The organism is Marinobacter azerbaijanicus, from assembly GCF_030250645.1.
GTDB classification, from domain to species: domain Bacteria; phylum Pseudomonadota; class Gammaproteobacteria; order Pseudomonadales; family Oleiphilaceae; genus Marinobacter; species Marinobacter azerbaijanicus.
The window spans coordinates 55,500-113,170 of the sequence record NZ_JASSVS010000010.1 but is presented as its reverse complement, the minus strand read 5'-3'; the positions used below and the strand labels follow the sequence as shown (position 1 = coordinate 113,170).

Sequence of the window (57,671 nt, the reverse complement as noted above, 5' to 3'; positions counted from 1 at the left end):
TGCCTTCAACCACGCCGATATCCTCACCAAACACGACTCGCCAGGATTCCAGAGTGGAGGTTCGGCAGGCGCCGTAAGCGTCCTCGGCCGCTTCGTCACCCACGTAATAAACGCGCAAATGTTCGGTGGTTTTCCCCGCAGAGACCGGCTCCAACATCATGGCGAAGGCGTGGTCAGCTTGGATCCCGAGCAGAACATTGGGGAAAAAGGAGATGTATTCCGCATGCTCCAGCTTGTCCTGGGGCCATGAAGGGAACTTTGGCAGGCGCGTGCCGGCCACATTGGACAGGCGGTACGCCAGACTACCCTGACCAGAGCAATGTTCGCCGGCCTGGATATTGTAATGGTCTTCCAGGCGCGAATAGCTGTTCAGACTGGGATGAACCCACGGCAGGTGATAGCTCTCGCAATAGTTTTCCACTGCAAGCTTCCAGTTACAGTCGACGCTGATTTCCAGACTGCCGCCCATGTTTACCCGCCGTAAAAGATCAAAGCCATCGGCACCGATAAAGTCACGCCAGCGGTTTTCCAGCGGCGCCACGTGATCGGAAAACGGCTCGGCCTGACCGTCTGCATTGACGAAAATCATGTCCATCCAAACCGCACTGCGAAGTGGCTTGAGTCCGTGCTTTTCGCATTGGAAGCCTTCAACTTTGTGCTGACCGACACCGCCAATGTGCGGTGTACCTTTCAGCTTGCCGTCAAGGTCGTACGTCCATGAATGATAGGGGCAGCGAATAACCCCCTGGACTTCGCCTTCCTCCGCTACCAGTTGCATCCCCCGGTGACTGCACACATTGTGAAAAACCTGGGTTTCGCCGATTTTGTTTCGCATAAGTAGCAATGGCAGCCCCATGAAATCTACCGGCTTAACGTAGCCATCCTTGACCAGATCACTGGCAAACCCAACACACACCCAGGTACCTGCCATGAGCGTGTCACGCTCGAGATTGAAAAATTCGTCGCTAACGTACGCTGAGTTGGGCATGCCACTGGCATCGGCGATAGGCGCAAGCACACGATCGATTTGTTGGGTAGGGATCAGGTTCGGATTTGTCATGATGGCCTCTCTGTGAAACTGGCTGATTGATGCTTTTTTGTTTTCCTCGGCCTTGAACGAAAAACGGCCTGGATTGGAAGGATTCTGTGTGCAGAGGCAGCTTTCAGACAATCGATGTTTCGGCATCAACATATGATATTTAGTCATGCATGAGAATTTGATAACGCCCTATATCAAATGTGATGAGGATGCTAAGCATAAATATAGATTACTAAACCTCATGTATTTATGAAAAAAAAGACGTTGCTTGAGTTTCGTCAAGGCGTCATTCTTGCCACGCAAAAATAGGTAGTTTGCCCAAATTGAAACAAGCACAAAAACAACAGTCTCAGGAACAAACCTATGCGCTCAGACAACGGCCTGCTTAAGGGCCTCGACCCAACCGTGACCATTGCCTCGAAGATTCTGGTGATTGGATTCGTCATTTTCTGCGCAGTGATGGCAGAACAGGCCGGAGTAGTCTTTCAGGAGATTTCCACCAGTGTCCTGAATAATTTCAAGTGGTTTTATCTGGCACTGGTGACAGGCGTGCTCGGATTTCTTCTCTACCTCATGGTGAGCCGGTTTGGTCACATCCGGCTTGGCAAAGACGATGAAAAACCCGAATTCAGCTACATTGCCTGGGTAAGTATGCTGTTTTCAGGGGGCATGGGTATTGGACTGATCTTCTGGTCAGTCGCCGAACCAATGTACCATTACGCGGCCAATCCCTTCTCGGCCGATCTGACCGCTGAATCCGCGACAACGGCCATGCGGCTGACGTTCTTCCATTGGGGCCTTCATCCCTGGGCAACCTTTATTATTGTTGCATTGTCATTGGCGTACTTCGCCTATCGTAAAGGCCTCCCGCTCACCCTGCGATCCATACTCTATCCCTTCATCGGCAATCGGATTTATGGCCCTATCGGCCACACCGTGGATATTCTCACAGTGGGGATTACGGCATTTGGAGTGTCCCAATCATTGGGACTGGGCGTCATTCAAATGAACAGCGGTCTTAACCATGTATTCGGACTTCCCATCGACATCACCATACAACTCGGGATGATCGCCTTGATCATGCTGTTGGCGGTAGCGTCGGCCTTGTCAGGCGTGGGTCGCGGCATACGTCTGCTCTCTGAGTGGAATATGGTGTTGTCGGTGGTTATTGTGGTGGTTATTCTGGCCATCGGACCAACCCGCTACATACTCAACACCTTGCTGCAAAGCACTGGCGATTACGCCAACAATCTCATCAGCATGAGCCTGTGGAGCGATACCACCGCGGACAGCGGGTGGCAGAACTACTGGACTGCATTTTACTGGCCGTGGTGGATGACCTGGGCACCTTTCGTCGGAATGTTCATCGCACGCATATCACGTGGCCGTACGATTCGGGAAATGATTGGTGGGGCACTGATTGTTCCAACTCTGGTGACGTGCGTCTGGATGTCTGTGTTCGGTGGTAGCGCCCTGTACCAGGAAATGCAGGCTCGAACCGCGTATGACAATGCCGTCGCGGCAGATACCAGCGTTGCTGACACACCCTTTACCGGTGGCCCCATACTCCAGGCCACTCAGGCGGATACCACCTCAGCTTTGTTCGCTATGTTTGAAGGCATGGACCCGGGCGGGCTGGGAAGCGTGCTTTCGATTCTTGCCATCCTCTTGCTGGCAACCTATTTCATAACCTCGGCAGACTCCGGCACGCTTGTACTCTGCATACTGGACAGCGGAGGAAACACGGAGCCACCCCAAGGTATACGAGTACTCTGGGGCGTCGTAATAGCCTGTATCGCAGGCGCCCTGCTCTATGCAGGTGGACTTAAGACCATTCAGACGGCCTCCATTATTGCAGGCCTGCCCATTGCCTTCTTTATCCTGCTGATGACGATCAGTCTTTACCGAACCTTGCGACGGGAGCCCATTGCGGCAGCCATGCTCCCAGTGCACGCACGACCAAGTGATGTGCATCTGGACTTCGACAGCGCGGTTTCAGAATCTGCCTAGCATTTAACATCTGACATTAGATGCTGAATTGCTCAAGCAACTGCCCACCTCAGTAAAGCGTTGAATGCGGCGAGTTTCAGAGAACTCGCCGCATTTGAATACCAGAGCACCCCATACCATGGGGTCACGTCAGTCCGAGATCTCCTACCTCCCGGGGTACTGTTTCAAGAAGCCACTCCCGGAAAGCGCGAACACTGGCATGTCGCGAGGGAGCTTCGCCCTTGTCCAGCAGACAAAACCGGGCTTCGGTTCGAAGTACTGTGGAGGTTGGACGAACAAGTTGTCCGCTCGCCAGGTAGTCATCAACCAACTGCCCCCAACCAAGCGCCATGCCCTGTCCCATAATTGCAGCCTGAACCAGCATTGAGTAGCTGTTAATGTTCAGTCGCCGTCTCGGCGGCCCTACTTCCCAGCCCACCAGCCGAAACCAGTTCTTCCAACTAACCCAATCCGCGTCCGCGTCCTCCAGCGACAGAAGAGTGCAGCCAGCGAAGTCTTCCGGGTTTTCAAAGGGACCATATCGATCCAGATAGTCCGGGCTACAAACGGGGAATACCTCTTCATGAAACAGGGTTGTGGCATGCATGGCGGCGGGCGGCGTGCGGCAATAGAAAAGTGCGATGTCTGCTTCCACGCGACCAAGATCGCGAATTTGTTCAAGAGCCACAATGCGCAAATCAACATTTTCGTGTTCCTGCTGAAATCTGGCGATCTTCGGCAGTAACCATAACGATGCCATGGCACTCGACGTTGCCACCGTCACCTGCTGCATGCTTCGCCACGAACGTATATCGCTCGTCACCGATGCGATATCTGCCAGAGAACTACGGATTGCCTGAGCGTACTGTAATCCCGCCATGGTCAAATTAACCTTACGGGTGGCCCGGGTAAACAAAGGCTTGCCCAAGTAATCCTCCAGGCCACGGACCTGGCGGCTAATGGCTCCCTGGGTCACGTTCAATTCCTCAGCTGCCAACGTAAAACTCAAATGGCGCGCAGCTGCCTCAAAAGCGACCAGACTGTTAAGCGGAGGTAAAGGAGTGATTTTCAACGGCTGGTCCACCTGCTTTAGGTTGCATGTCGCTTATGTCATCAAGGCGACTTTACCTCCATTCTCTCCCAGATCAAAACTGTCGCCTAGACTTGATGTTTTGCAACCGTGGAGCCCGGCAACCCAATGACGCCGTCCATGCTTGTCTGGTTTTATTTCCAGCCACTGCCATCAAGTTTTCACATTGATCATGTAGAAAGATGCTCTCATTCCAACGGAGCAGCAGTAATGTCCGACCAATCATCCCTACTGGTAGAAAAGCTCTGGCGTCTGAAACGCCGTATCGATAAAGGCCAATGTCCTGGCGTGGATTTCGTCCACCTCAACGTCCTTCTCAGGGAGCCGGGTTACCGCAAGGATGTGCTCCGGCGCGTTGAAGCCAATGGCTCGCCAGAGCTCCAGGCTTTGGCCCGCGAGATCATGGCCAACGATGACGGTTTGCCTTTAATGGCAAAGGCGTCGGTCCAGACCCTTCCTGTGGATGCTGAAAAGCCAGCCAAAAGCCGTGGGTGGTTCTGGCGCAATGCACTGGTGCTGATTCCCGTGATCGGCGTTACCGTTGCAACCGTTGCCGGCTTTACTGCTTTCGAGAACCGCAATGTGCGTATCAGCACCGATATTACCTCGGATACAGTCTGGGAGGCGGGGCGTCGTTATGTGCTCGAAGACACGATTTTTGTCGAAAATGCGCAGTTGACCATCGAGCCCGGCGTAACCGTTGAAGGCGAATCCGGGTCTGCACTGATCGTAACGCCCAGCGCCAAACTGTTTGCCCGCGGCAGCAGAAACCAGCCCGTGGTGTTCACAAGCAGCAAGGAACCCGGGCAGCGAGCCCGTGGCGACTGGGGCGGGGTGGTCCTTCTGGGAAATGCCCCGGTTAACCAGCCAGACGCCGCCATTGAAGGTGTCCCCGAAAGCGACCCCCGCGGACAATTCGGTGGCAATGACGAACACCACAGTTGTGGTGTGATGCAATACACCCGCATTGAGTTTGCCGGGTTTGAGGTCTATCAGAACAACGAACTGAATGGGCTTACTCTGGGCGGTTGCGGATCCAACACCATTATTCAGCACGTCCAGGTACATCGGGCGCTGGATGACGGCATTGAGATGTTCGGCGGTACTGTTGACCTGAAGAACATACTGGTGACCGGTGCCGCAGATGACAGTATCGACTGGGACTGGGGCTGGCGGGGCCGGGTTCAGTTCGCCATAATCCAACAGCACCGCGATGTGGGCGACAACGCCTTTGAAGGCGACAACAATGGGTCCAGCCATACCGCGGTGCCCAGGTCCGAACCCACGTTCTATAACGTTACTCTCTACGGCAATGGCCGCTCCGCGAAAGAGCACCGGGCAATACGCTTGCGCGAAGGCTCCGGCGGACATTTCCACAACATGATCATAGACAGCTTTGCCATTGAAGCACTGGATACCCGGGATGAAGTCACCGCGCTGGTGAGCATGAACGCACTGACCTTCAGTCACAACCTGCTTGCCAACAATGGCCGCCTTGGCAACCTGACGATCGTTAACGAAACAGACGATGATGATTTCGGGTTCAATGAAGAACTGTGGATACGAAGCCCGGAACACCAGAACACCATTCAGGTCGAAACCAGCTTGCAGCCATCGGTCAACAGTGAATCCTCGCCCCACTTTCGTCCCAGGGGCTCGGCGCAATCCATGACGGCGAAGCGACCACCGAAAAGTGAATTTTTCGATGAATCAGCCATGTATTCCGGCGCGGTCAATCCCCGGGCCACGTCAACATGGCTTGAAGGCTGGGTTGCCTTCCCGGAAGCCTGACGGCTATATCAGCACCCCCGGGTTCAACAAACCATCAGGGTCCAGAGTCTGTTTGGCGGAACGCAGCACCTCGGCAAACAGCTCCGGCCGCTGGCGATCATAACCCGGCCGGTGATCACGGCCCACGGCATGGTGATGGGTAATGGTGCCGCCCAGGTCGATCAGGGTTTCCATCACTGCCAGTTTGATCTCGTCCCACTGTTTTACCTGGTCGCCACGCCGACCCGGGGCAATCAAGGTGTAGTAGGGCGCCGGGCCGTCGGGGTATACATGGGTGAAACGGCAGGTAACGAATGCCTTGCCACAGATCTCCCGGGTGACCCTGTTCACAGTTTCCAGGACACCCCGGTGGAACTCCTCGAACCTGTCCCAGGTAATGGCGGTTTCGAAAGTCTCAGCCACCAGTCCCAGGCGAATCAGCGCATCCCTCATGTAGGGGGCGCGGATAAACTGCTGGCGCCAGTCGCCGGCCTGGCCTTCATCGGGCTTCTGCTCCCGGTGGGCCTGAACCGATCCGCCAGCATCGGCGACGATGTCCACTGCCCTTTCCATCCACGCATCCACCGGATGATCCGCGGATTCAAAACCGATAATAAGTAAGTGCTTACTACCTCTTCCGATCCCGTTGATCATGGCTTCCCGAGCATCAATCAGTCGGCAATTGGTGGGGTAGAGCCCGGACTGGGACAATCTGCGGACCGCTTCCGCACCTTCCAGAAAATCTTTGAAATGAACCGTTCGGGTAGCCCGGAACTCTGGCCTGGCCTGAAGCCGCATCCAGGCGGAGGTAACAAAACCCAGTGTGCCTTCAGAACCCAGGAACAGCCGGTCCGGCGATGGCCCCGCCCCCGAGCCCGGCAACCGTCGGGTTTCCAGGGATCCTCGGGGCGTTACCACTCGGGTGGACTCCACCAGGTCATCGATGTGGGTATAGAGCGTGGCAAAGTGGCCGCCGGAGCGGGTGGCGATCCAGCCCCCCAGGGTTGAGAACTCGAAAGACTGGGGGAAATGCCGCAGGGTATAACCATGAGGCCGCAGGCCATCTTCGAGGGCCGGCCCATAGATGCCACCCTCGATATGGGCCGCCCGGGACTGGTGGTCCACCTCGATAATGCGATTAAAGCGCTCCATATCGACGGTAATGGTGCCTGCCCAGTCGCCTTCGTAGCGGGGTTCGGTTCCACCCACCACGCTGGAGCCGCCGCCGTAGGGAATCACCGCCGCCCCGCTGCGGCTGGCGTAATCCAGTACGTCGACAAGTTCCTGCTCGCTCGAAGGGCGGGCAATCAGGTCCGGAGCGCAGCGATAATCCCCACCCAGGCCCCGCACGATGTCCCGGAAGGATTTGCCGTAGGTATGGCTGGCCCGGTCCCGGCGATCCGTGGACATAATGGACAACAGCGATTCCGGCGGCTGCAAACGTGGTTGCGGCAACTCCAGATCCGCCAGCGTCGGCGGTGCCTGGCAGGTCAGCTCCGTATTTCCGAATTGCATACCCACCAGCTGGCGTAACTGACCAATCTGCTGGTCGTCGAATGCGCTCTCTTCGTTACCCCAGCCCCAGAAACTGCGTGTTGTCATGGATAGTCCTCAGCTATTGTTTTGCAAACAGTCTAGTCCAAGGCAACCGATGAGGCACCTGCCCCACATTACTCACAATGTTGCAGCCAGGATGCTTATTCTGTGTTAGCGTTGTCTACTGAATTGGAAGTCAGGCTTTAGCCTGTAACCGATTAATCGCACAAATTATGTGCTTTTTTAGTAGCCCTGCCAGGGAGGTAGGCTATGACCGAGACAGCAACTTCTCCCGACCAGAATCGTTTACTGGCGGCCATGCCAGACAGCGCCAAAAAACGGATTTTCCCCCAGCTCAAACTGGTTGAGCTCAAGCTGGGCGACGTGATTCACGAATCCGGCCAATCCATTGAATTCGTGTATTTCCCGACCAACTGCATCATCTCGCTGCTTTACGTCATGATTAACGGCTCATCCGCCGAAATCTCGGTGGTGGGAAACGAGGGTATGGCCGGCATCTCCGTTGTCATGGGTGGAGACAGCAGCCCCAGCCGAACGGTTGTACAAAGCAGGGGGTTCGCTTACCGGATGTCCTCTGCGGATCTCAAGGCAGAGTTTAACAACACGCCTGAAATTCGGGTGCTCACACTGCGATACACCCAGGCGCTGATCACCCAGATGTCCCAGACTGCGGTGTGTAATCGCCACCATTCAATTGATCAGCAACTTTGCCGGTGGTTGCTGCTGTCCCTCGACCGCCTCCCGGGCAATGAGCTGACAATGACCCAGGAACTTATCGCCAACATGCTGGGCGTCCGCCGTGAGGGCGTCACCGAAGCGGCCGGCAAGCTACAGAAACTGGGAGTCATTGAATACCATCGCGGCCACATCACGGTTGCTGACCGATCAAAGCTGGAAGCTCTGAGTTGTGAATGCTATGGCGTGGTCAAACGGGAAACCGACCGCCTGGCATCCCATAACATCAGTTACTGAGTCGGTCACTGTCGATTCCCAAAGAATAACGCCGGGCGTACCGCGACGGGCCGCTGATTCAGATTTTTGACACGGTACATGGCCGTATCCGCTACTTTCAGAAGCTTATCAACGGTCTCTCCGTCGTCGGGATACACGCTCACCCCGATACTGAGCTGAAGTGCCACGTCACGTCCATCGATAACCATAACAGCGGCAGCGGCTTCGCGTATTTTATCGGCAACGGCAAAAGCATGATCGGGCTGGGCGATTTCACCCAACAACACCACGAATTCATCGCCACCATAACGGCAGACCGTATCCGACGTCCTCACGCACGCCTTCAGCCTATGGGCCAGATCCACCAGCATCCTGTCACCGCTGTCATGGCCGAGTACATCATTGATACCCTTGAAACTGTCAAGATCGATGAACAGCAGGCCCATCTGTTTTTCGTGGCGCCTTGCCAGCGCCAGAGACTGCTCAAATCGCTCGTAGAAGGCATTTCGGCTATACAGCCCGGTCAAGGTATCATGCTGCGCCAGGTACGCCATGCGGGCCGTGGATTCCAGGGAAAGTCGGGCGTCATGGAACACAATCACCGCACCGGTAACCACGCCATGGCGGTTGTGAATCGGTGCAGCCGAGTCTTCAATCGCCAGCTCAACTCCGTCTCTGGCCACCAGCAGAGTGTTTGCTCCCAGCGCCACAATCCTGTCCGACTGAATGGCACGCCGGGCCGGGTCGGCCACCGGTTCATGGGTGTCGGCATCCACCACTCTGAAAATCTCTCCCAGTGGCCGGCCAATGGCTTCCTGGCGGCTGAAGCCTGTCAGGGTTTCCGCCACCACATTCATGTATGACACACGCCCGTCAATATCGGTGCTCAATACCGCGTCACCAATGGAGTCCAGAGTAACCTGTGCCCGTTCCTTCTCGTCGAACAGCTGTTCCTCGGCTTTTCTGCGGGCCCTCTCATGGGATTTGTAGGTGCTTATGTCCTCGAGCGTATGCACGTATCCCCGGGCGGGCAGGTTGTCTGTCAGCAGGGCCGCATTGCGGCGGGCCCAGATGACCTTGCCGTCCGAACACTGCAAACGCGCTTCGCACATGAAGGAATCTTTCCCGAGCACCGCGGCCTTCCAGTGCCGGACCGTCTTGTCGTGATCCTGCGGATGAATGACTGAACTCCAATGGGAGCCGACCAGTTCATCGCCGGTCCAGCCACAGAGTTTCTGATAGGCTTTGTTGCTGTAAAGACACTTTCCATCCCCATCCGTCACCAGAATACCCAGCGGTAATGCATCACCCAGCGGGACATCATGACTCTGGATCGCGTCGGCTTCCATATCACCTGCCAACGGAAAGAAGTCGCGATATCGCAGCATGTTCTACTCCCTGTTTTCGATAATGACTTCAACACGGCGGTTCTGCTGACGACCCATCGCGCTGTCGTTGCTGGCAATCGGTCGATCAAAGCCGAATCCGGACACCGTCAATCTGTCGCTGTTGATGCGTCGGTCGGTCAGGAACCGACGAACAGACTCCGCCCGTTGCCGGGACAGGGTTTCATTGAACATGGCGCTGCCGACGTTGTCGGTATGGCCTTCAATCAGTACCTGGCGGTCAGGGTACTGGTCCAGGAAGGTCACCAGTTTCTCCAGATTCTGGTTAGTACCGCCCTGAATCTGGGCACTGCCGGTAGCGAAAAGCACATCACCCAGGGTCAATACCAGTCCCCGTTCGGTCGCTTCAGCCTCGAGATCGTCTATCCGCCGCTGCATTTCCTCGGCTTCACGGGCCGACAGGGCGGCGGCATCCGCCTGTGATCCACGTGCACGCTCAGCCTCGGCGTGAGCCCGGTCCGCTTCCCGGGTCCGTGCCGCCAGCCGGGCCGCATCGCGCTGTTCACCCAAGCGTTCCCGTTCTGATTCCAGCAGCCGTGTCTGGCCTTTGGCACGGGCAATTTCAACCATGCGGTCGGCCATATAAACCCGGTAGTCCGCCAGCGCTGCCTCGTTGTCAGCCAGCGGCTGTTCAGCGAGTTGCACCGCCGCTTCCGCATCACGCAATTCGGTGCGGGCATGGGTCTTCATTTCCGGATTCTGTTGCAGCGTCGTCAATCTGGTGCGCACATCTTCCGAGCCGTCAGGACTGGTTGGCGACATGGCGCAGGCCGTCAGAAGCACGGACGAAAGCACAACTGCGGCGGTGGCTTTTCTGTTCATTGTTGATCTCCCAGACGCTGCATCTCTTCATCGAGAGCCTCAGCATCACGCTCCAGTTCACGATTGATTGCCGCGGCCTTCGCCGCTTCCGTTCTTGCCATCGCCAGTTCCGCAGCAACACGGGCCTGTTTGGCCAGCCGGTCGGCATCGGTCATCCGTTCATCAGCCACCGCCTTGTCCGCTTCCGCCAGCTGACGGTTTGCCTCTTCCAGTTCGGCGCCGGCATAGCGTCGGGCCTCAGCCTGCTCGGCACTGGCAATGGTATCTCTGGCACCGTTCAGGGACTCCGTTGGCGGCAGCGGCGCGGAGGCGCATGCAACCAAGGTCAGGGTAGCGAGCATCAAGGTTGTGAAAAGACCGGTGCGTCTACAGGCACGCCGGATTGTGTCGGTATTCATAGGCTGGCTCCTTATGCCACAGCGTTGCACGAACCTCAGCGGCCCGGGCAACATTTTGTTACAAACACATTAGACCTCGAACACCAGACCTTCTGTTCGTTAACACACACAGCAGGTTCCACTTTTCAAAAATACACATCACTCGCTATTAGGTTTTAATAAGGAGGAGTAGACTGGATAAAAGTAACTCAAGCGATGGTTTTGAGGCGCAACTTTTTGACTGCATCTGTAGGGAGGCAAGATGGCTGACACGCACGGATACTCCAATACCGAAAGGCACGAAAGGCTACGCCGCAGCGCCAGGGACCTGATCGACCACGGCGTGCCGCCACGCAACCATGGTGGCACCCTCAGCGTGGATGCACTGAAACTGCTGTACGAGCGCGCCAGTTCGCCCGAATCCGCTGCCGATGCCCTCAAGTTGCTCCATGAACTCCAGACCTATCAGGTGGAACTTGATCTTCTTTATGAACAACTTCAGGCCAATGAGCAGGAGATCAGCGAGGAGCTGGCTCATTACCGGTCTCTCTATGAGCAGGCCCCGGCCGCCTATCTGATCGTTGCCAACGATGGTAGGATTATTGAAGGTAACGAGGCTGCGGGCGTGCTTTTCGGAAAACCCGACACGGATCTCGCTGGCAAACCCTTGTGGGCACTTCTGGCACCCGGCCAGGAAAAGGCAATGGACACACTGCTCGGTAATCCCGAGGAACAGGGCGTAGTAAATGTACCAGTTGAACTCCCCGATCGCAGACAGGTGGCCGTCAGCTCAAGGCCTGCTACTGCCGGTGACAGCATTCTGATGATCCTGACTGAAGCCCTGACAGACCCTGCCAGCTCCTGATGCGAATCGTAGGTATTGGGGCCTCCGCCGGTGGCCTGGCGTCATTGGAGGGCTTTTTCCGCAATACGCCTTGCGATACCGGTATGGCTTTTCTGGTGGTGCAACATCTGGACCCGACCCAGAAGGCACTGCTGCCGGAACTCCTCCAACGCTATACCGAAATGCCGGTTTATGAAGCTCAGCAGAACATGCCCATTCGCGCTGATTCCATCTACGTGATCCCGCCCAACCAGGAGCTGCGGGTGGTCGACGAGACCCTGAAGCTGGAGCAGCCCGCGCAACCAAGGGGGCAGCGGCTGCCCATCAACGTGCTGTTCTCATCCCTGGCCAGCGTCCAGAACGAACGGGCCATTGCCGTTGTGCTTTCCGGCATGGGCTCTGATGGCACCCTGGGTCTGCAGGCCGTCAAGGCCGTCGGCGGGCTATCAGTGGTGGAGAGTCCCGAGTCGGCCCAGTTTGATGCCATGCCCAAAAGTGCCATAGACGCAGGCTGTTGCGACATTGTGGCCCCGGCTGACGAATTACCGGACCGCATTCTGGCCTATGATCGCCGTGTTCCGGAACCGGGACATGGCCAGGAAAACAGCCACCTCGCCCACGCATCGTTGACAAGGCTGGATCCACTTCTCCGGCTACTGCAACGGCACACCCGGCATGACTTTTCCCTCTACAAACCCACCACCCTGAACCGCCGGATTGAGCGACGCATGGCCATCCACGGGATTTCCGATCTGGCCGACTACACCCATTTCCTGGAGGACAACGAGCAGGAAATACAACTGTTATTCAGGGAACTATTGATCGGGGTTACCGGGTTTTTCCGTGATCCTGAAACCTGGGACTATCTGGTTGAGACCGGCCTGCCAGACCTTCTTGATAGCCAACCGCAAGACCATACCCTGCGCGCCTGGGTGGTGGGCTGCTCAACCGGGGAAGAGGCCTATTCGTTGGCCATTGCGTTTACCGAGGCGCTTGAGAACGCCGGCCCCGAGCGGAAACGGGAGCTGAACCTGCAAATTTTTGCCTCCGACATCAGCCCTGAGGCCATTTCCATCGCAAGGAGAGGGCAATACCCTCTGAGTATTGAAGACACGGTATCCGAGGACCGGCTGGCACGCTTTTTCATCCGGCATGACACCCATTACCAGATACTGCCATCGATACGGGACAAGGTTATGTTTGCCACGCACGATGTCATCCTGGACCCGCCTTTCACCAATCTGGACCTGATTGCCTGCCGCAACCTGCTGATTTATTTTGACGTGACGCTACAGCGACGGATACTACCCCTGTTCCACTACAGTCTTCGCCCCAACGGTTTGTTGATGCTGGGCAGTTCGGAAACCATCGGCCGGCTGAATCATCTGTTCGCACCCCTGAAGCCGAAAATGCGGCTGTACCGAAGCAAACCCTTCGAGTCCGTCCGCCACTCTGACTTCCTGCTAAGATCATTCCCACCGATGTCCACCCTGCACAAGGAGCACCCAGTGCACTCCAATGAAACTCTCTCACAGGAGGATACCAATAACACCCTCCAATCCGCCGCCGATCATGTGCTGCTGCAGGGCTATGCACCGGCCTCGGTAGTGCTCAACGCGGATGCGGATATTGTTTATATCAGTGGGCGTACGGGCAAGTATCTGGAGCCTGCAGCGGGCAAGGCCAATTGGAACATCCATGCCATGGCCCGTGAAGGTCTGCGCGAGCCACTGTATACCGCCCTGAAAAAGGCACCCGACCAGTCGGAACCGATCGAGCTTACTGGATTGCCGGTACAGACCGGCGCCGGCACCCAGGCGGTTGACGTGACCATTCAGGCCCTTCGCGAACCCGAAGCCCTGAAGGGCATGACCATGGTGGTATTCCGCGATGCACCCACACCAGTAATGTCCCGCCGGCGCAAACCCGCTTCCGCTACTGAGGCTGACTACGTTGCGGAAATCCAGCGGTATCAGAAGGAAATTGACAGCCTGCGGCAGCAGGCGAAACTGACGCGGGAGGAACTGCAGGCGTCCAACGAAAAGCTTCAGACCACCAATGAAGAGCTGCAGTCAGCCAATGAGGAACTGACCACCTCCAAAGAAGAAATGCAGTCGATGAACGAGGAACTGCAAACCATTAATACAGAACTGCAAACCAAACTGGATGACCTCGCCCTCGCCCAGAGCGATATGCAGAACGTGCTCAACAGCATTGAAATAGCGGTTCTGTTCCTGGATAAGGAGCTTAATGTAAGGCGCTACACCGAGCGGGCCACATCCATTATCAACCTGCGCGAAAGCGACATCGGCCGCCCGCTGAGCGACCTGACCACCAGCCTCCGCTATCCGGAACTGCAGGAGGACGGCCAGAAAACCCTGGATTCACTGGCCGTCACCGAAAAGCAGATTACCACCAACGATGACCGCTGGTTTTCAGTCAGAATCATCCCTTACCGGCGGCTGGACAATATGGTTGATGGCGTGGTCATCACTCTGGTGGATATCACCGACACCAAGACGCTGGAATCCTCGCTGCGCAAAAACCCGCAGTCCTGAGTAGTCGGGGTTCAGGCTTCACCGTTATCATCGTCGCCGCTTCGATGCTGCTGCGCCCACAGATGGGCGTAGTGACCCTCCCGTGCCAGCAGGGCGGAGTGGTTGCCACTCTCGACAATACGGCCGCCATCCATCACCAGAATGGTGTCCGCATCCCGCGTGGTTGAGAGACGGTGGGCAATCACCAGCGACGTGCGCTGACGACTGACTTCCTTCAGCGCCCCAAGGATTGCCTGTTCAGACAGGGAATCCAGGGAAGATGTGGCCTCGTCCAGTATCAGCACCGGTGGATCCTTGAGAATCACACGGGCAATCGCCACACGTTGCTTCTCGCCTCCGGACAGCTTCAGACCCCGTTCACCAACCTGGGTTTCGTAGCCATCCGGCAGGCTCTGGATAAAAGCGTCCAGGTGCGCCATGCGGGCGGCCCGGTAGACTTCCTCTTCGCTGGCCCCGGGCCTGCCATAGGCCAGGTTGCGATAGAGGGTGTCGTTGAACAGCACCGTGTCCTGGGGCACCACGCCAATGGCAGCCCGCAGACTGTCCTGGGTCACGTTGCGAATATCCTGGCCATCAATGGTAATGCTGCCCTGGTCCACGTCGTAGAAGCGGAACAGTAGGCGGGCGAGGGTGGACTTTCCAGCACCGCTGGCACCCACCACTGCCACGGTGTGGCCGGCCGGAATGGAAAAATTCACATCCCGGAGAATCTGTCGGTCCTGTCGATAGGCAAAATGAACATGCTCGAAACGGACTTCGCCCCTGTCCACAATCAGTGCTTTGGCATCGGGTGCATCCTCAATTGCCGGCTCGTCCCCCAGCAGCCCGAACAACCGTTCCACGTTCACCAGCGCCTGACGGATTTCCCGGTAGACGAATCCCAACGCGTTCAGGGGGATAAACAGTTGGAGCAGATATGCGTTGATCATGGTGAAATCACCCAGGGTAATCTCACCCATCGCCACTTCCCGCACCGCCATGGCCATGATCACAATCATCGCCAAACCAATGATGAACGCCTGGCCGGAGTTCAGGGCCACCAGGGACAGGCGGTTTTTCAGGCGTGCCTGTTCCCACTCGTCCAGATCCCTGTCGTAGAGCTCTGCCTCGAAACGCTCGTTATTGAAGTACTTCACGGTCTCGTAGTTGAGCAGGCTGTCCACCGCACGGGAGTTGGACTGGTTATCCCGGGCATTGGCCTCGCGCACAAATCGGGTACGCCACTCGGTAACCTTGATGGAAAACACCACATACACCACCACCGCCACCAGGATCGCCAGAACGTAACCAACGTTGAACACCACAAACAGGATGCCCGCTACCAGCAGGATTTCCAGCAACGTGGGCACGATATTGAACAGAGTGAAACGGAGCAGGAAGCTGATGCCGTTGGTGCCCCGCTCAATATCCCGGGCCAGACCACCGGTCTTACGGTCCAGATGGAACGCCAGTTCCCGGTTGTGAAGATGTTCGAAAACCCGCAGCGATACACGCCGCATGGCCCGTTCCGCCACCCGGGCAAACACCGCATCCCGCAGTTCGCTGAACAGGGTGCTGCCGAATCGGAGCAGGCCATAGGCGACGACCAGGAGCACTGGAATCCACAGAAGTACCTCGCCACCCCGGTTTTGATCCAGGTAATCGACGATGTACTTGAGGGCTACCGGTGTAGCAACAGTCGCTAACTTGGAAATTATGAGAAACGCCAACGCCAGAACAACGCGGCCCCGGAATTCCGCCAGATAGGGCCAGAGACCCGATATGACTTTCCAGTCCGGTTTGTGGTCTGCGGGGTAGTCGTTATCGGCGTAGGCGCGCAATTGGTTTTCCTGTCAGAATTGGGAGTTGTCGAGCGCCCGAGGTGGCGATGGCCTGCCAGGACACGCTGTAAATACGTCCCTGTACGCTCGACAAAAGCCATCCATGGCTTTTGACGGTCCTGGCAGGCCATCCCCACCCCGTGCACTCTTGCCAGCAGTTGTGATAAGTCTTTTACCGAGTTCAAACCGTACTGTTGCCAGAGTTTACAGTACCGCCAAGCAGGAGGCACATCATCAACACCCGTCACCGCAAAGCATTAAAGCTGGTTATCGATTTTATAAGCCCTTACAAGAGGGCCGTTGCTGGCGCTCTTGTGGCCCTGGTATTTACGGCGGGTATCACGCTTGGACTTGGTCAGGGGCTAAGAATTCTGGTGGATCAGGGCCTCGCCACTCAGTCCCCAGCCATGCTGTCTCGATCTGTGGGACTGTTTTTTATATTGGTGATTGGACTGGCGATCGGTTCCTTCGCCCGTTTCTACCTGGTGTCATGGATTGGCGAAAGGGTAGTGGCGGATATTCGCAAGCAGGTATTCAACCACCTGATTGACCTTCACCCCGGCTTTTACGAGAAGAACCGGAGCCTGGAGATTCAGTCGCGGTTTACGGCCGATACCACCGTGCTGCAGTCTGTTATTGGCTCCACGGTATCCATTGCCTTACGCAATGCGCTGATGCTGGTGGGTGGGCTGATACTGTTGTTCGTGACCAATGCCAAGCTGGCCAGCATTATCATCCTGGGCTTTCCACTGGTGATCATTCCCATTCTGGTTTACGGGCGCCGGGTCAGAAAGCTTTCCAGGCTGAGCCAGGACCGGGTCGCAGAGGTGGGTAGTTATGTCGGGGAGAACCTCACCCAGATCAAGACGGTGCAGGCGTTCAATCACCAGCCCCACGACCGCCGGTTCTTCGCCCGTGTGGCGGAAAATGCCTTTGATATTGCACGGGTGCGGATTCGCCAGCGGGCCTGGCTGACCACTATTGCCATTACCCTGGTGATGGGCGCCATAGGGGTGGTGATCTGGATTGGCGGGCTTGATGTGATTTCAGGGCGCATCAGTCCCGGGGAGCTGGCGGCATTTGTATTCTATAGCCTTTTGGTAGGGCTGGCAGCCGGAGCCGTCAGCGAGGTGATTGGTGAGTTGCAACGGGCGGCCGGGGCAGCGGCACGAATCTTTGAGTTGTTACAGACGCCCAGTGACATTCCCATGGAGACAGACACTGACGAGGTGTTACCGGAAAACATTGCCGGTGAAATAGAAATCAACAACCTGAGCTTCTGCTACCCGTCACGGCCCGATACCCAGGTTTTGAAAGACCTGTCCCTGAGCATTCATGCCGGTGAGACAGTGGCGCTGGTCGGTCCCTCCGGTGCAGGCAAGTCCACCCTGTTTGACCTGCTGCTGAGATTCTATGATCCGGACGCCGGGGAGATCCTCATCGACAACACCAACAGCCGCCGGGTGAGCCTTGAAGACCTGCGCCGATGCTTTGCACTGGTGCCCCAGAACCCCGCCCTGTTTCACGGCACCATTGCCGATAACATCCGCTATGCCCGCCCGGATGCCAGCGACGATGCCATGGTAGAAGCAGCTCGTATTGCCCATGCCGACGAATTTATCCGTAAGCTTCCTCAGGGCTATGAGACGCCTCTTGGAGACACCGGGCTGGGACTTTCCGGAGGACAGAAGCAGCGGCTCGCAATCGCCCGGGCATTGCTCGCGGATGCGCCTATACTATTATTGGATGAGGCCACCAGCGCCCTGGATGCTGAAAGCGAACATCTGATCCAGCAGGCGATGCCGGGACTGATGTCCGATCGCACAACCCTGGTGATTGCCCATCGGCTTGCGACTGTGAGACACGCCGATCGTATTATTGTTCTGGACGCCGGCGTTATTCAGGATATTGGCAACCACGAGGATCTGGTTGCACGCAATCCGCTTTACCGGCGGCTGGCAGAACTTCAGTTCCGGGAAGACAGCGAGGAAGAAAGTACGTAGAAACATCAGGTCCGGGTTTTCAAACCGGGCCGTCATTTCGTGTATGCTGGTGGAACTAAACCGAATTCGAGGAGAGGCAAAGTGACGAACAAAGAATTGCAGGCACTCAAAGAACGTTATGTTGCGGCCGGTGCTGCCAGCCCTAACGAGCAGTTTGCCGACCATGCGACCAATGCCGAACTCTGGGATGCCGATGGCAAACGGATGATCGACTTCGCCGGCGGCATCGGTGTACTGAATATTGGCCATCGTCACCCGAAAGTGGTGGAAGCGGTGAAAGGCCAGTTGGACAAGCTGATGCACACCTGCCAGACGGTCATGCCCTACGAGGGTTACGTGAGGCTGGCTGAGAAGCTCAGTGGCATTGCGCCGGTCCGTGGCCATGCCAAAGTCATGCTTGCCAACAGCGGGGCCGAGGCACTGGAAAACGCGGTCAAGATCGCCCGTGCCGCCACTGGCCGCGCCAACGTCATCTGCTTCGATGGCGGTTATCACGGTCGCACCATGTACACCATGGCCATGAACGGCAAGGCGGCGCCCTACCAGACGGATTTCGGGCCCATGCCGGGTACCGTTTTCCGCGCCCCTTATCCGGTGCCATACCACGGTGTGAGTGAAGACGAAGCCCTTCGCGGCCTCAAGATGGCCATGAAAGCGGATTCCCCTGGCAAGGACACCGCCGCCATCATCATCGAACCGGTACTGGGCGAGGGTGGTTTTTACGCTGCACCGCCGAGCTTCCTCAAGGCCATCCGCGACATCTGTGACGAGCATGGCATTCTGATGATTGTCGATGAAGTCCAGAGCGGTTTCGGCCGTACCGGCAAAATGTTCGCCATTGAACACAGCGGTGTTGAGCCGGACATGATGACCATGGCCAAGAGCATGGCTGACGGTATGCCCATCTCCGCCATTGTCGGCACAGACAAGCACATGGACGCCTCTGGCCCCAATTCCCTTGGCGGCACCTATACCGGCAGCCCCACTGCCTGCGCAGCGGCCCTGGCGGTACTCGAGGTCTTCAAGGAGGAAGATATCCTGGGTAAGAGCCAGCGTCTGGGTGACAAGCTGCGTAAGCGCTTTGACCAGTGGCAGGAGCAGTTCCCCCATGTGGACAACGTGCGCAACCTGGGCCCCATGGCGGCTATCGAGCTGGTAACCGACAAGACCAGCAAGGAGCCAAGAGCGGACTTCGCTGCAGCGGTGACCAAGAAAGCCAAGGAAAATGGCCTGATCCTGCTGAGCTGCGGTATGTATGGCAATACCATCCGCTTCCTGATGCCAGTGACCATCGAGGACGAGATCCTCGAGGAAGGTCTGGGTATTGTCGAGCAGGCATTGAAAGAGCTCGGCTAAGAGCGGCGCAGGAGCAGGACCTTTGTTGTCCTGCCCGCGAATACAGAAACGCTGGTCGGTTATTCACTGACCAGCGTTTTTTTTGACTCAAACGAGCTAAAGCAGTTTCCGGATTTCCTTCCACAACCGGCGATAGGCATCGGCCGCGGCAGAGGAATGGTCTATCAGCTCGACCGGCTGGCCACTTTCCCCCATTTTCTCCACGACGCTGGCGTTGGGAATCAGCGCATTCAGCCCACCCTCAAGATGCTGCTTGCGATTGATCACCATCTGGCTGTGCAGGTTCTTGCGTCGGTCTACCATTGAGAAAAAGGGATGCAAACGGCCGGGCTTGAGTTTCTTGTCCCTGGCGAAGGCCTGGAGCTGGTGCCAGCTGTTGAGGGCAAGCCAGGTGGGTACTACCGGCACAAATACGCCATCGGCCGTTTTCAATACCTGCTCGGACAGCCGGGACATGGACGGTGGGCAGTCGAGCACCACCAGACTGGTTTCCTCCGACAGCGGCGCCAGCCAATTCTTCAGCGTATTGTTGCTGTCGTCCTTGTCGAGCCGGACATCAAGGTTACGGAAGCTGTTATGGGCGGGGATAAAGTCCAGGTTGGGGTAGGCACTGGCACGAATAAACTTGCCAATCGGCGTCTTGCCATCCATCAGTGCTGCCAGTTTCCGGCCCTTTATCTCGTCGGTACCCGCCAGGTACCAACTTGCCGCGCCCTGGGGGTCCAGGTCCCACAGCAGGGTGGGGATGCCTGCCCGGGCGGCGAGATACGCGATGTTCACGGCCGCTGCGGTTTTACCCACACCGCCTTTGAGGCTGTAAAAGGCAATGATCTTCATGCTCCCTCCTGAAGGCCCGACAATACAACGGCTGCCAGCTTAACCGATCCCGGCGAGCAGGAGTGTTGCAGTTACATGACACATCGTTATTCACGACATAAATCTGCAGACTCCTCCCTCTCGCTACTCCCCATAATCACCTGACAAGGATGTTTTGCCTAATGATTGAAAAGATCATGTTGACACTGGACATCTGCAGACGTCGTCGACTGACGACCTTGGCAGTCGGATATCTCCACAACAAATACAACACAGGAGCAACCAATGGTCTCTATCAAACGCCTGGTGACCAGCGTCGGTCTTGGCCTGACACTGTCGTTACCATTCCATACTGCCCAGGCGGGTACGTTCGTTCACCTGTTTGAATGGAAATGGAGCGATGTTGCGAACGAATGCGAACAGTTCCTGGGCCCCAACGGCTTCAGCGCGGTTCAGGTATCGCCGCCCCAAGAGCACATTCAGGGCGACGCCTGGTGGACGCGCTATCAACCTGTCAGCTACCAGCTTCAGAGCCGAAGCGGTGATGCCAGCCAGTTTGCAGACATGGTGTCTCGGTGTAACGCCTCCGGTGTGGATGTGTACGTGGATGCAGTCATCAACCATACCGCCAACGGCACCGGCACCGGCACAGCGGGCTCCGGCTATAGTAGCGATTCGCTGGCATACCCGGTGTACAGCAGCAATGATTTTCATCAGGAGTGCAGTATCAATGGCTCCGACTACAGTTCGGATGCCTGGCGCGTTCGTAACTGCCGACTGGTGGGCCTGCCGGATCTTGATACCGGGAGCAACTATGTGCGCAATACCCTCGCCGGATATCTCAACCAGCTGACCTCACTCGGTGTTAAAGGAATCCGGGTGGATGCCGCCAAACATATGTCCCCCGACGATATCGTCGCTATCATCAATCAGGTAGAGGATCCCCTGTATGTATTCCAGGAAGTGATCGACCTGGGTGGTGAGGCGGTAAGTGCCACCGAATATACCGGCACTTCTGACGTGACTGAATTCCGCTACAGTGCTGCCATCGGTGATGTATTCAAGAACCAGCGTCTGACCAACCTGAGTGCGTTTGGTGAAAGCTGGGGCTTTCTTTCAGGCGGTGACGCGGTTGTTTTTACCGACAATCACGACAATCAGCGCGGCCATGGTGCCGGTGGCAGTAATGTAGTGACCTATAGGGACGGCGAGCTCTACAACCTGGCCAACGTGTTCATGCTGGCCTGGCCTTACGGTTATCCCAAAGTCATGTCCAGCTATGCCTTCTCGGACAGCGAGCAGGGCCCACCTACCGGAACGGTGTACCAGGATGGTTCGGCACAGTGCGGTTCGGCATGGGTCTGCGAACATCGCTGGGAATCCATTGCGAACATGGTGGGCTTCCGGGCAGATACCGACGGTGAGGGCGTGAATAACTGGTGGGACAATGGCAACAACCAGATTGCCTTCAGTCGGGGTAACAGGGGCTTCGTTGCCATTAATCGCGAAGGCGGTTCGCTCTCCCGAACCTTCAACACCGGGTTGGCTGACGGTCACTATCGAAACGTTGCCGGCGAGGGTGCCTGCGTCACTGTGGAGAGCGGTCAGGTTTCACTAACCGTACCGTCGATGCAGGCTGCAGCACTGCATGTCGGCGAGCCGTGCGATCCCCCAACCAATCCGCCGTCAGGGTCGACAGCCTCCGTGGCCTTCCAGTGCCAGAACGGCAATACTGAATGGGGACAAAGCGTTTACATTACCGGCAACAGTGACGCCCTTGGTAGCTGGTCCCCGGCCGATGCCCTCAAACTGGAGCCGACTGCTTATCCAACCTGGAGCGGCACCTTCGAGATGCCTGCCAATACCAGCCTTGAATGGAAGTGCATTAAACGCAGCGAAACCGATCCCTCGGCCGGACTGGAATGGCAATCAGGCTCCAATAACCTGGTGGAGACCGGAGGAGGGGATTCCAGCAATTCCACGTCCGGGTCGTTCTGACGCCCGCCTCCTGCTGATCAGCGACCAGTCTGCCCTCAACGGCAGACTGGTTCGGCTATCCTTCGGTTAGTCACGGATTCATCGTATACTGCCTGATCACTTTTTCGGTATGCTGGGTTGTTACCAGCATTACTTCCCCGAACCTCAGGCAGATATATGAACTCCCCGGAATCCCCGTCAAGACCAACGCACAAACCCAGGCCCTGGGTCGATCTGTTAGTCAGCATCATTATTCCATCCGTCATTCTCATGAAGCTGAGCGGTGACGACTACCTGGGCAGCGTCATGGCCCTGGTGATCGGCCTCGCTTTTCCCATGGGCTGGGGGCTGTTCGAACTGGTGCGTTACCGCAAGTACAACTTTATCGCGGTTCTGGGCATCATCAGTGTAGGCCTTACCGGCGGTATCGGGCTGATGGAGCTGGATGCCGGCTGGCTGGCGATCAAGGAAGCCGCCGTTCCCGCCGTCATTGGCATCGCAGTCCTGATATCAACCCGGACCAGATACCCGCTGGTGAGAACGCTACTCTATAACCCCACAGTGCTGGATGTGGAAAAGATCCAGGCTGCCCTGAAAGAGAATAACAGTGAGGCCGAATTCGAAGCACGGCTGCTGAAGGCCAGCTATTTCTTCAGCCTGACGTTCCTGTTTTCGTCCATCATGAACTTTGTGCTGGCCAAGTGGATTGTTACCAGTCCCTCCGGCACCCAGGCGTTCAATGAAGAGCTGGGGCGAATGACACTGGTAAGTTATCCGATGATTGCCATTCCCTCGATGATCATGATGATCGCGATTTTTTACTACCTGTGGCGTTCGATTCGACGGCTCACCGGATATACGCTCGAAGAAGTCATGGCGCCCCATCTGGCCGCTCAGCACAGGGACAAGTCTTCGGACTCAACATCCGGACGTCATGACCCGTGACCCTGGCAAATTATCTGTTAACATTTTGAATTTAAAAGAAAAAGGCGACCAGATGGTCGCCTTTTTTATACCCCGGAAGACAAAACAGGCCACTCCGGAGACGGGATACATCTGACCCGGGGTCAGATATCCAGGTTGGTTACTTCCAGTGCGTTCGTCTGGATAAACAGACGGCGCGGTTCTACGTCATCACCCATCAGCGTCGTGAAAATCTGATCGGCTGCTATGGCATCCTCGATGGTGACTTTCATCATGCGGCGCGTTTCCGGGTCCATAGTGGTTTCCCAAAGCTGCTCCGGGTTCATCTCACCCAGTCCCTTATAGCGTTGAATGTTCAGACCACGCTGGGCTTCCTTCATCAACCAGTCGAGCGCACCTTCAAAGGACAGTACTGCTTGCTTGCGCTCGCCCCGCTGAATATAGGCGCCGTCTTCGATCAGTCCATCCAGTGTTTCGCCCATCCGGGCGATAGAGGCGTATGAAGACGACTCGAAGAACTCGTGACTGAAGACATGATTGTGGGGAATGCCATGGACATAGATCACGACCTTCGGCAGATACAGATTCCGTTCGGTATCCTTTTCCACCGAGAAGGCGTACTTGGTGCCGGTGCGGGTATCCAGCTGTAAGCCATCACCCAGACGGGCAACCCAACGGGTAACCGCTTCCTCTTCTTTCAGATCCTCAGGCTTGAGGGTCACGTTCTGCAGCATCTGCTGAAGCACCTTGGCCGGATACGCACGGGACAGACGATCGATCATCGCCATCACCGCCTGGTAATCCTTGACCATGGTTTCCAGGGCGGAATCCTTGATCGCCGGTGCTTCCGGATTTACGTATAGCTGCGCGCCTTCCAGAGCGGTCTGTGTCAGGTAGGCTTCCTTGGCTTTTTCGTCCTTCAGATACTGCTCCTGCTTGCCGCGCTTGACCTTGTACAGAGGCGGCATGGCAATGAAAACATGACCACGCTCAATGATTTCCCGCATCTGTCGGAACAGGAAGGTGAGCAGCAGGGTGCGGATGTGGGAGCCGTCCACATCCGCGTCGGTCATAATGATCAGGGAATGGTATCGGAGTTTGTCGGGATTGAATTCTTCCCGGCCGATACCGCAACCCAGGGCGGTGATCAGGGTGCCCACTTCCACGGAAGACAGCATCTTGTCAAAGCGCGCCTTCTCAACGTTAAGGATCTTGCCTTTCAGCGGCAGAATCGCCTGGGTTTTACGATCACGCCCCTGCTTGGCGCTGCCGCCGGCAGAATCGCCCTCCACAATGAACAGTTCGGAAAGGGCGGGATCTTTTTCCTGGCAGTCTGCCAGCTTGCCGGGCAGGCCGGCGATGTCCAGCGCACCCTTGCGACGGGTCATGTCCCGCGCCTTACGGGCGGCTTCACGGGCTCGCGCAGCTTCGATCATCTTGTTGACGATCAGCCTAGCCTCGTTTGGCTGTTCCTGCAGGAAGTCAGCGAACGACTGGTAGAGTTCCTGCTCAACGGCGGTTTTCACCTCGGAAGAAACCAGCTTGTCCTTGGTCTGGGAGGAGAACTTGGGGTCTGGCACCTTCACGCTGATGATTGCAGTCAGGCCTTCACGGGCATCATCGCCCGATGTGCTGACTTTCGCCTTCTTGCCCAGGCCCTCATGCTCGATATAGTTATTGAGTGAGCGGGTCAGGGCGGCACGGAAACCTGCCAGGTGAGTACCACCATCACGCTGTGGAATATTATTGGTGAAGGTGTAGATGTTCTCCTGGAAGGCATCGTTCCACTGCATGGCCACTTCAACCACAATCCCGTCTTCACGCTCCTTGATAAAGTGGAATACCCGGTTAATCGGGGTTTTGTTGGAGTTCAGGTGCTCGACAAAGGCTCGCAGGCCACCCTCGTACTCGAAAACCTCTTCCTTGCCCGAACGTTCATCCTGCAGGCGGATACGCACACCACTGTTCAGAAACGCCAATTCCCGGAGGCGCTTGGCCAGAATGTCCCAGTGGAACTCGATACTGGTGAAGGTTTCAGGTGACGGAATAAAGTGGACTTTGGTGCCGCTGGCATCGGTATCGCCTACAACAGCCAGAGGCGCCTTCGGGACACCGCCATTGTAGACCTGCTCATAGACCTTGCCATCACGACGGATAGTCAGGGTAAGAGAAGAGGAAAGGGCGTTAACAACGGAGACGCCAACACCGTGCAGACCGCCGGAGACCTTATAGCTGTTGTCATCAAACTTACCGCCGGCGTGGAGAACGGTCATGATGACTTCTGCAGCCGACACACCCTCTTCCTCATGGAGGTCAACCGGTATACCACGGCCGTTGTCCTTGACCGTCACTGACTCGTCCGGATGGATGATCACTCCGATTTCAGAACAGTGCCCGGCCAGCGCTTCGTCAATAGAGTTGTCCACCAACTCAAAAACCATATGGTGCAGGCCGGTACCGTCATCGGTATCACCAATGTACATACCGGGCCGTTTCCGCACCGCGTCCAGTCCTTTCAATACCTTGATACTGGAGGAATTGTAAATCGATTCGCTCATTAGGGCACTCCTGAAGGGTGATTTCCCGGCCTGAATCCATTGCCTCTGCTTCTGAGGAATGAAGATGGATCATCCGGGCCTTATTCTATTCTTCCGTCAATTTTCCATGTTCCACGTGGAACAATCTGTATTCCGGCATGGTGTTCTGCCATAGCTCCTCAGGCCGAGGCGGCTCTATCGACGTCAGAAATACCTGACATCGTAATTCGTAGAGCTTCTGAGCGAGCATGGCCCGATGCCCCACGTCCAGTTCTGCATTGATATCGTCCAGCAGAAAGGTGACCTGTTTACCCAGATCGCTCAGTACCATGCCCTGAGCAATCTTCATCAATATGACCAGCGTCTTCTGTTGGCCCCGGGAAAAGGTTTCTGACACCGGGCGCCCCTGAAATCGCAGCCTTATGTCGGCACGATTAGGGCCATACAATGTATGCCCCATTTTCTGTTCCTGTTCCCGATGGGCTTTCAACACATCCATCAGGGATTGTGACGAATCCCAACCCGCATAAAAATCGAGTTTGAGCCCTTCGACCCAGGGCGCTTCGATCTCACCGAGCAGGCTATTAAAAGCATTGGTAAACAGTCGAAAGGTTTCTGTCCGTGCTTTTGTTAAACGCTCTGCCAACTCCGTGTACTGTGAATCCCAGACCTTCATCAGAGCATCGTCTATTCTACCAGTTCTCAGGATTTGATTCCGCTGTGATGTGACTCTTTGGCACTGTTGCCAGACCGATGCGAAGGAAGGTTCCACGTGGAACACTGCCCAGTCCAGAAACTGCCTCCGTTTTCCGGGGCCTCCGGCAATAATATCGAACACGCCAGGATCAATAACCGACACCGGCAGATGCTGGGCCAGTGACGACAGATTTCGAACCGCCTCGCCATCAACGCGCAGCGTCGTCTCCTTGGACGAGACATCGCGGGAAATTCCAACACGGTGGCTAAGCTGGCCGGACTGGACACTCGTGTCTTCCGCCATCCCCGAATCGAGACCACCAAATACCGTCAGTTTCTGTTGCCCATGACTGACGACTGCCTGGTGCCGGCTTACCCTGAACGACCGACCGAGGCCCAGATAGCCAATGGCCTCCAGTACGCTGGTTTTACCACTACCATTTTCACCGAATAAAAGATTAATCGAGGGGGAGAAGGTGACCGACGCGGGCGAGAGGTTGCGGAAGTGTTCCGTTTGCAATTTAACGAGCGCCATAAGTCACGATACGTATCAGCCTGGAGAGACGGGACAAAAAAGGCAGCGTGCCCTTCGACGACGCTGCCCCAGTGCACAAAACCTTTCGGATGAACGCGATTAATGCAGCATGGTCAGGCGCTCGTCCATAAAGACATCCATCTCCGGCGCCAGTATATGAACGTAGCGATCGAAATACAGGAACTGTTTCAGCAACAGCGCGAACTCCCTTGGAAAATGAAGGCCATGGCCCTCGCCAATCCGGACCATATCCATCAGGATATTATTCACGTCATCCTCAGCCTGGTCTGGCTGATACGGAGCCTCGTCCGGCACCATCTTGTCCATCTGCTGGTACAGACGACGAAGGTCATGGGACAGCTCACTGACTTCAACCTTCTGATGGGTAATGCCAATACGGATCATGGCGTCTGCCATGCCGTCAAAATTTCCAACCATCACCGAGGAGATAAAGTCACTGACTGCCTGCCAGGTATCCGGACGTATACGGCCGACAATACCAAAATCAATAAATCCGACCCGCCCATCCTTGAGCACCATGAGGTTACCCGCGTGGACGTCGGCATGGAAAAACTCACATTGGGTCAGGCTTGAGAACCAGGTGTTCATGGCCGTGATCAGTGTCCTTTCCGGATCCCGCGCGTAACCCCGAATACTCTCCAGGTCGGTCAGTGGTACTCCATGAAATCGCTCCATGGTAAGAATCCGACGAGTGCTGCAGCTTTCATAAACCAAAGGTACCGTAGCATCCTCATTGTGAGTATTAAGGAGGAATTCCCGGAATACCTTCAGATTGTTGGCTTCCTTGATGAAATCACACTCTTCCATCATGGTTCGCTGGATTTCCTCCACAATCCCGGACAACGAGGTCCACGAAAGTTTCGGTGCCAGGGTCTCCAGAATCCGGGCCGACAGATACAGAAAGTTCAGATCCGTGAGCAGTATGTTCTCCACTCCGGGCTTCTGAACCTTGATCACCACATCTTCCCCGGTAACCAGCTTCGCGGCATGAACCTGCGCTATTGACGCAGACGCCAGGGCCACAGGGTCGATATCGGAATACACTTCCTCTATCGGGCGCCCAAGCTCATCCCTGATGATCTTTTTGATCACACTGAAGGGAAGGTTAGGGGTACGGTCCAGACAGTACTGGAACTCTTCCACGTATTCCTTGGGAAAGAAGGTCGGAGAGCTGGCAATAAACTGACCAAGCTTTATGTAGGTCGCACCCAGAGATTCGAACGTCTGTCTGAGCAGTCGAGGAGCAGGTGGCCTGTCACCCCGAACCCAGTTGGCTCCGGCGCGTCCGAGTACAGACAGAGTCTGACCGATTCGAAAAGCACCCTTGAGGCTGTTCGTCACCGTTCCCATGATTCACTTCCTTCCTTATCCTGTAAACACTGCCTTCTGTCAGAGCCGCATGGGCATCACAACGTAAAGGCAACGGTTGTCATTCGGAGCTTCAATCAGCGCGCTGCTGTTGGGATTGGCCAGAGTAATCTTTACCTGATCCTCCTCCAGCGCATTCATTACATCCACCAGATAGCCTACATTAAATCCGATCTGCAGAGATTCGCCCTGATACTCAACAGGCAACGCGTCTTCGGCCTGTTCCTGATCCGGGTTATTGGCGAACACCTGCAGTTCATCGGGTGCAAGGTTCAGGCGTACGCCCCGGATGTTTTCATGGGAAAGGATACCGGCACGCTGCAGCGTATTCTTGAGCGTTGCCCTGTCCGCCAGTACGATCTTGTCTCCGCCGCGGGGAATAACCCGGTTATAATCCGGGAACTTGCCCTCTATCAGCTTGGAGGTAAAGGTGTAGGACCCCACCGTCGCGCGCAGATGGTTATCCCCAATGACCAGGGTGACCGGAGTTTCCACATCGTCCAGCAACCGTGAAAGTTCCAGCACACCTTTTCTCGGCACAATGACCTGACGCGGCTCCGGACAACCTGTGGGCAGATCGAAATGCGCCATGGCAAGCCGATGGCCATCGGTTGCAACCGTTCGAACATGGTCCTTGTCCACTTCCAGCAACAGCCCGTTGAGATAATAACGGACATCCTGTTGCGCCATGGCAAACGCCGTCGCATCAAACATACGGCTGAGTTCCTTCTGGGGGAGCTCGAGCCGGAAACTTTCAGCTTCGTCCTCTACGTTGGGGAAGTGCTCCGCTGGCAGTGTCGACAGGGTAAAGTGACTGGCACCACAACGCAGGTGGAGACGATCACCTTCCAGCGCCAGTTCGATCGGCGCCTCATCGCCCAGGGCACGACAGATATCGGACAATTTCCGCGCGGGAACGGTAATACGCCCCGGCTGATCCACATGCACCGGCGACACCCGGCCCACCAGTTCCACTTCCATGTTGGTGCCGGTAAGGGTCAGGGAATTGTCTTCCGCCACCAGCAGCACATTCGACAGTACCGGCATTGTCTGTTTTCGTTCTACCACACCGGCAATGGACTGTAGCGGCGTAAGCAGGGATTCTCGGCTGATCGTCAGTTTCATGGCACTCAGCATTCTTTTATTGGAAGGTGAATGTTTGTTGTTTACCCACAGAACCGGTCAGGTTGTGAGCAACCGCATAAAGTTCTGATAATCCTCCCGGATACCCGGATCAGTACCCTGGAGTTCTACAATCTTCTTACAGGCATGTAACACGGTGGTGTGATCTCGGCCACCAAAGGCATCGCCGATTTCGGGCAAGCTATGGTTGGTCAGTTCCTTGGCAAGGGACATGGCCACCTGCCTTGGCCGGGTCACCGTCCGGGTGCGTCGTTTCGACAACAGATCAGACACCTTGATCTTGTAGTATTCCGCCACTGTGCGCTGGATGTTATCGATACTAACCTGTTTTTCGTGCAACGCCAGTAAATCCTTGAGGCTTTCGCGGATAAACGGCGGCGTGATTTCCGATCCAGTGAAGTGAGCATTCGCTATCACCAGACGAAGCGCCCCTTCTAGCTCCCGCACATTCGATCGAATCTTCTGGGCAATAAAAAAGGCAGCTTCACTGCTCAATTTTACATTTACCTGTTCCGCCTTTTTCATAAGGATGGCTACCCGGGTTTCCAGTTCCGGCGGCTCGACCATGACGGTAAGACCCCACCCGAACCGTGACTTTAGCCGTTCCTCCATATCCACAATTTCTTTCGGAAAGCGATCACAGGTCACAATGACCTGTTGCCCCCCTTCCAGCAACGCATTGAAGGTGTGGAAAAACTCTTCCTGGGAGCGCTCCTTGCGAGCGAAAAACTGAATATCATCAATCAGCAGAGCATCCACAGACCGATAATACCGCTTGAATTCATTGATCGCGTTGAGCTGAAGGGCCTTTACCATATCCGCAACAAAACGCTCCGAGCGCAGATAGGCCACCTTTGCTCTGGGATTGCGACGAACAATATCGTTGCCGATGGCATGCATCAGGTGGGTTTTGCCAAGGCCAACCCCACCGTAAAGAAACAACGGGTTATAGACGCCACCCGGGTTCTCTGCAACCTGCATTGATGCGGCCCTGGCCAGCTGGTTGGACTTGCCCTCCACAAAGGTGTCAAACGTAAAGCCCTCATTAAGAAAGCTCTGGTGCTTGATATCACCTTCCACCTGCACGGAACGCCGACTATCCCCGCTATTTGGTTTCGCGGAACGCGGGTTCGCCGTGGCTGCAATGCCTTTTTCCTCTTCCGTCACCGTATTGGCAGCTTCCTGTTCTGACGCTGCGCCGTGAGCCGCAGTTTCTGAACGAACCACCAGTTCGGCCGTCTTGGGGGCAGACCCTACTTTCATGTTCACCAGGGGGGCCTGCCCGCCGTGGAGGTCTTTCAATACTTCCTCAATTCGCCTGAGGTATTTTTCGTTGACCCAATCCATTACAAAACGGTTGGGCGCAAACAGCATCAACTGGCCCTCGCGGTGATCGGACTGCAAGGGCCTGAGCCAGGTGTTGAATTGCTGAGCCGGAAACTCGTCCCGGAGTACTTCCAGACACTGATGCCAGATATTGTTCGGCACGACAGCCTTGCCTCCGATGCCCCAGAAATTACTCGTACCGGATCTCCATGACCCGCCGAAAGAGATGACCAAGGATTCTAACCTGAGCACCCCTCAAGTGAAAGGGCCAAAAGCATTTAATAAACAGCCTGTGGAAATTTAAAATCTTATTTTTCAATTTCTTATAGACTTACCTACAGGGTTGTGTACAGAAAACAATGCCACACAGACTTACACACAGCCCCCTGTTCGCAACCGGCCCCCAACCCTGTGCACAACCATCAGATGTTTGGTGGATAACTGGGTCCATTTCAGCAAGGTCATCTTACCCACATTCCGTGCCATGGTTATTCACAGGGCTCATGACCACTTTTCAACCGCTTTGTGATTGCTCCAATTGACTGCCAGATCTCTGGTTTTTTGGCTTATCCACAGAAAACAGCCTGTGTAATAACAGTAATAATAATCCTTAAAGAAATTAAAAAAGACCTAATGAACTTATTACACAACCGGCCCATCCGGCCCTGCCGCAGATATTCTCAACCAGCACCGGATAAGCATTGAATTCCTCAAGCATATTGCATAGAATGCCGCTCCTGTTTTGGCTGATCATTTTCCAGCCAATCATTGAATTTCCAATACCCGTAATGTGAGATCGACACCATGAAAAGAACGTTTCAACCAAGCGTACTGAAGCGTAAGCGCGTTCACGGATTCCGTGCTCGCATGGCGACTGCCAACGGCCGCAAGGTTATTTCCCGTCGTCGTGCGAAAGGTCGTGCCCGTCTGTCTGCATAAGACGTTGACCGCCTGATGAAGGCTTTGACCTTTCCAAAATCGTCCCGGCTGCTCAAGCCCAGTGATTACGGCAAAGTCTTCGACGATGTACAGCTCAGGGTTCCGCACCGGAATTTTCTGATCCTGGCAACGCCTAATTCCCTTGGGCATGCCAGGATTGGTCTGGTGTTCTCGAAAAAGAACCTCAAACTGGCCGTACAGCGCAACCGCGTCAAACGCCGGGTTCGGGAAACCTTCAGGCACCAGGCGGACTATCCGGCACTGGATATCGTCGTACTTGGAAGGCGGGGGCTTGCCGAGCTTGATAATCAAACGCTCAATGCTGCCTTGACGGAACTCTGGACACGGCTCAGGAAAAAAGGACGCCAACTCCAGAAACCAACCACATCGGAACTTTCCGGTACCGGCAAAGGAACGGGTTAATGCGCAAACTGTTGCTCCTGCCCATCCGATTTTACCAGTACGCAATCAGCCCGATGATGGCCAGCCACTGCCGTCACTACCCCACCTGTTCCCAATACGCCGTCGAAGCCATTACCACCCATGGCGCTTTCAAAGGTCTTTTTCTTGCGGTGAAACGACTTCTCAGGTGTCATCCATGGGCAAAAGGCGGTTATGATCCCGTTCCGGGCACTGACGTCTGCAGCAAGGTAATGCCTTCCACCTGCTGTGGGCCGGCCAGCCAAACCCATAACACTAACCAGACCAAACAGTAAGTTTATGGATATTCAACGCATCGTATTATTTGCCGGCCTGGCCATTGTCAGTTACATGATGGTACTTGCCTGGAACGAAGACTATAACCAGCCGCAGACACAACAGGTTGCCGAACAGACCAGTTCCAGCGCTCGCTCCGGTGATAGTGACAACATGACGCTACCCGAGGAAGCCGCAGGTAGTTCGGGATCCGCCGATGAGGAATTCGCCACTCCGGAAGGCGAAAGCCAGGCTATCGGCAGTACCGAAAACGGTTCAGTCGATGTCAGTGATCAGCTCATCACCGTGCGTACCGATGTCTATGAACTGAAAATCGATCGTGTCGGCGGCAATCTCATTGAAAGTTCCCTGCTCCAGTACGACCGTTCCCTGGACAGTAAGGAATCTCTGAGGCTCCTCACCAATACCAACAGGCGCACCTACATACTTGAAAGTGGCCTCATTGGCCGCGATGGTATCGACAGCAAGAGCACCGGCAGCGCACCGGTTTTCAACACCTCGGCAACCCGGTACGAGTTACAGGAAGGCGAAAACACGCTAACAGTGGATCTGACCTACACCACTGATAATAATGTCGAAATCACAAAGCAATACCAATTCGCCCGAGATAGCTATGAGATCGATGTACGCTATCTGATCAATAACCAGTCTGACGAAGTCTGGCAGGCTAACATGACGGGCAAGATCGTCAGGGACCAGGCACCTGATCCCACGGCACAGAACAGTCTTGGTATCAGGGCGTTCCTGGGCATGGTTGTCAGCACACCGGAAGATCCCTACGAAAAGTATGACTTTGACGACCTGTCTGAAGACCCTGTCAACCAGTCGGTCACCAATGGCTGGCTGGCGTTTCTGCAACATTATTTTCTGACAGCATGGGTACCGGAGCGGGATCAACCTGCTCAGTTCCAGTCCACGCAGCGGGGACCGCTTCATGTGATGGGCTTTGTCTACCCGGCCACCAAGGTGGAGCCAGGCGAAACCGCTGAAGTGTCTGCCCGTGCCTACATCGGTCCAAAAATTATTGAGCGCCTGGAAAACGTCGCCCCCAACCTGGACCGGACGGTTGATTTTGGTTTCCTGTTCTTTATCGCATTGCCGCTGTTCATAATCCTGGACTGGTTCCATGGTCTGGTAGGCAACTGGGGCGTCGCCATCATTCTGCTGACGGTTCTGGTCAAGGCAGTTTTCTTCAAGCTTTCTGCCACCAGCTATCGTTCCATGGCAAGAATGCGGGCAGTTGCGCCGCAGCTGACACGACTGAAGGAACTCTACGGAGACGATCGCCAGCGCATGTCCCAGGAAATGATGGCGCTGTACAAACGGGAAAAGATAAATCCCCTTGGCGGCTGTCTGCCCATACTGGTACAGATGCCGGTGTTTATTTCCCTGTACTGGGTGTTGTTTGAAAGTGTCCAGCTGCGTCATGCACCGTTTATGCTCTGGATTCAGGACCTGTCAGTGATGGACCCCTATTTCATCCTGCCGATCCTGATGGGTGCCAGCATGATGTTGCAGATGAGCCTGAATCCGACACCGCCGGACCCCATGCAGGCCAAGATCATGAAGATGATGCCACTGGTGTTTACGGTCTTCTTCCTGTGGTTCCCGGCAGGTCTCGTACTGTACTGGCTGGTTAACAACATCCTGTCCATCAGCCAGCAGTGGTACATTACCCGCAAGATTGAAGCGGAAACCGCTGCCAGGAAAAGCTGACCGGATACTCTAACCGGTACCAGTAGTGACAGAGGCTCCTTCCGGGAGCCTCTGCTGTTTCAGGGGATAACCAGAATGTTCAATGCCACCGATACCATTGCCGCCATAGCCACAGCCCCCGGCCAGTCCGGCGTTGGTATTGTGCGTGTTTCCGGCCCGGACGCAGCGGCCATTGCCAGCAAGATGCTGGGCTTTGAACCCAGGCCGCGATATGCCCACTACGGCCCCTTTCTGGATACGAACGACGAGCTGATCGACGAAGGTATCGCCCTGTTTTTCCCCAATCCCCATTCCTTCACCGGCGAGGATGTACTTGAGCTTCAGGGCCACGGTGGCACCGTAATTCTGGATCTGCTGTTAAGAACCGTCTGTGAGCTTGGCGCCCGTCTGGCCCGGCCGGGTGAATTTTCCGAGCGGGCGTTTCTCAACGACAAGCTCGATCTCACTCAGGCGGAAGCCATTGCCGATCTGATTGAAAGCAGTTCGGAACAGGCTGCCCGCTGTGCTGTACGTTCGCTACAGGGAGTGTTTTCCCGCAGGATTGATGCCCTTGTGGAGGCGGTTACACATCTTCGCATCTACGTGGAAGCTGCCATCGACTTTCCCGAGGAGGAAATCGATTTCCTGGCGGATGGCAAAGTCGCCAACGACTTGCAGGCGATTATCCAGGATCTTCAGGTGATTCTCGAAGAAGCGCAGCAGGGAACCATTCTAAGGGACGGCATGAAAGTGGTGATCGCCGGTCGTCCCAACGCTGGCAAGTCCAGTCTGCTCAACGCCCTGGCCGGTCGCGAAGCTGCCATAGTAACCGCGGTGGAAGGTACTACCAGGGATGTCCTGCGTGAACATATCCACATTGATGGCATGCCCCTGCACATCATTGATACCGCAGGCCTGCGGGACAGTCCGGATGAAGTGGAACAGATCGGCATTGCCCGGGCCTGGGGAGAAATTCGCCAGGCCGACCGCATACTCTTGATGGTGGATGCCACCACCACACCGGAAACCGAGCCGCACCGTCTGTGGCCGGACTTTATCGACCAGTTACCCGAGAGTGCCCCGCTGACGGTTATCCGCAACAAGGTGGATCTGACCGGTGAGCCCGTGGGCATTGAGCAACCGGGCCCGGAGGCAGCACCGGTCATTCGGATTGCAGCCCGATCCGCCGATGGGCTTGAGGTTCTTCGGGATCACCTGAAGCAGTGCATGGGATTTGCCAGTACCACCGAAGGCGGGTTTATCGCCCGGCGCCGTCATCTGGATGCGCTGGAGCGGGCTCGGGACTTCTTGCGGCAGGGTGAAGACCAGTTACAGGGCTACGGCGCCGGCGAGTTGCTGGCAGAAGACCTGCGTGCTGCCCAGGATGCGCTGGGAGAAATTACCGGCGCAATGACGCCGGATGAACTGTTGGGCAAGATTTTCAGCAGTTTCTGTATCGGTAAGTAAGTGCATACTTACAATGTCGGAAGGGAGCTTAGGCTCCCTTCCCCGCGGGCACGTTAACCGGTCCTGCGCTGGTCCACAGTATCCAGTGTCCTGATAGCATCGGTGCGGGTCCGGTTGCCGAGGAACCCCGGCCTTGGCTTGTTTCCACAGAACGGCTGGACCAACTGGTTCTCCACACTGTTGTAGACGAAAAACAGGTTACTGCGTGGCCAGGGTGACATGTTGGCGTTGGAGGCGTGCAGAGTATTGCATTCGAATATGATCAGCGATCCGGCCGGGCCAGTGGGTGCCTGGATACCGTGCTTATCGATCATTCGGTCAAGGTCCTGGTCCGCCGGTACCCCCAGTTCCTGCTTTTTCAGTGATGACTGGTAGTTGTCCTCGGGGGTGCGACCGACACAGGGGATAAAGGTCTTGTGGGAACCCGGCACCAGCATCAGCGGCCCATTGAATGGTGTGTTATCGGTCAGGGCAATGGAAAAGCTCACGGAGCGCATGCGCGGCATACCATCTTCAGCATGCCAGGTTTCGAAGTCCGAGTGCCAGTCAAAGCCTTTACCATGGAAGCCAGGCTTGAAGTTGATGCGGGACTGGTGAATGTAAGCGTCACTGCCAAGCAACTGATGCACCATTCCCAGAATGTGAGGGTCACGGGTCAGGCGGTCAAATCGGTCCGAAAGCTCGTGAATACCGAAAACAGAGCGTATTTCCTGTTTCCCCGGCTCGGTGATGGTTCCTTCTGACTGAATGATGGAGTCGTCGTTCTCATAGGCGCGCAAGTCCTCACGGAACCTCTGAACAGTGGTGGTATCCAGAAAGTTATTGAATACCAGGAAGCCGTCCCTCTCGTATTGGGCCAGTTCAGTTTCGCTCAGTGGGCCGTCAGTGCGGTCTCGTCCGGTACTGTACACCACCGGGTCCAGTCGTTCGAAACTTGCCGTGGGGCGCTCAAGTCGTGTGGGGTAAAGATCGTCGGTACGAGTCTCCATGGTCAAACCTCCCTATCTTTCTATCGCACAGGGGAACCCCGTCGGGCTCCCAAAAAGCAAAAAAATAACAAGTTGATTTGGTATGGAATTCCGCGCGAATGGCGGACAGGAACTCAATGGGGTTGGCCCCGGAAATTTCAACCTCCTGAAGCCAGTCGTCGCGTCCCTGCGACTCCGCCCGTGGCGCGGACACTACCGGCGGGCGTGGCGCGCAATGGGATTGATCAGGGTGCCGTGGAACTGCAGGTTGCCCGCCGGATCTGCCAGATCAATCATCTGTTGATTGTTGGCCAGCTGCAGTCGGTTCAGGCAGGAACGGGTAAATTCCGGAGCAAACAGGTCATGGCGACGGAACTTATCGGCCAGTTCCGGATGGCCTGCCTGATACTCATGAACGCAGTCTGCCACCAGCTGCCAGAAACGGGACTCGGGAAAGTCACCCTGCTCATCAAGAATGGCGGACATGAAGCGGAAAATGCAGTCGAACAGATCAGTGAAAATTGACAGTACCCTGAGCTCCTCCGGTACCTCTACCTGCAATCGTCGCACCTCTTCCGATAGCAGGATGTCGGTGTTCATGATGGCAGCTTCTTCGGCAATATCCTTCATGATGGCACGTACCGGCACATTGTTTTCCAGTACCAGAATCAGGTTTTCACCGTGAGGCATGAATACCAGGTCATGGGCGTAAAAACAGTGAAGCAGAGGGCTCATGTAGCCACGCAGGAAGTGCTGTATCCAACTTTTTGTATCCAGCCCGGATGCGGCAACCAGAGCTGGTAGCAGGGCGTTGCCGCCAGCATCCACATGCAGGAGTCCGGCCATGGTCATCAGTTTCTGGTTTTCTTTCAGTTGTGGCACCGGGCTTTCCCGCCAGAGAGCCGACAGCATCTTGCGGTAAGGGCTGTGCTTGTCGACAGCTTCCTCGAAATGGGCGTTGGTGTAGCCAATACCGGCCACCTCGCGTAACAGGCTGAAGCCGGTAGTGGCCAGATATGGATCCTGATTCACAAGGTCATGGAGAAAATCGTTAATGGCTGGTGTCGTGCTCATATAGTAGGGCGACAGGCCCCGCATGAAGCCCATGTTGAGGATTGAAAGCGCCGTTTTGACATAGTGTCGGTGTGGCCGATCGTTGTTGAAAAACGTGCGGATGGATTGCTGGGCCCGGTAGCGGTCCTGACCCTCACCCAGGTAGACCAGTTTCTCCATGGCGATATCGGCGGCAAAGACATGTGTCAGTTTGTTGTACCACTGCCAGGGGTGCACTGGCAGCAGGTAGTACTCATCGGGGTCCAGAGACCGTTGCCTGAGCAGAGTCATGAAGGCGTCAAACTGATGGTCTCCCAGCTCATCACGTATCATTCCATTGAAACCCTGTTCGTCGCTGCTGGCTACGGTGGTACTGTCCCTATGCGCCGCCACCCAGATCAGGCGGATTGGCGCACCCGCTTCCGGGGCATAGGCCTGATAATCCCGGGCATCAAAGCCAATGCGGCCGTTATTGGCAACGAAGCAGGGATGACCTTCCATCATTGCCGATTCCAGCTTCTGGAAATCCGCATTCACCAGGGAGGTGGCATCAAGTCCCGGGCGGCGATGTTTAAAGGCGCTGCCGTAAAGAGTGCTGGCAATCTCTTCCAGGTAGGTGGGCAGCATGGCGTCCTGGATTCCAAGGGTCTCGCGAAACTCAATGATAAAGCGCAGGGCATCCACATCGGTGTTATTGCCGGCTACCCGTTTTTGAATGGATGACGGATCTATGAGCCAATGATCCAGCGCCAGTATCCGCGCCTGGAAACAGTACTCGACGTCCGGCTGGTCGGCCGTGACGCGATATTCGCCCCAACCGTCCTGTTCCGATACCGGCTGCGGATGCAGCAGTTGTTCATGGGTGAACTCACTCAGGGCCTTACGAACCAGCAGGATGTTGACGTGTTGCCACAGGTCCCGCTGCAGGTGGTCGCAGGCCAGCCCGGGGTTGTTGGTTATCGCCTGGCGGAACTGCGCGTAATCACAGAAAGCCAGATGGGCCTGTTTGTCGGGGAGAGAGATGACCCGGTCGTACTGGAAACCGGCAAAACGATTCAGCTGATGAATGCGGTCGTTACTGACATCCGGCTCGACAACAACGCGCCGGGCATCCAGGGCTTCGAACAGGAACCCCATCAGAACGGTGAACACGCCACGGGTAAAGCCGTGAATAGGCCTTGCCGTCGGTGCAATCAGGATATGCATACCCAGGTCGCCCGGTTGTACCGGGTAGTGTTCCGCCAGGGGGGACTGCTCCGGCCGATAGGTCTCTATCAGGAAACAGGGGTGGCCATTGTGCAGACCGACAAAGGCATCTCCCTCCCCCGAGGCCCTCAGGGAGCGGTAAAAGTCGTCAAGTTGGGCCTTCGACATGTCCTGCATCCCCCAGAAACGGGCATGGTCATCACTGAGCCATTGATGGATCAGTGTCAGATCGTCCGGTAACTGCACAGGACGAACGCTGAATTGACCCAGCGATGGCAGGCATTGTTCATAGTGGTAGGTGACATCGTTCATGATCATTCCCTGGTCAGGTGGATGGTTGCAGGCGGTGCCGGCTATGGTGGAACAGGAGGCCATACAGGGCAGCGGTCAGCACCAGGCCGACAGCTGCGACCACAAAGGGCATTTGCAGTCCCAACAGGCCCACAAGTCCGCCGGCGGATGATGCAGCTGCGAGAACCCCCAGCTGCTGGAAGATATTGATCTTGCTGAAATCGGCGGCGTACGCCCCGGGATGACTCAGGGCAAACAGCAGCTGGTCCAGCTGGACAGTGCTCTGGAACAGGGCCCAGCCAAACAGGCAGCGTCCTGACAGGATCAGCCATTCCTGGTTCAGTCCCTGCAGCGCCAGCCCAACGCCTCCCAGCATCATGGCGGCGAGCAGTCCGTCTCCTGGCGACCGGGTATGTCCTCTGTGGAAACTCAGGCAAAGTGCCAGGATGGCGATGCCAGCCGGAATGGCAAACACCAGCCCGGAGAGGGCTTCTCCCCCGGACCGGGTCACCGATTCCCAGTAGCGTACGAAGAACGGCCGGGTAAGGTAGGCGCTGAAATAGAACAGGAACATCACCAATCCCAGCCTGTAGATGACCGCAGAGGTTACCCGGCTCTTTTCCGGTGTTGAGTCATGCCGTTCCGCTGATCCGGGGTCGGGGCGGCGAGTGAGGTAGAGACAGACGCCGGTCTGGAGAAAATCACTCACCGCCATCACCAGGAATACCTGACGGGGCTCGAACCACTGCAGTACCACGCCGCCGAGCACGGCGCCGGCAATACCACCAATGTGAACCACCACCGATAACAGGCCGATGGTATTGCCATGGTTGTCCCTGCGTTCGGCGGCCATGATCATCGGGTAGACCAGCAGGTAGCTGCCCTTGAACACCAGCATGAGCAGCGACAGAATCCAGAAAGACATCGGGGTCTCTGCCCAGTAGCAGAGGATACTGAGAACCCCCGCCGCCAATTGTGTGGGAATCAGTAGCTTCAGGACAGATATCCACCGGGAAGCCCTGGCCCACATCGGGAAGGCCAACACGATAGTGAGACAGCAGGCACTGAGGTAAAGCCCGATATGACCCGGGTCGGTGATTCCGAACACGCTGGCAAAAAAATGTGGGTAGAAAGGCAGCAACATGGAATCACTGACTACTGCTGCGATGGTGATGCCAATCAGCCAGTGCTTGACGGAGATAGCCATATTACGCCGGCTCCGTGAGTGGATTGGCACCTTCCTGGGCGGGAAAGGATTCCGGAGTACCAAAGTGCTGGAAGGCGATGGCCTGCTCTATGGCATAGGGTTCCCGCCCTGTCAGTGCCCGCAGGATCCAGGCGTTGCGGTAGCAGGCCATACCCAGGTCGGGCGTCACAAAGCCGTGGGTGTGCAATTCCGCATTCTGCACAAAGATATCCTGACCCTGATGGTCGATGCTGTAGTTGCGCCGGACCGCAAACCGGCCCCGGCCATCACGACGGATACGATCGGAGATACCTTCCAGGAAAGCGGGTTCCCGGTACTGGTAGCCGGTGGCCAGTACCAGGCCAGCAGTGTTCAGCACGAAAGGTCTGTCCTGTTCCAGATGATGGAAAGCCAGTTCATGGTGTTTGCTGTCGCCATGGTATCGCGCGGAATCCAGCCTGGCGTTGGTAAGCAGGTTAACGGGCACATCGGACGACAGGTGTTTGGTGTACAACAGGTCGAAGATGTCGTTAATCAGGTCGGTATTAATACCCTTGTAGAGATGTTTCTGATTGGTCACCAGGTCGTCGCGGGTCTCTGACGGTAGTTGATGGAAATAGTCCACGTACTCGGGAGAGGTCATCTCCAGGGTCAGTTTGCTGTACTCCAACGGAAAGAAGCGGGGTGAGCGGGTGACCCAGTTCAGTTGGTACCCATAGCGGTCAATGTCCTGGAGCAGGTCATGGAATATCTCGGCCGCGCTTTGGCCGCTTCCCAGCACGGTGATGGACGGCTGCGACTGCAGGCAGGACTTGTGGCTGAGGTAGTCGGACGAGTGAATGGCGGAGCTGTCCAGGTGTTCACAGCAGGGCGGTATCGCCGGACGTGGGCCTGTACCCAGTATCAGCCGCCGGGCGCGGAACTGCTTTTGCTGTCCGCTTCGGGTACAGCGTGCCTGCACCACGTAATGGTTCCCGGCATCATCATAGTGGATGGCTTCCACGCGGGTGTTGAAGCGAACATTACTTAACTGACCCGCTGCCCACTGACAGTACTGGTTGTACTCGCGGCGCAGCAGGAAAAAACTTTCACGAATGTAGAAAGAGTAGATACGGCCGCTGGCCTTGAGATAGTTGAGAAAACTGTAGCGGCTGGTGGGATCCGCCAGGGTTACCAGATCCGACAGGAACGGGGTTTGCAGACGGGCATTCTCAAGCATCATGCCTGGATGCCAGTCAAATTGCTGATTTTCGTCCAGCACCAGCCCTTCCAGGTCCTCCAGCGGCTCTGCGAGGCAGGCCAGGCTCAGGTTAAACGGCCCGAGGCCGATGGCAATAAAATCCAGGGTGTTATCCGACATGGGCGACCTCCTTCGGCTGCAGGGTGGACTCGTTTGAAGAAGCGCTCCGAGCCTCGGCGCCATGGCGTTTGATCAGGCGCAGAACCGCCTGGATATCCCGTATCCCGGTATCGGGATTTAGCAGGGTGAACTTCAGATACTGCCGGTTGTGGACCCGGGTGGCGGCAACCATGGCCTCGCCGGAACGCATCAGTGCCTTGCGTATGGACTGGTTTAGCTGGTCCAGCGCCGGTTCACTCATTGCCATATCGGGCCTGTAACGGAACACCAGGGTACTGAGCTGGGGCTGATGAAGGATCTCGATATCGTTATCCGATAAGAGCAACAGGTAGGCCTGTCGGGCCAGGTGGATGACCTGATCGAAAGCGTCGCCAAGCCTCTCGGGGCCATGAGTACGAAGGGTTAACCAGAGCTTGAGAGCGTCGAAACGGCGCGTGGTCTGTAGGCTTTTATCCACCAGGTTGGGGGTGCCTTCCTCGCGTTGGCAAAGGGGGTTCAGGTATTCAGCATGCCAGGTCACACATCCCAGGTTGTGCCTGTTGCCTACCAGCAGGGCACTGCAACTGACGGGCTGGAGAAAGGATTTGTGGTAGTCAACAGTAACGGAGTCCGCCTGTTCAATGCCCTGAAGCAAGTGGCGATGGCGTGAGGATGTCAGCAGGCCGCAACCATAAGCAGCATCAACATGAAGCCACATTCCTTCGCGCCGGCTTATCTCTGCGATCGGGGTAACCGGGTCAATACTGCCGAAATCGGTGGTGCCGGCGGTCGCCACGACAGCCAACGGCAGCAGCCCCTGTGTCCGCGTTGTCTCGACCGCTTGTATCAGGGCTGACACGTCCATGCGATAGTAGTCATCAAAGGGTACCGGCACCACAGCGTCATAACCCAGTCCCAGAAGAGCGGCTGCCTTCTGGATGCTGAAATGGCTGACTTCGGAGCAGAAAATGCGGAATCGGTGGGCATCCGGATGCAGCCCCCGTTCCCGGGTACTGTGTTGCCACAGATGTTGGGAAAGATTGTCCCTTGCCAGCAACATGGCCATCAGGTTGGACTGGGTGCCGCCGCTGGTAAAAACACCATCTGCATCGCCGCCGAAGCCGATGCGCCCGGCAGTCCAGTCGATCAGCCGTTGCTCAATAAAGGTAGCGCCGCCGCTCTGGTCCCATGTGTCCACAGAGGTGTTGAATGACGCCTGGATCAGCTCCGCAGTGATCGCCGGAATGGTCACCGGGCAGTTCAGGTGAGCGGTATAATGAGGATGGTGGAAGTAGACGGCGTCTTCGAGATAGAGCCGGTCAAGTTCGGCCAGGGCTTCGGTGATGCCGGTGCAGGGCCGGTCCAGGTCCAGGTTTTCAAACTGTCTGGCCAGTTCCCGGGGTAAAATTCCACTGAATGGGCGATTCACGGTCTTCATGCGGGTTTCAATCAGCTCCAGACCCTGAAGAAGGCTGCTTCTGTAGTGAGTCAGGTTGGAGGTTTTGAACAGTAGATGCTCTGTCTTCGATGCGTCCGGCGAGGGCGGTGTCGTCAATGAAGTGCTTGAAAATGCAGGTTGATCAGACATGGGGAAGATCGTCCGTTTGTTGATTGTCCTTCCAGCGTATTTACCAAACGATAAATAAGGTGCGAATGATTCTCATTAAACAATTGATAAATGTCAATGTTGTATATCACGACAGATAACTCATTGATCACGAGGGATTAACGGGAAGACAAAAAAAAGAGGAGTCGAAAGACTCCTCTTCAGGGACAGGGCTGGACAATCAGACGGTAAAGCTCATGTCGTCGGAATCCAGTTGCATCAGGTTCTTGCTGGGGCTGAGCATGCTGGTGGCGTGGGCCTGCGCTCTTGGCAGGAGGCGCTCGTAGTAGAACTCGGCCGTGGCCAGTTTGGCACGGTAGAATTCCGCTGAATCGTCCCCGCCCTTGTCGAGTTTTTCGGAGGCGACAGCGGCCATTCGCGCCCACATATAAGCCATGGTGACGTAACCGCTGTACATCAGGAAGTCGTTGGCGGCGGAACTGACCATGTCGCGGTCCTTGCGGGCTGCCAGCATCAGGCGCACCGTGAGCAGGTTCCACTGGGCCGTAAGTTTGAGCAACTCCACGGCGAAAGGCCTCACCCGTTTGTCGGTCAGTGTCTTGCGGGCAAAGTTGGCAACCCTGAGAGTGAACTCCCGCACTGCCCCGCCCTGGGTCATCAGCAACACCTTGCGGCCAAGCAGGTCCAGCGCCTGGATACCGGTGGTGCCTTCGTAGAGGGTGGCAATGCGGGTATCCCGGACGATCTGTTCCATACCGTGTTCACGGATGTAACCGTGGCCGCCGAATACCTGAACACCAAGGTTGGCCGCCTCGTTACCCAGTTCGGTCAGGAAACCTTTCAGTATCGGGGTCAGGAAGCCCAGCTTGTCATCGTAAGCGTCCGCTTTCCTGTCGTCGCCGGCAGCGTGGCCTTCCACCATATGGTCAGCCAGGCGTGCGGCGTAATACAGCATTGCACGGCCACCTTCTGCAATAGCTTTCTGGGTCAGCAGCATGCGGCGCACATCGGCGTGATGAATCAGCGCGTCTGCAGGCTGGTCCGGTTCTTTCTTGCCGGACAGCGCCCGCATGGAGCGACGTTCCCTGGCATAATCCAGCGCCCATTGGTAGGAAAGTTCCGCAGGCCCCACGCCCTGGATGGCGGTGCCAATCCGGGCGGTGTTCATAAAGGTGAACATGCAGTTCAGGCCTTCGTTCTCCGGGCCGATCAGGAAACCGGTGGCATCGTCAAAGTTCAGTACGCAGGTAGCCGAGGCCTTGATGCCCATTTTCTTTTCCAGGCTGCCACAGGTAACACCGTTGCGCTCACCAACGCCGCCATCAGCGTTCGGCAGGAATTTGGGCACGATAAACAGACTGATACCCCGAGTGCCCTTGGGGGCATTGGGCAGACGGGCCAGCACAATGTGTACGATATTCTCGGTAAGGTCGTGGTCACCGGAGGAGATGAAGATCTTGGTGCCGGATAGCTTATAACTGCCATCTTCCTGTGGTTCTGCCTTGGTCTTGACCTGACCAAGGTCGGTACCACACTGGGGTTCGGTCAGGCACATGGTGCCGCCCCAGCGGCCTTCCGTCAGTGGCGACAGGTAAGTCTGCTTCTGATCCTCGCTGCCGTGGAGGAAGATCGTGTTCATGGCACCCATGGACAGGCCCGGGTACATCGAAAAAGGCCAGTTGGCAGTGCCCATCATTTCCTGTTTCAGCAGCCCCATGGACGCAGGAAGACCCTGACCACCGAACTCTTCCGGTGCAGACAGGCCCTGCCATCCGCCCATGGCGTATTGCTGGTAGGCTTCGCGGTAGCCCTTCGGAGTCGTCACCTCGCCATTCTCCAGCTTGCAGCCCTCTTCATCACCACTCTGGTAGAGCGGGCTCAGTACTTCTTCGCAGAAGCGGCCGCACTCATTAAGTATGGCGTCAACAATATCCGGCGTGGCGTTTTCACCGCTCTGTAGCCGGGTATAGTGCCCGGGGTAATCAAAAACCTCGTTGAGCAGGAATTTCATGTCGCGCAGGGGCGCCTTATAGACCGGCATGACTATACCTCTGTGATTCTGTGTCGAGCGTTGGCGAAGGCCGATAGCCTTCCATTGCCCGATGTTTTACGGCATTGCCGGCGATCTGCCATTGACGGAAATAGCCACGGCCGTTGTCAGAATGGACAATTGGCTGAAATGACGAAATTGATCAACACCAGCCCTGACAATGATCGGCAATGGCGATCCGGGCGTATTTCAAAGGCCACGAATTGATTCCAAATCGTCCCGAGAGTGTAAACGTCATGCAAAGTTCAACCGGATTGAAGGTCGTCACTGGTCTGCCCCGCTTTCTGTGGGTATTGTTATCCTCAGCCCTGCTTGCTGGTTGTGCCGGGCCTGCCCTGGAAGACTACAGGGACCGGAAACCGGTATTGACCCCCCAGCAGTTCTTCACTGGCGAACTTTCCGCCCGCGGCGTGGTCAAGGACTTCTCGGGTGAAGTGATCCGTACGTTCGACGCAGACATTTCGGCCAGTTGGGACAGTAACGGCGTTGGTACGCTGGACGAAGAATTCCGGTTTGATGACGGCGAGGTGCAAACCCGGGTTTGGACACTTACACCCGATAACGGCGCCCTGCATGCGGACGCCGGGGATGTGGTGGAGCCAGGCACCATGCGCTGGGAGGGTAACGCCATCCACATGAATTATGTGCTGCGGGTGGCCTATGGTGATGGCACTATTGACGTCCGCATGGACGATTGGATGTATCTGGTCACACCTGACACCCTGATAAACCAGACAACCATGAGCAAGTGGGGGATAGACGTGGGGGAGATTGTACTGGTGATCAGCAAGAAATAACGGGTGTCTGCCAGTACCAGTGGTGGCGAAACCAGAATTCGGACGGACTGAGAAAACTATGTTAAAGCAATGGCTTATCGCCGTGGTACTTGTTGTCGTGGCTGCGGGAGGTGCTTTCTCCTGGCAGTATCTTGCCCAGGAGGAGACTGAGAATACCCAGACACAACGCCCGGCAAGCAAGGTCAATGCGATCAGTCCTGCCATGGAGGTGGTTCGGGATTCCGTCAACGCTGTGGGTAACCTGCGGGCCCTCGATCAGGTGGAGTTGACCACCGAGGTCAGTGGCCGTGTGGTGGAAATGAACCTCGACAGCGGTAAGCGGGTTGAGCGTGGGCAGTTGCTGCTGAGACTGGACGATCGCCAGGCTAGGGCTGATCTGCAAGTAGCGGAAGCCACCTTGGCGGATGCCCGTCGCCAGTTTGAGCGGGCGCAGCGGCTGCAGGCCAACAACAGTATTTCCCGGTCCCAGGTGGATGAACTTCGCACTGCCATGGATGTGGCTGAGGCCCAGCGCGAATCAGCCCGGACTCGCCTCGACAACCACCGAATTGAAGCACCGTTCGAGGGTGTGGTCGGGCTCAGTGATATCAGCCTCGGCACTTACCTCAGTGCCGGGACCTCGGTAACCACCCTCGACTCAACAGACCGCATGGAGCTCGGGTTTTCAATTCCCGAGCGCTTCCTGGGTCAGATCCGGATTGGGCAGAACGTCCGTGGAACATCACCGGCCTATTCCGATGAAAGTTTCCGGGGTGAACTGGTGGAACTCGGTACCCGGGTCAGTGAACTTAGCCGAACATTGCCAGTGCGCGCGGTAATCGACAATCCCGATGGCCGATTGCGCCCGGGGCAGTTCATGTCCGTTAACCTGACCCTGCGGGAGCGGGAGGCACTGGTTATCCCTGAACAGGCGGTGATGATCCGGGGCGCCGACAAGTATGTGTTCATTGCTGAAGATGGTGTCGCCCGTCGCGTGTCTGTTTCACTGGGTTCCAGGTCACCGGGCTGGGTGGAGGTGTCGGAGGGACTATCGCAGGAAGACCGGGTGATTATTACCGGTCAGGATCGTCTCAGCAGTGGCGACCGTATTGAGGTTGTGGATGACGACAAGGCGATTCCGGACAACCGTTTTGCCAGTTCTCCGGAGTCCTGATCCATGATCCTTTCGGACATTTCCATCAAGCGGCCGGTTTTCGCTACCGTCATCAGTCTTTTGATCCTGGTATTTGGTCTGGCGGCCCTCCGTGGCCTGCCCGTGCGTGAGTACCCGGATATTGATCCCCCAGTGGTCTCCATTTCCACCGATTACACCGGCGCCGCGGCCGAGGTGGTGGATACCCAGATCACCCAGGTTATCGAAGGCGCCATCAGTGGCATTGAAGGTATCCGTTCCATCGAGTCCAGCACCGAACAGGGCGAATCCCGCACCTCCATCGAATTCAATACCTCCCGCAATGTGGATATTGCCGCTAACGATGTCCGCGATGCGGTCGCCCGTGTTGCCAATAACCTGCCCCAGGAAGCCGACCCACCGGTGGTGCGCAAGGCGGATTCCGATGCCCGCCCGATGATGTGGATTACCCTCCGTAGTGATGTCTGGGACAGCGCCGAACTCAGCGATTTCGCCGACCGGGTACTGGCTGACCGTCTGTCCGTGCTTGATGGCGTGGCCGATGTGCGCATCGGCGGTGAGCGCCGTTATGCGATCCGGGTGTGGCTGGATCGGGAACGGCTGGCGGCACGGGATATTACCGTCTCCGAGGTGGAGCAGGCCCTGCGATCCAACAATGTGGAATTGCCGGCCGGTTCGGTCGAGTCGTCCACCCGCGACTTCACGGTGCGCGCCAAGGGACGTCTGTCGGAGGTGGAGGAATTCCGCAATCTGGTGATCCGCCGTGATGGCAACGACCTGTTGCGTCTGGGCGAGGTTGCCAATGTGCAGATGGGCGTGGAGTCCGACACCAGCCGCCTGCGGGCCAACGGTCAGACAGCCATTGGTATGGGTATTATCCGCCAGTCCAAGTCCAATACCGTGGCGGTGTCTGACCTGGTAAGGGCGGAGCTGGACAGAATCCGTGAAACGCTTCCTCCGGAAGTCACCATCGCCGAAAGCTACGACGAATCCATTTTCATCAGGGCCTCGATCAAGGAAGTGATCGTCACTCTGGCCATTGCCGTGTCGCTGGTTATTCTCGTCATCTTCATGTTTCTGCGCTCCTGGCGGGCAACGCTGATTCCGGCGGTGACCATACCGGTTGCTGTCATAGGTGCATTCATCGGTCTTGGAGCACTCGGGTTTTCAATTAACGTACTGACGCTGCTGGCGGTGATTCTGGCCATCGGCCTGGTGGTGGACGATGCCATCGTGATGCTGGAGAACATCCAGCGCCGCATCGACGATGGTGAACCGCCTCTGCTGGCGGCCTATCGTGGGGCCAGGCAGGTGGCATTTGCGGTTATTGCCACTACCCTGACCCTGATTGCGGTGTTCGTGCCCATCTCCTTCATGGGGGGTAACGTGGGCCGCCTGTTTGCGGAGTTCGGTTTTACCCTGGCGGCTGCAGTGGTGGTGTCCAGCCTGGTGGCATTAACCCTGGCGCCCATGCTGTGTTCCAAGTGGCTGAGACACAGTCCGGAAACGGAAGAGGGCCATCGTCTCTGGGCCGCCAGTGAGCGAGCCCTCAACGGCCTCACCAACGGTTATGCGCGCATGTTGCGTTTCTCCCTGCGCCAGCCGGGACTGTTACTGGGTCTTGGTGTGGTGGGGCTGATCATGGCAGTCGTGGTGTTCCCGCAATTGCCGCAGGAGCTCGCCCCCACCGAGGACCGTGGTGTGATCATCATGCCCACCAGCGCGCCCCGTGGCTCCACGGTGGAATATACCGACCACCATGTCCGCAAGGCGGAGGAACAGTTGCTGCCCTATCTGGAAGATGGCAGTGCCACACGGTTACTCTCCATCGTCGGGTTCCGCAACGAGGCGGACAATGCCTTCATGATCATGGGACTGGCTCCCTGGGACGAGCGGGAGATCAAGCAGCAGCAGATCACCAGTGAGCTTCGTGACAAGCTGGCAGATATTCCGGGCGTGCGATCCGTGGCGGTGAACCCACCGGGCCTCGGACAGCGTGGCTTCAATCAGCCTGTGGAATTTGTCATTGGCGGCCCGGACTATGAATCGGTACAGGCGTGGAGTGAGGAAATTGTCGAACGGGCGAAAGCAAACCCCAATCTCCTCAGCCTGGAGACCGACTTCGAGCTGACGCGCCCGGAACTGAACGTCACCATCGACCGGGAGCGGGCTGCGGATCTTGACGTTACCGTGGAAGACGTGGGTCTGACCCTGCAGACCATGCTGGCCTCAAGACAGGTAACCACCTACCTGGACCGGGGGCGGGAATACGATGTCATCGTGCAGGCGGCCGATATCGACCGGGCTACCCCCAATGATCTTGGGCGCGTGTTCCTGCGGCCTCGGCAGGGCGGCGATCTGATTCCCCTGGAAGCCCTGGTGACGATCGAAGAGGTGGGCGCCAACCCGGATCTGCGGCGTATTGATCGTCTGCCGGCGGTGGTAATCAGTGGTTCCCTGGCCGATGGCTATGATCTGGGTTCGGCATTGAGTTACCTGAACAATCTCGCTGTGGATAACCTGCCCCCCGAGGCCCGGGTCAGTTTCAAGGGCCTGAGCCGGGAGTTCCAGGAGTCCTCAGCGGCTATCTATGTGACCTTCGGACTGGCGTTCGTGATCGTTTTCCTGGTGCTGGCGGCGCAGTTTGAGAGCTGGATCCACCCGATGATCATCATGCTGTCGGTGCCGCTGGCGGTTACCGGTGCACTCTATGCGCTCTATTTCTCCGGCATCACTCTGAACATCTACAGCCAGATCGGCATCATTATGCTGCTCGGGCTGATGGCCAAGAACGGGATATTGATCGTCGAGTTCGCCAACCAGTTACGGGACAGGGGCTACGAAGTCCGAGAGGCCATTCTGGAGGGCGCGATCCTGCGCTTCCGACCGGTATTGATGACGACTATCTCCACGGTCTTTGGTGCGATACCGCTGGTGCTGGCAACCGGTGCCGGCGCTGAAAGCCGGGCTTCCATCGGCATCGTAATCCTTGGCGGGCTGATCTTTGCCACCACCCTGACCCTGTTCATCATTCCCGTGCTGTACAACCTGCTGGCGAGATTTGCCAAATCCAGCAATGCGGTCAGCCTGGAATTGGAGAGGCTGGCCGCCGGGTCTGGCGGCGGCCGGGGTATGGCCACGGCGCCACAATCAAAAGAAATGGATAAGTTCTGAGGGTCCCTGCCTGAGGCACTCAGATTGTGGATAAATAATGGGATAACCTTCGGATAAGCTCTGATTAAAATTACGATAATTATTTAAAAACAGAGTCTTAACTGGCATTTAAGGCCTTCCGAACGGACTCTGTGAATGTGGATAACTTTCTTGAAAAGTTTTCTGAGAAGGTGTCTACAACACGCTGAAATTTTTCGGATTTCGGTTATCCACTATCTGTGAAACTCGCCGTGGAACGTCCGATATTGCGGTCATGACGCTTCGGGGGTTTCCCAGACCACACCGTCTGGTTAAAATTTGCACATTCTGACTGCAATTTACCGGGTGAGGCGTTATACTCCCCGCCCTGATTTTCAGGCTGTTTTTCAATACCCAGAATTTTTCTGATACCCCGTTTGCCGAGGTGATGTTGTGGATTATCCGAGCCGTTTCGATGTGATTGTCATTGGTGGTGGCCATGCCGGCACTGAAGCCGCGCTGGCGGCTGCGCGCATGGGTTCCCGGACCCTGCTGCTGACCCACAATATTGAAACCCTGGGCCAGATGTCCTGTAACCCGGCCATTGGCGGTATTGGCAAGAGCCACTTGGTGAAGGAAATCGATGCCCTGGGTGGTGCCATGGCGATGGCCACTGATAAAGCGGGTATTCAGTTCCGGGTACTCAATTCCCGTAAGGGACCGGCTGTTCGCGCCACCCGCGCCCAGGCGGACCGGGTACTGTACAAGGCCGCCATTCGCGAAATCCTTGAAAACCAGCCCAACCTGACCCTGTTCCAGCAGGCCGCCGACGATCTGATCGTTGAGGGCGAGCGCATCACCGGGGTGGTGACCCAGTCCGGCATCCGTTTCCGCGCGCCGACAGTGGTGCTGACGACCGGCACCTTCCTGGGTGGTGTTATCCACATCGGCATGCAGCAACACTCAGGTGGCCGGGCCGGCGACGCCCCCGCCAACGCCCTTGCACAGCGCCTTCGGGAGTTGCCATTCAACGTCGGCCGTCTGAAGACCGGTACCCCACCCCGCATCGATGCCCGCAGTGTGGATTTTTCCGTGATGCAGGAGCAATGGGGTGACGATCCGGCGCCGGTGATGTCTTTTCTCGGTTCCCGCGACCAGCACCCGGAGCAGGTGTGTTGCTACGTAACCCGTACGACTGAGCAGACCCACGACATCATCCGCAGCGGCTTTGACCGGTCTCCCATGTTTGCCGGCAACATAGAAGGCATCGGGCCCCGTTACTGCCCGTCCATCGAGGACAAGGTCAGCCGCTTTGCGGACAAGGACTCGCACCAGATTTTCGTGGAGCCGGAAGGCCTGACCACCAACGAGCTGTATCCCAACGGCATTTCCACCAGTCTGCCGTTTGATATTCAGCTGGCGGCCGTGCGCACCATTCCAGGCTTCGAACACGCCCACATTACCCGGCCCGGCTACGCCATCGAGTACGATTTCCTGAACCCCCAGGACCTGCGCCACACCCTGGAAACCAAGTTTATCCAGGGCCTGTATTTTGCCGGCCAGATCAACGGCACTACCGGCTACGAAGAAGCCGGCGCCCAGGGGCTGCTGGCGGGTATCAACGCGGCATTGCGAGCCCAGGAGAAAGACGAGTGGTATCCTCGTCGCGACGAAGCCTATCTCGGCGTCCTGGTGGACGACCTCATTACCATGGGTACCTCCGAGCCGTACCGCATGTTCACCAGCCGTGCCGAATACCGGCTGATTCTGCGGGAAGACAATGCCGACCTGCGCCTGACCGAAACCGGCCACAAGCTGGGGGTCGTGGATGAGCAGCGCTGGCAGGCATTCAATACCAAGCGTGACGCTATCGCAGCAGAGCGCAACCGCCTGGAAACCACCCGTATTCATCCGGGCACGGCCGGTGGCGACGCTGCCAACAGCTTCCTGCGCCAGCCCATGAATCGTGACCAGACCCTGGCGGAACTGCTGCGGCGCCCGGAGATCAACTACAGCCATATTGCACAGATGGCAGACGGGATTGCAGACGATCCGATCGTTGCGGACCAGGTGGAGATCGAGATCAAGTACGAAGGCTACATCTCCCGCCAGACGGATGAGATTGAGCGCCTGCGCCGGAACGAGAACACCCGCCTGCCGGATGATATTGATTTTGACGCCATCGGCGGCCTGTCCAACGAGATCAGGCAGAAGCTCAAGGAAGTCCGGCCGGAAACCGTGGCCCAGGCCTCCCGAATCCAGGGCGTCACTCCAGCGGCTATTTCCCAGGTGCTGGTGCATCTGAAGAAGCGCGATCTTCTGCGCAAACAGTCCGCCTGAGCGCACCCATGAGCGACGCACTCTGGCAACGCCAGCTCGCCCAGGGTCTGGCTGACCTGAATCTGGAGCTCGATCAGGCCAGCCAGCAACAGCTACTGGCGTTTCTGGCACTGCTCAACAAATGGAATCGGGCGTATAATCTCACGGCCGTTCGGGAGCCGCGGGAGATGGTTTCGCGCCAGTTACTGGACAGCCTGAGCATCCTGCCGTTCATCACCGCTGATCATTTGCTGGATGTGGGCGCCGGTGGTGGTTTGCCGGGTATTCCCCTGGCCATTGCCTTGCCCCATAAGCGGTTTACCCTGCTGGACAGCAACAGCAAGAAAACCCGGTTCCTCACCCAGTGTGTGCTGGAGCTGGGCCTGAAAAACGTGGAGATTATCCATGGCCGGGCGGAGAGCTGCGATCCCGCAATCCAGTATCGCCAGATCAGCAGCCGGGCGTTCACGGCGCTGGAAAATATTGTCGCCTGGTGCGGGCATCTGCTCGCGGATGGTGGCGAGTTCCTTGCCATGAAAGGCCAGTTTCCGGATGATGAGGTAGCTGCCCTACCGGCGGGGTGGCAACTCAGATCCCGGCACTCATTATCGGTGCCCGGCTCCGACGGCGACCGGCATCTGCTGGTGATCGGACGGGATGCCAGCCATCAGAATTTCAGGACAGGAGGCTAGTCATGGCGCGTGTGATTGCAGTGACCAATCAGAAAGGCGGTGTGGGGAAAACCACCACCTGCGTCAACCTGGCTGCTTCGCTGGCCGCGACCAAGCGCCGTGTGCTGCTGGTGGATATGGACCCACAGGGCAATGCCACCATGGGCAGCGGCGTGGACAAGAACGCACTGGAGCGTTCCGGCTACGACATGCTGACCAAAAGGGCCACCGCCGCGGAAGTGATTTTCCGGGCGGAGGCATCCGGCTTCGACATCCTGCCGGCCAACGGTGACCTGACTGCCGCCGAAGTGGAACTGATGAACGAAATCGGTCGTGAGCACCGCCTGCGTCTGGCCCTCAATAAGGTGCGGGAAAACTACGACTACATTCTTATTGATTGCCCGCCCTCCCTCAGCCTGCTGACGGTCAATGCGCTCTCGGCGGCGGATACCGTGCTGATCCCCATGCAGTGTGAGTATTACGCACTGGAAGGTCTGGCGGCGCTGATGAACACGGTTGAGCAGATTCAGGAAACCGTGAATCCGGACCTGCAGGTGGAAGGCATCCTGCGGACCATGTACGACCCCCGTAACAGCCTGACCCTGGATGTTTCCGGCCAGCTCAGTGAGTTCTTCGGCGAGAAGGTGTACAAGGCGGTGATTCCCCGCAATGTCCGGCTGGCCGAGGCACCCAGTTACGGCATGCCGGCGCTCAAGTATGATCGGGCCTCCAAAGGTGCGATTGCTTACCTGGCCCTGGCTGGCGAAATGGTTCGCCGGCATGGTTCACAAAAGACATCCGCGGCCGTTGCCGTGTAAACTACCTCTCCTTTGCACACAGATTTTTCATCGGGAAGAATGACAAACACCATGGCGGCGAAGAAACGAGGACTGGGTGAGCGCGGACTGGGCGCTTTGTTGCAGGGCTCCAGGGTAAACCTGGATCAGGAGCTGAAAGACCACGACGGCGAGCTCCGGGACGTTCCGATCGACCTCATCCAGCGCGGCCGGTTCCAGCCTCGGCGGGATATGGACCCGGCAGCCCTGCAGGAACTGGCGGACTCCATTCGCCAGCAGGGCGTAATGCAACCGGTCGTGGTACGCCCGATTGCCGAAGGCCGCTTCGAGCTGATCGCCGGCGAACGCCGCTGGCGTGCCACCCAGATGGCCGAGCTGGATAGCATTCCCGCCATCATCCGCGACGTACCGGATGACGCCGCTATTGCCATGGCGCTGATAGAAAATATTCAGCGCGAGAACCTCAACCCCATCGAAGAGGCCTTTGCCCTGCAACGGTTGCAGGACGAGTTCGGCCTGACCCAGGCCCAGGTGGCGGAAGCGGTGGGCAAGTCCCGCACCACCATCACCAACCTGCTGCGACTGATCAGCCTGTCCGAAGACGTGCGGGTGATGCTGGAACACGGCGACCTGGAAATGGGCCATGGTCGCGCAATGCTGACCCTGCAACCGGAACAGCAGATGCAGGTGGCGAAACAGGTGGTGGCCAAATCCCTGTCCGTACGCCAGACTGAGGCCCTGGTTCGCCGGGTGCAGCAGGAAACTCCCGGCCGCAAGAAAGCAAAAGGAGAGCTGGACCCCAATATCCGCGCCCTGCAGGATGACCTGGCCGAACGGCTCGGGGCCCGTGTCTCCATCGACCACGGTCAGCGTGGAAAAGGCAAGCTGGTGATCGAATACACCTCGCTGGACGAGCTGGATGGTATCCTGGGCCACATCAAGTAGTGACATTGGTCGATAGTGCGAAAGTACTGACTCAGCACCAAAACACCACATGTCGTGACCTGAATCGGTTCATAGCACAACTTGTGTGATTTTGTTGGGAACTGCCGGGAAAACTGGCTATTTTTCCATCAAATTTTCCTGCTGGTTCTGTTGAACACCTACCGGTTAACACATATAATTTCGCGCGCTTGCATAAAGTCTGGACAGGGTGGCTGACAGGAAGCAGGTTTCACGTACGCATGACCATTTTTCAGGCTGGTTCCATGTCCCCGACCAGAAAGCGTATAAACCGGTTGCCGTTTCTGCAGTGGCTGGCGATCGAAACCGGGCTCATTGTCTTGTTGAGCCTTGTCTGGTTTACAGAAAGTCGTTTGGCTGGTTATTCCGCGTTTGTCGGCGGTCTTATTTATGTCATACCAAACGCGTATTTTGCTCACCGGATGTACCGGTTTGAGGGCGCGCAACACGCGCACCTGGTGGTGGGCAACATGTTCAGGGCTGAAACCGTCAAGCTGGCCCTGACTGCCGTCTTTTTTGCGGCCGTTTTCATCTTAATGGAGCCTGTACATGTGCCGGCTCTGTTATTCACTTTTGCTGTGATGGTTGCGTTGGGCCCGCTTCTGCGTTGGTTCATCCGGCCACAACCACAGCGATGACTGGACGAGAGCAGTATGGCAGCTGATACCCCAGTAGAGTATATAAAGCACCACCTAACGAACCTGACCTATGGCAAGTTGCCTGAAGGTTATGAGCGGGCGGATGGCACAGTTGTGGAGGAAGCCACCTGGACCATGGCGCGCACCGGACAGGAAGCCGCGGATATGGGCTTCATGGCGATTCACGTCGATACCATGGGCTGGTCCATCGCGATGGGTCTGCTTTTCCTTGGGCTGTTCCGGTTCGTGGCGAAAAGGGCTACGACGGATACTCCCTCAGGCGTGCAGAACTTCGTTGAAATGACGGTTGAATTTGTGCAGGGCATCGTGCGCGATGTCTTTCACGGTAGAAACCCGCTTATTGCACCGCTGGCTCTGACTCTGTTCGTCTGGATTTTCCTGATGAACACCCTGAAGCTGATTCCGGTGGATTACATACCTTCTATTGCCCATGCCATGGGGCTGGAATACTTCAAGATCGTGCCCACAACCGATCCCAACGGCACCTTCGGCATCGCCATTGGCGTGTTCCTGCTGATTCTTTTCTACAGCTTCAAGGTCAAAGGCGCGGGCGGTTTTGCCAAAGAGCTGTCGTTCACACCGTTCAATCACTGGTCACTGGTCCCCTTCAACCTGATACTTGAGGTACTGGCGCTGATCATCAAGCCCATCAGCCTTGCACTGCGTCTGTTTGGCAACATGTATGCTGGTGAAGTCATATTCATCCTGATTGCACTGTTACCGTTCTGGATTCAATGGACCCTGAACGTACCCTGGGCCATCTTCCACCTTCTGGTAATTACGTTGCAGGCCTTTATCTTTACAACGCTGGCTGTGGTTTACCTCAGCGCCGCGCACGAAGATCACTGATACCCGAAAATAAACCCTTAACTATCTGAGAAAACTGAGGAGTCTTCAATGGAAATGGTATTTATTGCAGCAGCACTGATCATCGGACTGGGCGCCCTGGGCGCTGGTATTGGTTTCGGTCTGCTCGGTGGCAAACTGCTCGAGTCCACTGCTCGTCAGCCGGAGCTCGGCAACCAGCTGCAAACCAAGGCCTTCATCATGGCCGGTCTGCTTGACGCCGTTCCCATGATCGGTGTTGGTATCGCGATGTACCTAATCTTCGTTGTAGCTGGTTAATCAGCCGAAAGAGTTGTCGGGCGCTGTGCTGTTACGTTAAGGCCGCGCCCCACTCTACGGACACCGGGACGCAACGAATAGCAAGAGGTACACTGCCGTGAATATAAACCTTACGTTAATAGGGCAAACGATTGCCTTCGCTATTTTCGTCTGGTTCTGCGTCAAATATGTATGGCCTCCGATTACCGAGGCCATGAGTGCGCGCCAGAAGAAAATTGCCGACGGCCTCTCTGCCGCAGATCGGGCTTCCCTTGATCTGGAACTTGCGCAGGAAAAAGCCTCCAAGGAACTGCAGAAAGCGAAAGAAGAGTCTGCAGCCCTGATCGACCAGGCTAACAAGCGTGCCGCCCAGATCGTTGAGGCCTCCAAGGATGACGCTCGCAAAGAAGGCGAGAAGATCATCGAGCAGGCCCGGGCGGAAATTCAACAGGAGCGTGTTCAGGCTCGCGATGCACTCAGGGCAGAAGTGGCAGCCATTGCCATTGCCGGTGCCGAGAAGATCCTGGAAACCTCTGTAGACGCCAAAGCTCACAGCGAGATGCTGGACAAGCTGGCCGCAGAACTCTAAGCGAGGGTCACCATGGCAGAACTGACTACGTTAGCCCGACCCTACGCGAAAGCCGTTTTTGATGCTGCGAAGGACCATGACGCTGTTGATCATTGGGATCAGGCT

General features: G+C 56.5%; 45 protein-coding genes (2 of these 45 cut by a window edge). 26 read left to right on the top strand and 19 right to left on the bottom strand.

Annotated elements, in window-relative coordinates:
- Positions 1-1,060: the 5' portion of an aromatic ring-hydroxylating oxygenase subunit alpha gene (locus QPM17_RS17570; RefSeq protein WP_285392343.1), read on the bottom strand. 125 nt of this gene lie to the left of the window's left edge; the window shows 1,060 of its 1,185 coding nt (coding positions 1-1,060); its start codon is at positions 1,058-1,060; the stop codon falls past the left edge of the window.
- A 342-nt stretch (positions 1,061-1,402) separates the two neighbouring features.
- Between QPM17_RS17570 and QPM17_RS17565 the strand changes: the two genes are divergently transcribed.
- Positions 1,403-3,049 carry a BCCT family transporter gene (locus tag QPM17_RS17565; RefSeq protein ID WP_285392341.1) on the top strand — a complete coding sequence of 549 codons (1,647 nt, stop codon included), beginning with the start codon at positions 1,403-1,405 and terminating at the stop codon, positions 3,047-3,049.
- Between the two features lie 124 nt (positions 3,050-3,173).
- Here the strand turns inward: QPM17_RS17565 and QPM17_RS17560 are convergent, their stop codons facing one another.
- The gene (locus tag QPM17_RS17560; RefSeq protein ID WP_285392339.1) at positions 3,174-4,100 is read right to left on the bottom strand and encodes a LysR substrate-binding domain-containing protein; all 927 of its coding nucleotides are present in this window, start codon (positions 4,098-4,100) and stop codon (positions 3,174-3,176) included.
- A 228-nt stretch (positions 4,101-4,328) separates the two neighbouring features.
- Here QPM17_RS17560 and QPM17_RS17555 point away from each other — a divergent pair, with 228 nt between their 5' ends.
- Positions 4,329-5,909, top strand: a complete 1,581-nt coding sequence (locus QPM17_RS17555; protein WP_285392338.1) for a hypothetical protein — start codon at positions 4,329-4,331, stop codon at positions 5,907-5,909.
- A gap of 3 nt (positions 5,910-5,912) precedes the next feature.
- On the opposite strand, the gene QPM17_RS17550 is transcribed toward QPM17_RS17555, so the two are convergent.
- Positions 5,913-7,490, bottom strand: a complete 1,578-nt coding sequence (locus QPM17_RS17550; RefSeq protein WP_285392336.1) for an FAD-binding oxidoreductase — start codon at positions 7,488-7,490, stop codon at positions 5,913-5,915.
- 204 nt (positions 7,491-7,694) lie between these two features.
- On the opposite strand from QPM17_RS17550, the gene QPM17_RS17545 reads away from it, so the two are divergent.
- Positions 7,695-8,417, top strand: coding sequence for a Crp/Fnr family transcriptional regulator (locus QPM17_RS17545; RefSeq protein ID WP_285392334.1), 723 nt, complete (start codon positions 7,695-7,697; stop codon positions 8,415-8,417).
- Positions 8,418-8,422: 5 nt separating this feature from the next.
- On the opposite strand, the gene QPM17_RS17540 is transcribed toward QPM17_RS17545, so the two are convergent.
- From QPM17_RS17540 to QPM17_RS17530, 3 genes are read right to left on the bottom strand one after another with little or no spacing between them, the layout of a single operon-like run.
- Complete coding sequence (locus QPM17_RS17540; RefSeq protein ID WP_285392332.1) at positions 8,423-9,784, bottom strand: diguanylate cyclase domain-containing protein; 1,362 nt, start codon at positions 9,782-9,784, stop codon at positions 8,423-8,425.
- Positions 9,785-9,787: 3 nt separating this feature from the next.
- Complete coding sequence (locus tag QPM17_RS17535) at positions 9,788-10,624, bottom strand: OmpA family protein (protein ID WP_285392331.1); 837 nt, start codon at positions 10,622-10,624, stop codon at positions 9,788-9,790.
- The gene (locus QPM17_RS17530) at positions 10,621-11,022 is read right to left on the bottom strand and encodes a DUF4398 domain-containing protein (protein ID WP_285392329.1); all 402 of its coding nucleotides are present in this window, start codon (positions 11,020-11,022) and stop codon (positions 10,621-10,623) included. The genes QPM17_RS17535 and QPM17_RS17530 overlap by 4 nt, the downstream gene beginning before the upstream one ends.
- Positions 11,023-11,263: 241 nt before the next feature.
- Between QPM17_RS17530 and QPM17_RS17525 the strand changes: the two genes are divergently transcribed.
- Positions 11,264-11,866, top strand: a complete 603-nt coding sequence (locus QPM17_RS17525) for a PAS domain S-box protein (protein WP_285392328.1) — start codon at positions 11,264-11,266, stop codon at positions 11,864-11,866.
- A complete protein-coding gene (locus QPM17_RS17520; RefSeq protein ID WP_285392327.1) occupies positions 11,866-14,403 on the top strand; it encodes a chemotaxis protein CheB in 2,538 nt (845 codons plus the stop codon). Before QPM17_RS17525 ends, QPM17_RS17520 begins: the two co-directional genes overlap by 1 nt.
- A gap of 11 nt (positions 14,404-14,414) precedes the next feature.
- Here the strand turns inward: QPM17_RS17520 and QPM17_RS17515 are convergent, their stop codons facing one another.
- The gene (locus QPM17_RS17515; protein ID WP_285392326.1) at positions 14,415-16,223 is read right to left on the bottom strand and encodes an ABCB family ABC transporter ATP-binding protein/permease; all 1,809 of its coding nucleotides are present in this window, start codon (positions 16,221-16,223) and stop codon (positions 14,415-14,417) included.
- 230 nt (positions 16,224-16,453) lie between these two features.
- On the opposite strand from QPM17_RS17515, the gene QPM17_RS17510 reads away from it, so the two are divergent.
- Together QPM17_RS17510 and gabT are read left to right on the top strand one after the other, a co-directional pair.
- Complete coding sequence (locus QPM17_RS17510) at positions 16,454-18,226, top strand: ABC transporter transmembrane domain-containing protein (RefSeq protein ID WP_285392428.1); 1,773 nt, start codon at positions 16,454-16,456, stop codon at positions 18,224-18,226.
- 81 nt (positions 18,227-18,307) lie between these two features.
- On the top strand, positions 18,308-19,582 hold the full coding sequence (gabT, locus tag QPM17_RS17505) for a 4-aminobutyrate--2-oxoglutarate transaminase (RefSeq protein WP_285392325.1): 1,275 nt from the start codon (positions 18,308-18,310) through the stop codon (positions 19,580-19,582).
- A gap of 96 nt (positions 19,583-19,678) precedes the next feature.
- Here gabT and QPM17_RS17500 read toward each other — a convergent pair whose 3' ends face one another.
- Positions 19,679-20,419, bottom strand: coding sequence for a ParA family protein (locus QPM17_RS17500; protein WP_285392324.1), 741 nt, complete (start codon positions 20,417-20,419; stop codon positions 19,679-19,681).
- Positions 20,420-20,683: 264 nt separating this feature from the next.
- On the opposite strand from QPM17_RS17500, the gene QPM17_RS17495 reads away from it, so the two are divergent.
- Together QPM17_RS17495 and QPM17_RS17490 are read left to right on the top strand one after the other, a co-directional pair.
- Positions 20,684-22,396, top strand: coding sequence for a carbohydrate-binding module family 20 domain-containing protein (locus tag QPM17_RS17495; protein WP_285392323.1), 1,713 nt, complete (start codon positions 20,684-20,686; stop codon positions 22,394-22,396).
- 156 nt (positions 22,397-22,552) lie between these two features.
- Entirely contained in the window at positions 22,553-23,320 is a 768-nt protein-coding gene (locus QPM17_RS17490; protein ID WP_285392322.1) for a VC0807 family protein, read from the top strand.
- Between the two features lie 122 nt (positions 23,321-23,442).
- Here QPM17_RS17490 and gyrB read toward each other — a convergent pair whose 3' ends face one another.
- From gyrB to dnaA, 5 genes are all read right to left on the bottom strand, one after another.
- Positions 23,443-25,857, bottom strand: a complete 2,415-nt coding sequence (gene gyrB / locus QPM17_RS17485) for a DNA topoisomerase (ATP-hydrolyzing) subunit B (protein WP_285392321.1) — start codon at positions 25,855-25,857, stop codon at positions 23,443-23,445.
- Positions 25,858-25,942: 85 nt separating this feature from the next.
- The gene (gene recF / locus QPM17_RS17480; RefSeq protein ID WP_285392320.1) at positions 25,943-27,067 is read right to left on the bottom strand and encodes a DNA replication/repair protein RecF; all 1,125 of its coding nucleotides are present in this window, start codon (positions 27,065-27,067) and stop codon (positions 25,943-25,945) included.
- 99 nt (positions 27,068-27,166) lie between these two features.
- Complete coding sequence (locus QPM17_RS17475) at positions 27,167-28,438, bottom strand: ABC1 kinase family protein (protein ID WP_285392319.1); 1,272 nt, start codon at positions 28,436-28,438, stop codon at positions 27,167-27,169.
- Positions 28,439-28,477: 39 nt separating this feature from the next.
- Complete coding sequence (dnaN, locus tag QPM17_RS17470) at positions 28,478-29,581, bottom strand: DNA polymerase III subunit beta (protein ID WP_285392318.1); 1,104 nt, start codon at positions 29,579-29,581, stop codon at positions 28,478-28,480.
- Between the two features lie 57 nt (positions 29,582-29,638).
- The gene (dnaA, locus tag QPM17_RS17465) at positions 29,639-31,087 is read right to left on the bottom strand and encodes a chromosomal replication initiator protein DnaA (protein ID WP_285392317.1); all 1,449 of its coding nucleotides are present in this window, start codon (positions 31,085-31,087) and stop codon (positions 29,639-29,641) included.
- Positions 31,088-31,729: 642 nt separating this feature from the next.
- Between dnaA and rpmH the strand changes: the two genes are divergently transcribed.
- The 5 genes from rpmH (at position 31,730) to mnmE (ending at position 35,743) form a co-directional block, all read left to right on the top strand.
- Complete coding sequence (gene rpmH / locus QPM17_RS17460) at positions 31,730-31,864, top strand: 50S ribosomal protein L34 (protein ID WP_008172542.1); 135 nt, start codon at positions 31,730-31,732, stop codon at positions 31,862-31,864.
- Positions 31,865-31,879: 15 nt separating this feature from the next.
- Entirely contained in the window at positions 31,880-32,287 is a 408-nt protein-coding gene (rnpA, locus tag QPM17_RS17455) for a ribonuclease P protein component (protein ID WP_285392316.1), read from the top strand.
- Entirely contained in the window at positions 32,287-32,580 is a 294-nt protein-coding gene (gene yidD, locus QPM17_RS17450) for a membrane protein insertion efficiency factor YidD (protein WP_285392315.1), read from the top strand. Before rnpA ends, yidD begins: the two co-directional genes overlap by 1 nt.
- 4 nt (positions 32,581-32,584) lie before the next feature.
- Complete coding sequence (gene yidC / locus QPM17_RS17445) at positions 32,585-34,297, top strand: membrane protein insertase YidC (RefSeq protein ID WP_285392314.1); 1,713 nt, start codon at positions 32,585-32,587, stop codon at positions 34,295-34,297.
- A 75-nt stretch (positions 34,298-34,372) separates the two neighbouring features.
- On the top strand, positions 34,373-35,743 hold the full coding sequence (gene mnmE / locus QPM17_RS17440; RefSeq protein WP_285392313.1) for a tRNA uridine-5-carboxymethylaminomethyl(34) synthesis GTPase MnmE: 1,371 nt from the start codon (positions 34,373-34,375) through the stop codon (positions 35,741-35,743).
- A 53-nt stretch (positions 35,744-35,796) separates the two neighbouring features.
- Here the strand turns inward: mnmE and thpD are convergent, their stop codons facing one another.
- From thpD to QPM17_RS17410, 6 genes are all read right to left on the bottom strand, one after another.
- Positions 35,797-36,732 (bottom strand): ectoine hydroxylase, encoded by a 936-nt coding sequence (gene thpD / locus QPM17_RS17435; protein ID WP_285392312.1) that lies wholly within the window; start codon positions 36,730-36,732, stop codon positions 35,797-35,799.
- Positions 36,733-36,924: 192 nt separating this feature from the next.
- Positions 36,925-39,282 (bottom strand): GNAT family N-acetyltransferase, encoded by a 2,358-nt coding sequence (locus QPM17_RS17430; RefSeq protein ID WP_285392311.1) that lies wholly within the window; start codon positions 39,280-39,282, stop codon positions 36,925-36,927.
- A gap of 13 nt (positions 39,283-39,295) precedes the next feature.
- Positions 39,296-40,468, bottom strand: a complete 1,173-nt coding sequence (locus QPM17_RS17425; RefSeq protein WP_285392310.1) for an MFS transporter — start codon at positions 40,466-40,468, stop codon at positions 39,296-39,298.
- Position 40,469: 1 nt separating this feature from the next.
- Complete coding sequence (locus QPM17_RS17420) at positions 40,470-41,807, bottom strand: lysine N(6)-hydroxylase/L-ornithine N(5)-oxygenase family protein (protein WP_285392309.1); 1,338 nt, start codon at positions 41,805-41,807, stop codon at positions 40,470-40,472.
- Positions 41,797-43,374: a pyridoxal phosphate-dependent decarboxylase family protein gene (locus tag QPM17_RS17415; protein ID WP_285392308.1), complete on the bottom strand. Its 1,578-nt coding sequence runs from the start codon at positions 43,372-43,374 to the stop codon at positions 41,797-41,799. The genes QPM17_RS17420 and QPM17_RS17415 overlap by 11 nt, the downstream gene beginning before the upstream one ends.
- Before the next feature lie 199 nt (positions 43,375-43,573).
- Positions 43,574-45,394, bottom strand: coding sequence for an acyl-CoA dehydrogenase C-terminal domain-containing protein (locus QPM17_RS17410; RefSeq protein ID WP_285392307.1), 1,821 nt, complete (start codon positions 45,392-45,394; stop codon positions 43,574-43,576).
- Positions 45,395-45,639: 245 nt separating this feature from the next.
- On the opposite strand from QPM17_RS17410, the gene QPM17_RS17405 reads away from it, so the two are divergent.
- The 12 genes from QPM17_RS17405 to QPM17_RS17350 all read left to right on the top strand — a co-directional run.
- A complete protein-coding gene (locus QPM17_RS17405; RefSeq protein WP_285392305.1) occupies positions 45,640-46,200 on the top strand; it encodes a DUF3833 domain-containing protein in 561 nt (186 codons plus the stop codon).
- Between the two features lie 58 nt (positions 46,201-46,258).
- Positions 46,259-47,353 (top strand): efflux RND transporter periplasmic adaptor subunit, encoded by a 1,095-nt coding sequence (locus tag QPM17_RS17400; RefSeq protein WP_285392303.1) that lies wholly within the window; start codon positions 46,259-46,261, stop codon positions 47,351-47,353.
- A 3-nt stretch (positions 47,354-47,356) separates the two neighbouring features.
- The gene (locus tag QPM17_RS17395) at positions 47,357-50,506 is read left to right on the top strand and encodes an efflux RND transporter permease subunit (protein WP_285392301.1); all 3,150 of its coding nucleotides are present in this window, start codon (positions 47,357-47,359) and stop codon (positions 50,504-50,506) included.
- Between the two features lie 411 nt (positions 50,507-50,917).
- Positions 50,918-52,804, top strand: a complete 1,887-nt coding sequence (gene mnmG, locus QPM17_RS17390; RefSeq protein ID WP_285392299.1) for a tRNA uridine-5-carboxymethylaminomethyl(34) synthesis enzyme MnmG — start codon at positions 50,918-50,920, stop codon at positions 52,802-52,804.
- An 8-nt stretch (positions 52,805-52,812) separates the two neighbouring features.
- On the top strand, positions 52,813-53,475 hold the full coding sequence (gene rsmG, locus QPM17_RS17385; protein WP_285392297.1) for a 16S rRNA (guanine(527)-N(7))-methyltransferase RsmG: 663 nt from the start codon (positions 52,813-52,815) through the stop codon (positions 53,473-53,475).
- A gap of 2 nt (positions 53,476-53,477) precedes the next feature.
- Entirely contained in the window at positions 53,478-54,272 is a 795-nt protein-coding gene (locus QPM17_RS17380; RefSeq protein WP_285392295.1) for a ParA family protein, read from the top strand.
- 51 nt (positions 54,273-54,323) lie between these two features.
- Positions 54,324-55,196, top strand: coding sequence for a ParB/RepB/Spo0J family partition protein (locus QPM17_RS17375; RefSeq protein ID WP_285392293.1), 873 nt, complete (start codon positions 54,324-54,326; stop codon positions 55,194-55,196).
- A 239-nt stretch (positions 55,197-55,435) separates the two neighbouring features.
- Positions 55,436-55,852, top strand: coding sequence for an ATP synthase subunit I (locus QPM17_RS17370; RefSeq protein ID WP_285392292.1), 417 nt, complete (start codon positions 55,436-55,438; stop codon positions 55,850-55,852).
- 15 nt (positions 55,853-55,867) lie between these two features.
- On the top strand, positions 55,868-56,722 hold the full coding sequence (gene atpB, locus QPM17_RS17365) for a F0F1 ATP synthase subunit A (RefSeq protein ID WP_285392291.1): 855 nt from the start codon (positions 55,868-55,870) through the stop codon (positions 56,720-56,722).
- A gap of 48 nt (positions 56,723-56,770) precedes the next feature.
- A complete protein-coding gene (atpE, locus tag QPM17_RS17360) occupies positions 56,771-56,998 on the top strand; it encodes a F0F1 ATP synthase subunit C (protein WP_027830230.1) in 228 nt (75 codons plus the stop codon).
- A gap of 97 nt (positions 56,999-57,095) precedes the next feature.
- A complete protein-coding gene (locus tag QPM17_RS17355) occupies positions 57,096-57,566 on the top strand; it encodes a F0F1 ATP synthase subunit B (protein WP_150991184.1) in 471 nt (156 codons plus the stop codon).
- Positions 57,567-57,578: 12 nt separating this feature from the next.
- Positions 57,579-57,671, top strand: the start of a protein-coding gene (locus QPM17_RS17350) for a F0F1 ATP synthase subunit delta (protein ID WP_285392288.1). The gene runs 444 nt beyond the window's last position; only the first 93 of its 537 coding nucleotides appear in the window; it begins with the start codon at positions 57,579-57,581; the stop codon falls past the right edge of the window.

What these genes read in the sequence shown, in the direction of transcription:
- QPM17_RS17565 (WP_285392341.1), top strand. Translation starts at nt 1,403, where the DNA reads ATGCGCTCAGACAACGGCCTGCTTAAGGGCCTCGACCCAACCGTGACC.
- QPM17_RS17555 (WP_285392338.1), top strand. Translation starts at nt 4,329, where the DNA reads ATGTCCGACCAATCATCCCTACTGGTAGAAAAGCTCTGGCGTCTGAAA.
- QPM17_RS17550 (WP_285392336.1), bottom strand. Translation starts at nt 7,490, where the DNA reads ATGACAACACGCAGTTTCTGGGGCTGGGGTAACGAAGAGAGCGCATTC.
- QPM17_RS17545 (WP_285392334.1), top strand. Translation starts at nt 7,695, where the DNA reads ATGACCGAGACAGCAACTTCTCCCGACCAGAATCGTTTACTGGCGGCC.
- QPM17_RS17540 (WP_285392332.1), bottom strand. Translation starts at nt 9,784, where the DNA reads ATGCTGCGATATCGCGACTTCTTTCCGTTGGCAGGTGATATGGAAGCC.
- QPM17_RS17535 (WP_285392331.1), bottom strand. Translation starts at nt 10,624, where the DNA reads ATGAACAGAAAAGCCACCGCCGCAGTTGTGCTTTCGTCCGTGCTTCTG.
- QPM17_RS17530 (WP_285392329.1), bottom strand. Translation starts at nt 11,022, where the DNA reads ATGAATACCGACACAATCCGGCGTGCCTGTAGACGCACCGGTCTTTTC.
- QPM17_RS17525 (WP_285392328.1), top strand. Translation starts at nt 11,264, where the DNA reads ATGGCTGACACGCACGGATACTCCAATACCGAAAGGCACGAAAGGCTA.
- QPM17_RS17520 (WP_285392327.1), top strand. Translation starts at nt 11,866, where the DNA reads ATGCGAATCGTAGGTATTGGGGCCTCCGCCGGTGGCCTGGCGTCATTG.
- QPM17_RS17500 (WP_285392324.1), bottom strand. Translation starts at nt 20,419, where the DNA reads ATGAAGATCATTGCCTTTTACAGCCTCAAAGGCGGTGTGGGTAAAACC.
- QPM17_RS17495 (WP_285392323.1), top strand. Translation starts at nt 20,684, where the DNA reads ATGGTCTCTATCAAACGCCTGGTGACCAGCGTCGGTCTTGGCCTGACA.
- QPM17_RS17490 (WP_285392322.1), top strand. Translation starts at nt 22,553, where the DNA reads ATGAACTCCCCGGAATCCCCGTCAAGACCAACGCACAAACCCAGGCCC.
- gyrB (WP_285392321.1), bottom strand. Translation starts at nt 25,857, where the DNA reads ATGAGCGAATCGATTTACAATTCCTCCAGTATCAAGGTATTGAAAGGA.
- recF (WP_285392320.1), bottom strand. Translation starts at nt 27,067, where the DNA reads ATGGCGCTCGTTAAATTGCAAACGGAACACTTCCGCAACCTCTCGCCC.
- QPM17_RS17475 (WP_285392319.1), bottom strand. Translation starts at nt 28,438, where the DNA reads ATGGGAACGGTGACGAACAGCCTCAAGGGTGCTTTTCGAATCGGTCAG.
- dnaN (WP_285392318.1), bottom strand. Translation starts at nt 29,581, where the DNA reads ATGAAACTGACGATCAGCCGAGAATCCCTGCTTACGCCGCTACAGTCC.
- rpmH (WP_008172542.1), top strand. Translation starts at nt 31,730, where the DNA reads ATGAAAAGAACGTTTCAACCAAGCGTACTGAAGCGTAAGCGCGTTCAC.
- rnpA (WP_285392316.1), top strand. Translation starts at nt 31,880, where the DNA reads ATGAAGGCTTTGACCTTTCCAAAATCGTCCCGGCTGCTCAAGCCCAGT.
- yidD (WP_285392315.1), top strand. Translation starts at nt 32,287, where the DNA reads ATGCGCAAACTGTTGCTCCTGCCCATCCGATTTTACCAGTACGCAATC.
- yidC (WP_285392314.1), top strand. Translation starts at nt 32,585, where the DNA reads ATGGATATTCAACGCATCGTATTATTTGCCGGCCTGGCCATTGTCAGT.
- mnmE (WP_285392313.1), top strand. Translation starts at nt 34,373, where the DNA reads ATGTTCAATGCCACCGATACCATTGCCGCCATAGCCACAGCCCCCGGC.
- thpD (WP_285392312.1), bottom strand. Translation starts at nt 36,732, where the DNA reads ATGGAGACTCGTACCGACGATCTTTACCCCACACGACTTGAGCGCCCC.
- QPM17_RS17430 (WP_285392311.1), bottom strand. Translation starts at nt 39,282, where the DNA reads ATGAACGATGTCACCTACCACTATGAACAATGCCTGCCATCGCTGGGT.
- QPM17_RS17425 (WP_285392310.1), bottom strand. Translation starts at nt 40,468, where the DNA reads ATGGCTATCTCCGTCAAGCACTGGCTGATTGGCATCACCATCGCAGCA.
- QPM17_RS17420 (WP_285392309.1), bottom strand. Translation starts at nt 41,807, where the DNA reads ATGTCGGATAACACCCTGGATTTTATTGCCATCGGCCTCGGGCCGTTT.
- QPM17_RS17415 (WP_285392308.1), bottom strand. Translation starts at nt 43,374, where the DNA reads ATGTCTGATCAACCTGCATTTTCAAGCACTTCATTGACGACACCGCCC.
- QPM17_RS17410 (WP_285392307.1), bottom strand. Translation starts at nt 45,394, where the DNA reads ATGCCGGTCTATAAGGCGCCCCTGCGCGACATGAAATTCCTGCTCAAC.
- QPM17_RS17405 (WP_285392305.1), top strand. Translation starts at nt 45,640, where the DNA reads ATGCAAAGTTCAACCGGATTGAAGGTCGTCACTGGTCTGCCCCGCTTT.
- QPM17_RS17400 (WP_285392303.1), top strand. Translation starts at nt 46,259, where the DNA reads ATGTTAAAGCAATGGCTTATCGCCGTGGTACTTGTTGTCGTGGCTGCG.
- QPM17_RS17395 (WP_285392301.1), top strand. Translation starts at nt 47,357, where the DNA reads ATGATCCTTTCGGACATTTCCATCAAGCGGCCGGTTTTCGCTACCGTC.
- rsmG (WP_285392297.1), top strand. Translation starts at nt 52,813, where the DNA reads ATGAGCGACGCACTCTGGCAACGCCAGCTCGCCCAGGGTCTGGCTGAC.
- QPM17_RS17380 (WP_285392295.1), top strand. Translation starts at nt 53,478, where the DNA reads ATGGCGCGTGTGATTGCAGTGACCAATCAGAAAGGCGGTGTGGGGAAA.
- QPM17_RS17375 (WP_285392293.1), top strand. Translation starts at nt 54,324, where the DNA reads ATGGCGGCGAAGAAACGAGGACTGGGTGAGCGCGGACTGGGCGCTTTG.
- QPM17_RS17370 (WP_285392292.1), top strand. Translation starts at nt 55,436, where the DNA reads ATGACCATTTTTCAGGCTGGTTCCATGTCCCCGACCAGAAAGCGTATA.
- atpB (WP_285392291.1), top strand. Translation starts at nt 55,868, where the DNA reads ATGGCAGCTGATACCCCAGTAGAGTATATAAAGCACCACCTAACGAAC.
- atpE (WP_027830230.1), top strand. Translation starts at nt 56,771, where the DNA reads ATGGAAATGGTATTTATTGCAGCAGCACTGATCATCGGACTGGGCGCC.